The following is a 57,671-nucleotide window of genomic DNA, read 5'->3' on the forward strand; positions in this document are numbered from 1 at the left end:
CCCAAGTATTCATACCCAATAGTATCGGGCGAATATGTAGAACGAGATAGTAAAGTAATTTTTAAACGTGTCCCTCGCAAAGGCGGTTGCTGAGCAAATAAAAATGAAATACATATTGTATGGCTGACTGGGCGGGTTCTAATTCTGCCCTCCTTCCAGCCACAAAAAAGCCCCGGAAAAATCCGAGGCCTTTTTGATGTTATGATAAACAGGTTATTCGAACCTGTCCAAATTCATTACTTTGTCCCAGGCGGCTACAAAGTCGCTAACAAATTTATCCTTACTATCTGCACTTGCGTATACTTCCGCAATAGCCCTAAGCTCGGAGTTGGAACCGAATACGAGGTCGGCGCGTGTGCCGGTCCATTTAAGCTCTCCGGTGCTGCGGTCGCTGCCCTGGTAAACTTGCTTGTCTTCAGATGCCGCTTTCCAGGCAGTGCCCATATCCAGCAGGTTCACAAAGAAATCGTTAGTAAGCTTGCCGGGGGTAGCGGTGAACACGCCATGGTTCGATCCATCATAATTAGCGCCCAGTGTGCGCAACCCTCCTACCAGCACGGTAAGTTCCGGCGCGGTAAGCGTAAGTAGTTGAGCCTTATCTATCAGTAATTCTTCGGTAGATACGGAGCTTTTTGATTTGCGGTAGTTACGGAAACCATCTGCAACAGGTTCGAGGTAGCCAAACGACTCCACATCTGTTTGTTCCTGTGAGGCATCCATACGGCCCGGTTTAAATGGCACGGTAGTCGTGTTGCCTGCATCATTAGCCGCTTTTTCAACGCCTGCGGAACCAGCCAACACGATCAGATCCGCTAGCGAAACTTTTTTACCGTCGGCTTGCGCGCCATTAAATTCGTTTTGGATACCCTCCAGTACGTTCAATACTTTTTGCAGCTGTGCAGGGTTGTTTGCCTGCCAGTATTTTTGAGGAGCCAAACGGATGCGCGCGCCATTGGCTCCGCCACGTTTATCAGAACCACGGAAGGTAGAAGCCGAAGCCCAGGCAGTGGTAACCAATTCAGATACGCTTAAGCCAGATGCCAGAACCTTTGCTTTAAGCGCTGTAATGTCGCCTTCGTTTATTAAAGCATGGTTAACCGCAGGGATCGGGTCCTGCCAAAGCAATACTTCCTGCGGCACATCGGTGCCAAGATAACGGGCACGTGGCCCCATATCACGGTGCGTTAGTTTAAACCAGGCGCGAGCGAAGGCATCAGAAAATGCATCATGATCCTCCAAAAAACGCCTTGATATTTTCTCATAAGATGGATCGAACCTTAAGGCAAGATCGGTAGTGAGCATGGTTGGCAGATGTTTTTTAGCACTGTCGTACGCATCGGGTATAATAGCTTCGGCGTTTTTAGCAACCCACTGATGAGCGCCTGCCGGGCTTTTAGAAAGTTCCCACTCAAACCCAAGCAAGTTTTCAAAGAAGTTATTGCTCCATTGTGTCGGCGTTTTTGTCCAGGTTACTTCCAGGCCGCTGGTGATGGTATCGGCACCTTTACCAGAGCCATACTTATTGTTCCAGCCAAAGCCCTGCATTTCCACATCGGCAGCTTCAGGTTCTTTGCCTACATTGTCAGAAGAGGCTGCACCGTGGGTTTTACCAAAACTATGGCCTCCGGCGATCAGCGCAACGGTTTCTTCATCGTTCATAGCCATACGCCCGAAGGTTTCGCGGATGTCTTTAGCGGCAGCTATAGGATCGGGATTGCCGTCCGGTCCTTCAGGATTTACATATATTAAACCCATATGAGCGGCAGCAAGCGGTTTTTCTAAATTACGCGAGTGGAGGTCGCCATCTGCATCCTCATCTGATACCAAAACCCCGTGGCCCCGAACACCAGGCGCACCATCCGGATAACGTTTATCGTTACCCAACCAGGTAGTTTCAGCGCCCCAATACACAGATTCATCCGCTTCCCATACATCTGCGCGGCCACCGGCAAACCCAAAGGTTTTAAAACCCATCGATTCCAGCGCTATATTGCCGGCAAGGATCATCAGATCCGCCCATGAAATTTTCTGTCCGTATTTTTGTTTGATCGGCCAAAGCAGTCTGCGGGCTTTATCCAGGCTCACGTTATCCGGCCAACTGTTAAGCGGCGCAAAACGCTGCAAACCTGCACCACCACCACCGCGGCCATCTGTTACCCTGTAAGTACCGGCACTATGCCATGCCATTCGGATAAATAAGCCGCCATAGTGGCCAAAATCGGCCGGCCACCAGTCTTGTGAGTCGGTCATCAGCGCATGAAGATCGTTTTTGACAGCCTCCAGATCAAGACTTTTAAAAGCCTGAGCATAATCAAAATCCTTATTCATCGGGTTTGATAATGATGATTGCTGGCGCAGGATATTCAGCTTTAGCTGGTTGGGCCACCAATCATTGTTCCTGGTGCCGCCACCGCCGGTATTGTGTTTCATACTGCCGTTGTGGAACGGACATTTACTGATGTCGTTTGATTCGTTTTCCATTTTGTAGATTTATGTATTGAAATCGGTTCGCTTGGTTTTTGCTAACGATTATAAAATTAGGATAATGTATGCCATAATCATAATCGATTTATTCTATGGGCGATTGATTCTGTAGATACATTTCTCCGCCAATCCTCGTCTTTAAATCAACGTATCTACACCATAAAGCGTATCATTTTTTATAATTGATCAGGCTTAAGATCTTTTTGAAAATTTCGGTATTGCTATAAACGCCTCTAAAATCTGCAGAGTGCGGGCCGTAAGCGAATACGGGCACGGGTGTGCCTGTATGGTCGTTGGTGCTGAAATCTCCCAAAACGTATCCTTTGGTTATACTACCATCCAGCAGGGTTAATCCGCCTGTTTCGTGGTCGGCAGTTACAATAACCAGCGTTTCGCCATCTTCATCTGCAAAACGCAGGGCCGCTCCTACCATCCTGTCGAAATCAGCATTTTCGGTAATTACCTGTGCTAAATTATTGTTGTGGCCGCCATAGTCTATCTGGGATCCTTCAGCCATCATAAAAAAGCCCTTCGGGTGGTTTTTAAAAGCGGCGGTTACCTTTTTCAAGGCAAGTGATAAATACTCACCCCTCCCTGCTATTTTGGGCCTTGTGGCGCTGTCGTCCATCAGCGCCAATATTTTTGTCGCCTTTGAATTTAGAAAATCATCAAACTTACGGATAACGGTATAACCCCTTTGTTTCATTTTATCTATTATTGGTACGCCGTTTACCTTTGTTGTAAAATCCGTATAGGCCGATCCTAAGAAAATATCGATATTGGAATTAAGGATCTGCGCGGCAATAACAAGGCTATCGCTTCTTTCGGATTGGTGTGCGTAAAACGCAGCCGGGATGGCATCTGTTAATTGGCATACCGCTATATCAGCCGTTTTTTTGCCGGCTTCGGCACTGTATACGGCTAATGATCTTAGGGGCTTGCCTGCAGGGTCCACGCCAATTGCCCTATCGTTTGTTTTTTGGCCCGATGCAAACGCAGTGGCACCTGCTGCCGAATCAGTAATATAAGCATCAGCCGAATTGGTAACGGAAAAGCCAATATTCTTCACTTGAAAAATATTAAGCTGCCCCTGGTTGGCCGTATAAGTGGCGTATAACTGCGTCAGACCCATGCCATCGCCGATGCATAAAATAATGTTCTTTACTTGTTTAACGGAGCCGTCTGCTTTGTAAGTTGGGTGATATACCGGGTATGCCTGCTGTGCTAAATATTCATTTTTGGCTTTCTTGTTTAAAAAATCGCCAAGCTCTTCTATCTTATCGGTACCTATTACATCAACACCCAGGCGCATTAGTGCAAGCCAGCTGCTCTTAGTATCCGGGCTTTCCCAAAACCGGATCATTTTACCGGCCTGGTGGACACTGTCTATGGCTCCTTTTACTCTTGCAATCTCCTTGCTGTTCAATACGCCTTTACCATTCCAACGCACATACCTGCCTAAAGGGAAACTTACCAGCCCTATTCTTTGCCACTGTTGCGGTGTAAAACCATTTAAATGGTCTACATCAAAGGTTATCCAATCGGGGTAGTTTAGTATCTCCGCAGGCGGCGGTACAGCCCCCGTCATCACAATAGAAAGGTTACCCGGGTGCCCCGGCGACGAGATATATTCAGCAAAAGGTTTAAGTTCCTGCATTACCAGCGATAGCACCGCTTTGTGATCCTGCTTTATTTCTATCAGCAAACGCAATTGCCTGTGAGGGTTGCGTTTTAGTTTTTCGGCAAGTGGAGTAAGATACAGGTTTTGTAGCGACCGGCTCGCGGCGGTGTCCCTTTTATCATGAGCGACCAGCAACCTGCCGTTAACCGCAAAAACATCGGCCTCAATAGAGCCGAAGCCTTTTTCGTACGCTCTGTAAAAAGGGATGCTGTTTTTATAATCGTTGTGCGAATGGGCGTTGGCAACTGTGTACGGTTTAATTTGGCTGTTTGCGGTTTGGCTCAGCGTCATCGTAACAGCACATACCCGGATCAGGATACTTAGTTTTTTCATAGCAATAATAGCCTGTAAATATAAGTGCCGTAATTTACTCTCTACGATATTTAATGTGAAGATAAGTTGATGATAATGTTAATTTACCTCCAAGAAATTCACCACCCAATGCATTATCCGCCCCAGCTTACCATTACAAAAATCCCAAGCTTAAGTTCAGGCGTAAATAATGGTTATACCATTATTATACCGGCGTATTACCAACCGAAGTATAACCACGGCGACCTCAAAAACTAAACGCAAGCTTACAACGCAAACAACAACAACGCCTACCCCTATTTCTGCAGAGATAAAAAGGTCACCAACGAAGCAAACTCCTCGTACGATAGCGCGCTGGCCAGTCCCGTTGGCATCATCGAAGTTTTCATTTCCTTACGGGAAATAATATCGCCTGTTTTTACGGTGTAAACGTTTCCGCCAATATCGCGCATTACAATTTTCTGGGCCGATTCTTCGGTGATGAAGCCCATATAGGTTTTGTTGCCCTTAGCGGTGACGGTTACCGTAGCAAATCCCTGCGAAATAGAGGCGCTTGGTTTCAGGATAGATTCTGCGATTTGTTGCCTGGTCATGATAGATCCTATCTGCCCCATAAATGGTCCTTTTAGTTTTTCGCCTTTTTTGATACTATGGCAGGCAATGCAGCCCTGCTGAGCAAAAAGCGCTTTGCCTTTTGCAGGATCGCCTTTTAATTTAGCCAATGCCAGCATAATATCTTCGATGGATGATTTACCTATCTGTCCTTTTTTATTGCGGATCTTTTCCAGATCTATCTTTGCTTCTTTAACAACCGGCGCTTTCTCTTCGCCACCAAAGGCCGCAATTTCCATCCGATCCCGCGCGTTCAGGTCGGCATAGAATTGTTTACCAGCCGGGCTTGCTTTGCCTCGCTCGGCAGTAAGAAACGCCTTTATCTTTGGTGATGATTCCCAGGTAATGGCTTTGTAATACGGCCCGTGCGAATCCGGCCGTGTGCTCCACCACCAGGAACCATCATAAGGGGCTTCGGTTTTGTAAAGCCTGCCCAGGGTAGCCAATATTTGCTTTTTTAACTTTGGTGATTTGGCTGCCTTATAAGCAGCAATTAAACCATCAACAGCTTTAGCATCATGCATGTAACGCAATGCCCAAAGCGCTAATGCAGAATTTTTTGTGCCGATGTTGTTCACACATGCTGTTACAGCATTAAGGCTCACCAGTGTGCGCACCGCCAGGTGGGGAAGCACGATATCTGCGTTCGGCGTAGCATGGGGGCCTTCCGTGCCTTTTGCAGGCGCAATAAATGACGCCGGTACTTTAGTTTCCAGCAAGGCATTAGCTGCTTCGGACCTGCCCAATCTGCCTAAACCAATAATAGCTTCCGCCTGTACGCGCGGTGACGCATCTTTAAGAGCCGCAATAAATGGCGCTGTAGGGACATCTTGCAGGTAACCTGTCCTGTCGGCCAAAACCTTCAGGGCAAACTCTTTCAGTTCTTTATCTTCCGTAAGTTTTACTAATGCAGGTACGCCATTTGCACCGGCAATTTGGGCGTAGGTGTAAATACCGGCTACCCGGGCAAATAAGGGCAAGCTTGTATTTGATGCCACTGCAAGCGATGCTTTAGCAGCTTGGGTTACCGGGCGCACCAATAATTCCTGCGAAGCATAAAAACGGGCAACTGCACTTGCCGAAGATAGTAAGCCTGCCAATTCATCAACCGATGCTGCTTTAAGGTTAGGGAATGCCTTGTACGTCCAACCGGCAGGCACCGCACGTACTACGTAGCCTTTTGCCGGGCTACCCTCGTAACCTGCGCCGTCCCAAGCAGAAAGGTAAAGGCGACCCGAGCCATCCACATCCAGATCGGTGATTTGCGGGAGTGTTATAAAATCTTCCTGCTTTTGTGTAAAGCTGGCACCATTTGGCGTAACGCGATGGATATACAGTTCACTCCGGCCCCAATCGGCCATCATGGGTACGTGGTTGTATTTTTCGGGCCAGGTTGGCTCGTCCATAAATAGCGCGCCGGTGCCCGAGCCTCCTCCTACATCAACCAATGCCGGCAAGATCTCATCTGTAAAGTGCTGAAACAATAATGGGTAACCATACTCGCCCGACTGGATGTGATGCGAGAACCGGATGTTCCAGCCGCCGCCATCATTGGTATTATCGCGGGTAAACACGTTCATATAAGGGTCGATAGCCACATCATAAATATTGCGCGTACCGTGCGAGAAGATCTCCAGTTCGGTACCATCGGGGCGTACGCGTACAATCCCGCCACCAAGCATGGTTAGTTTTTTACCAGAGCGGTCAACGGCGTCATGAAAACCAAAATCTCCAACCGCAATGTAGATCCAGCCATCGATACCCATGCGGATGCCATTGGTGGCGTGGTCTGTACCACGATCCACCAGCATGTTGGGGTTGCTCAGGTGTTCTACAATGGGTTTTGACGGGCCATCGGCAATGCCGTCACGGTCTTTATCTTCAAAAACAACCAGATCCATGCCAGTTGCTTTTTGCGTTTCTTTTGAAAATATAGTATGCAACACGTATACCTTATCGCCCAATACAAAGATCCCACGGGGATTATCCACCCTTGCAAATTCTGTATGCTGATCTATCTTGCCATCGTTATCAGCATCAACAAGCCTTAATATTCTGCCTTTTCCGGGCGCTTTGCCAAGAGAGCCCATCATATCTACACCAACAAACACTTCACCGGTAGGCGCTGTAGCAAGGCAGGCGGGGCTTGGCGTAAGATCGGGGCCTGCAAAGGGCGTTACCGTTAAACCATCGGGCCAGTTTTGCAGCCCGGTTTGTTTTAAAGCAGTGTGATGAACAGTAGCGGGATTTGCTTTGATAACAGGCTCAGTTACTGTAAAATATTTAACTGCACCTAATAATACAATGGAGAAAAAGGCGGTAAAGGAAATTTTTAACATAGTTAATGGCGAATATTCGTAAAGGTTTGCGTAAAAAGCGGCAATATACAATTTAGAACAATGTCAAGCTATTTGCTTTTAAGATGTTACAATTGGGGCGTAAATCAACAATAATTAAATCAAAAAACCGGCACTTTTGCCATAGCCCTCACCGGGAAAGTGCCAATACCCTTAAATTTTGGCGGGATGGCACTGAAGCTAAACCCCTGATGCGGCAATGCCTGCAAATTGCACAGGTGCTCTACAATTAAAATACCCGCCGCTAAAAGCGTAGTATGGGTTGGCCTTGTACGCCCCAGCGTATTATCGATGTTGTGGCTGTCTATCCCTACCAGTTTTACCTGATTATCCCTTAAGTAAATTGCTGCTTCCTCTGTTACAAAAGGGTGGTTATCATAATAGTGCTCTGTTTTCCAGTGTACATCCCAACCGGTATGCAGCAGAACCGCCTTGTTTTTAAGCTCATAGTTTTTTAAATGTGCTACGGTAATTGCTAATCCATTTGCAAACGGCAGTGGTATTACAATTGCATCCAGGTCGGTAAAACACTCCAACCCAATCTGCGAAAAATCTTTACCATCAGCAAAGCGGTGAAAAGGGCAATCCATATAGGTAGCGGTATTGGTAACCATTTCTATTTTTCCTATCTGGAATTCGGTACCCTCTTCGTAAAACTGCTTAGAGTCTTCCCGGCTCAGGTAATCGCACACGATTGGCGCAGGCAGTCCTTTATAAGTGACCAAGCCATGTTCGATAGTATGGCTGAGGTCAATCAGTTTATTGGTTTGCAGTTTTTCCGTTGATTGCATCATAGTTTCTGCCGGGCAAATGCCAGCCTCGTTTTCTTTTCGATAAGAAAAGATCGTTTGCTAAGTTATCAAAACAGTTGTAATTGCTATTTGGAATTTTTAGGCTGCCGTATCCTCAATTTTCCTATCTTCCCGCCTAAACAATTCGCCCATGCCAACCACTCCTACCCGCAATAAAATACAAACCAGCATTTACGCCGCCGTGGTAGTGTTTTTGGCCTATACCATGATCTTCGGATTCCGCAAATCGTTTACGGTTGCTACGTTCGATGGTATCACTGTTTGGGGTTACAGCTATAAAACGCTGCTGGTAATAAGCCAGGTACTGGGTTATATGCTGGCCAAATTTTATGGCGTAAAATACATTGCCGAACTGAAACGGCACGGGCGATGGGCTACCATACTGGTGCTTACGGGTATAGCCTGGCTTAGTTGGCTTTGCTTTGCACTGGTGCCGGTGCCTTACAATATCGTTTTCCTTTTCATCAATGGTTTCCCGCTGGGGATGCTCTGGGGTGTAGTGTTTTCTTATGTGGAGGGCCGGCGAGGTACCGATTTCATTGGCGCTACGCTTGCAGTGAGCTTTATTTTCGCGTCGGGCTTTGTACGTTCTGCCGGTGGCTGGCTGATGCTGGAGTTTGGCGTTACCGAGTTTTGGGTGCCTTTTTTCACTGGGTTATTATTTGCCGGGCCGCTCCTACTATTTGTGTTCCTAATGGAGAAAATACCCATGCCGGATGCCGGGGATATATCCGAACGGATGGAACGCACACCCATGAGTAAAGCCCAGCGCCAGACCTTTGTAAAAGCATTTTTACCCGGACTGGCGGCATGTATCCTCATCTATACCTTCGCTACAATCTTCCGCGATATTCGCGATAATTTTGGCGCGGAGATGTGGAAGGAAATGGGCTTTTTTAACCAGCCCGCTATTTTCTCCAAAACCGAAACACCTATTACGCTTATCATCCTGATCCTGATCGGAAGCATGGTGATGATCCGCGATAGCTATAAGGCGCTGATGACCGCTCATGTATTTATTGGTATAGGTTTTTTATTAGCGGGTTTATCAACCCTTGCCTTCGCGGGCGGGTATGTAGCGCCTATCTGGTGGATGGCGACCGTGGGCCTGGGGCTTTATATGGTTTATATCCCATTTAACGCTGTGTTTTTCGAGCGGCTGATCGCCACGTTTAAGTATGCAGGGAATGTAGGCTTTTTAATATACCTGGCCGATTCCTTTGGTTATGTAGGCAGCGTTGGCGTACTGCTTTCCAAAGAGATATTTAAGGTGAAGCTCAACTGGGTTTCCTTTTTCTCCAACAGTGTGATAGGTTTATCAGCGGTGGGATTGGTGTTAACGGCCTTCTCTGCCATTTACTTCGCGCGGAAGTACAAGCAAAGTAAGGTGGTTTAACTGAGCATTTATATCTGCATCCATCCCTGTTTAAAGAAAGTTAAGCTTGCTCCTTTTATAAACTCGAGAGTGTCGGTTTTATCAGTCGCCTTATTGTTGGTTAACTCTAAAAAATATATGGTTGGATTTGCACCAAGGTTATAAAACACCATCATCTTAAATCGTTTTCGGGTCGGCGCTAATTCCGGATAATGCAATTCTTCAAAATGCAATATAGATAACCCCAGTTGGGTATAAGGAGTCGTTGGTTCTTTCAGTTCGTTATTCCTTTTTCGCCATGCAGCCAATGTGTCTTTTTTGATTTGTAACGGCGGCTCATATTTGAATGATTGTTGAAAGATATCCGGATAAAACAATCCGCTATTAAAAAGTGTGCGTAGTTCTGGTTTTGACGCTACCGTTATAACAACATCTTTATAGGTGTATATATCACCTTTAATATCTAACGGCTGTTCGTATCTTTTATACTGCTGAGGTTTGTAACTATTTGCAAATAGTTCTTTTGCCCATTTAACCTCTTGCTCGCCTTGCGTTTGACAGTATGCCGATTCGCAATGGATAAGTATAGCGGAAAATAAAATGATGTGAAATATGAGCAAAAGTTTCTTCATGAGGTAATGATGCATCAAATAAAAAGATCCCATATTACTTTTCGATAAATTACCTAATCCCCTTACGGATGCGGCTTAACGAGGTCGGCGTAACACCAATAAACGAGGCAAGATATTTCTGCGGGATCTTTTGCAGATAAGGCGGCTTCGACATCAGGTCGAGATAGCGTTTTTCAGCAGAATCGCGTTGCAGGGCGGTAAAGCGGTCTATCAAATTTAGTACCGCATCCTCCCAAAATTTGCGCATCATCTCCTGCATGGTAGGATATTCGGTGTAAAGGCTGGTCAGCTCTGCTTTGGGCAGGTAAAGTATAGTACTATCCTCTATCGCCTGTAAAAAGTACTTGGAGGGTTTATCACTTATAAAGCTGTAAATATCAATGGCCGATGAATTTGGGAACGCAAACCAAACCGAGATCTCCACTTCGTCGTCCAGGTAATACAAGCGTAAACAGCCTTCCTGCACAAAAACCAGGTCCTGGCATACGGTGCCTTCCAATAAGAGAAACTCGTTTTTGGCTATGCTGCGTTGCTTAAACCGGCCTACAATATCGTCGAGTTCAGCCTCGCTGAAGCTGGCATAACTGCTGATAAAGTTTTTGAGTTCGGTCATAAGTAAATAATTGATCGCTGCTAATTTCAGTAAAAAAAACATTCCGCCCGATAATTATTGTATTTAGTTATCGCAGGATAATTTTAAAAGATGTCACCTGCCGTAAAATTCATGATTAATATAATTTTAACTAAATTTGAGTGTGGAAATAAAAAAGCAAACACTTGATGAAGCCGAAATTGAACTTTTGAAGGAGGGTTTAAAACGCAGCTATAAAGAGCGCTTTGAAATGGCAACCCGGCTATATAAAATTCAGCAAACCATGAGTAAGGCTGTTGTTACGCATAAACCGTTTATAGCTAAATAGCCTGTGGATATCTTCGATGAGGAAATATTGGCTTTTTGGAAGGCATTACAGAATAACAATGTTGAATACATTATGATTGGCGGGTACGCTATCAATTTACATGGCTATCAACGCTTTACCGGCGACTTAAATATTTGGCTTAAAGACACCCTGAAAAATAGGCAGGCATTACGGAAGCGTTTATTACGTGCAATATGGGCGACTATCCCATGATTGAATACATGCAGTTTGTACCCGGCTGGACTGATTTCCATTTGAATAATAATTTTCGCCTCGATATACTTGTTGAGATGAAAGGTTTAGAAGGTTATTCGTTCGACGAGTGTTTGCAAATGGCGTCCGTTGCTGATATAGAGGGTGTAAGCGTGCCATTTTTACATATCAACCAGCTAATCGAAAACAAAAAGGTGGTGAACCGCCCAAAGGATCAAATTGATGTTCTCGCTTTGGAGCAAATAAGGAAATTGAGAGATGAACCCTCAAGTTGAAAGAATATAAGGCAATCTACACTTTTATCCCCGCAATCTTCTTCTCCAACACCTCCCTATCCCCCTTAGATTTGGCCAGCCCCGACGCCGTTTTAAAGTGCTCCGCCGCTTTAGCGTTATCTACGTCGGTGTATAACTCGCCCAATAGCGAATGGTATAAATGGTTGCCGCTCAGGTTCAATTTTTCCGCTTCGATAATCGCTTCCTCCTTGCCGTTTGCTTTCGAAAGAGCGTATGTACGGTTGAGCGCCATAATGGGCGAGTATTGTAAAAACAGTAGCTGGTTATAAAACTGCAGAATAGTTTCCCATTTTAAGGGCGTATCTGCCTTAATGGTGTGCCAGTAGGCAATGCCGGCTTCCAGGTGGTATTTGGTGATGGTGCTTCCCTCCCATGACAGCCTGAGGAAATGTTCTCCCTGGCTTATCAATTCGGCATTCCAAAGGTTTTCGTCCTGATCCTGGTAGAGCACGGTTTCGCCGTTTTGGTTCAGCCTTGCTTCAAAGCGCGAGGCGTGGAAGCTCATCAGCGCCAGCAAGGCATATACCATGGGTTTGTTGGTTGCCTGGTTTTCGGTAAGTAAATGCGTAAGCCGTAAAGCCTCCAGCGATACTTCTTTGCGTAAGGTAACATCGCGCCCCTGCGAGTAGTAGCCCTCGTTAAATAGCAGGTAAAGCGTTGCCAAAACCGCTTCCAGCCGCTGGTTTATTTCAACTTCGTTGGGGAGTTCTATCTTTACATTCAGTTGCCTTAATTTCGCTTTTGCCCTGAACAGGCGTTTGTTGATCGTTTCCTTATTACTTAAAAATGCCGCGGCTATTTCTTCTATCCCGAAACCGCAAAGGATGCGCAATGACAAACCTATCTGCGCCTCGGCCGGGATGGCGGGATGGCAAATGGCAAACATCATTTGCAGCTGGCTATCCTGAATATTCTGGTCGGATAGATCGATCGTCAGCTCCTGCAATTCCGATGTCGCATTCTGCACACGGGGCACTATTTTTTGATTATAGAGCGTATTCCGTTTTAAGTGGTCTTTGGCTTTGTTTTTAGCAACCGTATATAACCAGGCGGTTGGGTTATCCGGCAATCCCCTAATGCCCCATAATTCTGACGCGTGTAAAAAGGTATCGCTGGCAATATCTTCGGCTATCTCTATGTTTTCGATGCCAAAGAGCTTGCACAATACCGCCACTATCTTTCGATATTCATTTCTGAATAAATGCGGTATGAGTTCTTGCTGCTGCATTGTCAGAATCTGAATTTACAGAATTTTAGAATGAACAGAATGTTAAATAGCCAGTACGGCAAATTGATCGCCCGTCTTATATATTCTGAAAATTCTCTCATTCTGTAAATTCTGATTCAGACGGTTGTTACATCACGTCTATTTGCCGTACCTCTACACTGCCGCCCACTAAAAATACCGGGCAGCCTTTGGCAATTTCTACAGCCTCATCAAGCGTTTCGGTTTTTACAATGCTGTAGCCGGCAATTGCTTCTTTTATTTCCATGTAAGGGCCATCGGTAACCACGTCGTTAGGTCTCACCACTTTTGCCTCAGGATTTAGCCTATTGCCTCTATCGGTAAGCTTGTTTTGGGCGGCAATACTTCCAACCCAATCCATCCACTTTTTGGCAAGGGCCTGCATTTCTTCGGGTGATGCTGTTGTTACGGGAGAAGGGTTGCTCCGGTAGATCAATAAAAAATCTTTCATGATGTTTTGAGTTTAATTGTTAAAACCGAATGACGATCAGTAATACCGGGATTGGACAAAGCATCTAAAATTTTTTATTTTTTTGTGCGGCTTGCTGATGCTCTGCCATTTGCGCTATCATCGTAGCATCCGCCTTCAGGCAACTTGCCGAGTGTTCCTTATCGCCACCCCAGTTATGGGCAGAAGTGAATTTTATGGTTTTTATATCCTCGCCAAAATTGACCTGTACGTCCACAATGCCATTTAATGGTTCATTCACAGGGTATCGGTGATGAAAATCCTTATATTCAAATACGGCATCGTCCCCGGGTGGCGGGTACGCCTCCAGTTGTTTCATAAACAAAACATCATACTCTTTTAATATCTGCATTGATGAAATTACATTATGTTTCACCGCGCGTTCTGCTAAAACAAACAAGGGTACCGAAGCTTGCAAACCCGGGCTTGGGGGATCTATCGAAGGTGGTATCACCCAATACGAATTGTAATAGATACCTTCTACACGGCCCGAAACCTGGGTTTCATAGGAAAATTTCAGTTCGGCAAAAAGCAACCGTTCTTTAGTAACACTTATTTCTCTGTCCATTATGTTTTGTGTGAGGCACTAAACATACAGATTTTTAGGCGATTATAGGGATGGTGTTAGCTTGCTTCTGCAAGTTTCTCGTTCTCAAGCAGTTTTATCAGGGCTTTTTCGGCAATGTTGAGTTCTGATGACTTTACATCCTGGCTTTCGTCCAATTCGCTGATGTATTTGAATATGGTGCCCTGTTCGTAACTTTTAATTACCGTAGGATGCACGTAGTATTTTTTGCACACCGTACGGGTGTTGCCCAGGTTTATGGCTACTTCGTCCAGCACGCTTATTATTTTTTTACGGCACTCGGTAATGTTATCAAACTCACCGGCCTCTTTAAAGGCATACAGCGCGCTTACACTGCCCGCCCAGGTGCGGAAGTCTTTTGCGGTAAAGTCTTCGCCGGTGATCTCTTTCAGATAATTATTGATATCGCCAGAGCCGATGGTGCAACGTTCACCTTCCTGGTTATAATACTGAAAAAGATCCTTCCCAGGTATATCTCGGCATTGCTTAACCAGGTTAGCCAATTTACGGCTTTGTAAAGCCACTTTATGGAACACGCCCTTTTTGCCCTTAAATTCGAAGTTGATCCTGGTACCTTCTATCTTTACATGCTTGTTCATCAGCGTAGTTAAGCCGAAGGAACCGTACAATTTCTTATACGACTCGTTACCCACCCTAATGCTCGTCAGTTCCATCAGCCGTACAACCAGTGCCACCACTTTTTCGTGGTCGAGATTACGACGCGCAAGGTCATGGTCTACCCGTTCGCGGATAGCGGGTAAATGCACCGCAAACATCTGCATGCGATGGTACTTAGATTGATTACGGATCTTGTTCCAATACGGATGGTAGCGGTATTGTTTGCGCCCCGCCGCGTCGGTACCCGTAAACTGCAGGTGACCATTCTCGTATGGCGAGATCCACACATTTGTATAAGCCGGAGGTATCACCAATTTGGTAAAGCGGGTAATTAACTCTTTGTCCTTAACCAACTCTCCGTCAGAATTATAAAAACTCCAGCCTTTGCCCGATTTTTTACGGGTATACCCTGGTGCCGAGTCTGCCACGTAACGCAGACCAACCGCCTTTGCGGTAATTTTGGGGTCGCGGCCAATTTTTTCGAGTTTTTTTAGGAGGCGGTTCATGTCAGACAATAACACGCCACAGGAGTATAAGTTTTGAATGCTGAGATCAGCATTAAGATAAATGCTGATTTACAGGTTTTTAATTATATTTAGCCCGTCAACACCTGCCTGAAGATGAAACTGATACCGGTTAAACAATTTACAGAAGAGAACACCGAATTGGCCGCGTTTCCCGATTGGGCAGATATGGTACAAATGTCGGTTGATTACTATAGCCGTGTTGGCTTTAACCCGCCATGGATCAGCTATTATGCCGAAGAAAATGGCCAATTAGTTGGCTGCGGTGGCTTTAAAGGTAAACCCGCGAACGGGCAGGTAGAAATAGCCTACTATACTTTTCCTGATTACGAGCATACCGGCGTTGGCGGTAAGATGTGCCGGGAATTGGTAGAATTAGCTCAGCAGACGGATGCATCTATTAACATTACCGCCCGCACCTTGCCTGGTGAAAATTACTCTACGCGAATACTCAAAAAAAATAATTTTGGACTAACAGGCACCATTATGGATGAAGAAGACGGCGAAGTTTGGGAATGGAAATATTTTGGTGAGTAGTTGAATGGTGATTAGTAAGTGGTTAGTGGGGCTCGTTTATTCAATTACTACTCACTATTTACTACTCTCTACTCCTCGCTCCCCATTCCCAACTCACTACTTACAGTGAAGCTACAACATACTCTACTTGCTCCGGATGTATATCCAGGTGCGTTACAAAACGGATACGGTGCGTATCGGTACTGTTGGCTTTGATACCTTTTGCTTCCAGTCGTGCTAAAACTATCTCTGCTGGTTCAACCGTATCAAAAAGGATGATATTAGTTTCTACGGGCACCACGTTAGTTACCCAGTTTTGCTTGCCGAGTTCTTCGGCCATAATTTGGGCGTGCTTATGGTCTATTTTAAGCCGCTCCACATGATGGTCGAGCGCGTAGATGCCTGCGGCAGCTAAAAAGCCGGCCTGGCGCATTCCTCCGCCTAAAACCTTACGGATGCGGCGGGCATATTTAATGGTAGCCTTATCCGCCAGTAATACCGAACCCACCGGCGCGCCCAAACCTTTAGACAGGCAAACCGAGATCCCGTCGAAGTAACTACCGTAATCGGCGGGTTTATCGCCGGTATGGGCAAGGGCGTTAAATATACGGGCACCATCCAAATGTAGCTTCAGCCCTTTTGCTTTGCACAATGCTGCTATGGGTTTAATATGTTCCAATGTGTAGCAACTGCCGCCGCCTTTGTTCACGGTATTTTCCAGTATTACTAAGCTGGTATGCGGGTAATGGATATTTTCGGCGTTTATCTCCGGCTCTATCATCTCCGCGGTGATGATGCCGCGGTAACCGTTCAGCAAGCGAGTGGACACACCCGAGTTAAAAGCAATACCCCCACCCTCGTAACGGTAAACATGCGCGGTTTGGTCGGCAATAAGCTCATCAAGCGGCTGGGTAAAACATTTAATGGCTATCTGGTTGGTCATGGTGCCTGATGGACAAAAAATAGCCGCCTCCATACCAAACATTGCAGCAGCTTTTTCCTCCAGTGCGTTCACCGTTTCGTCCTCGCCAAAAACATCATCGCCCACTTTAGCACTCCACATGGCTTCGAGCATACCGGGGGTAGGTTTTGTTACAGTATCGCTGCGCAGATCAACAGTCATCATATTTAAAAATCTATTATATTTGGTTTCAAATATCTAAATCTTATGCGTAATGTTCTACTCCTGCTGTGTATTTTCGGTATTACAATAACGGCGAAATCTCAAATTTGGCAGCCTGGCCATTATACCGATGTGCAGGGCGTTAAATACGCAGGCATCATCCGCCCCGCGCCAGGCGGTAAAGGCCCGTTTCCGGGCGAAGGCTACATTGAATTTAAAGATTCGGAAAAAGGTGAAGTTACTCCCCTAAGTACCAGCGACCTGCAATCGTTTATAGTTGGGCAGGATAGTTTTGTGGTTGCTAAAGCACCCGTAAGGGGCAAATGGACAAAAATGGCTACAGATTTTGTGCGGATAGTGATGAATGCGGATGTGAAAATTTATACCCTAAGGATAGCGGATGGCAAGCCAGCAAGTTATAAAGGCAGCGGCCATATCAGAAAGCTGCCAGCTATACTAACCGCCCTTGGAAATGGCACACTGTATGCCAATGAGAATAGCGCAATTGTAAAAGATAACCGCGTAACCGAAGATGGCTTAATAAAGGCCGCACCAGGTTATTTGCAACCGGTTTTGCAGCTACCAACCTATACTACAAAAGCAAGCAACAGTGACGGCAATACAAAAAAATGGTATTATTATGGTAGCAAACCGAGCGAACTGCAATACATCACCGACGAGAATTTTAAGGAAGCAATAGCAGCCACTATGAAAAGCCAGCCAAAAGTAGTCGATTATATCCGTGCCAATCCCTTCGGGCTGGACAATATTGAGAGGCTTATTGCGTATTTCTACAAAGTAAAACTGCAGGGAAAATTATAAGTACCCCGTTCAATCAAATAATTTAAAAATGTTCTCTCTGAAAAAATATCTTTCTGTTGCGGCGCTGCTGCTTTTAACCTCTCCTGCTTTGTTCGCCCAAAAATGGCAGCCCGGCTATTTTATCGACGTAAAAGGTGTCCGTTCTGATGGCTTTATTATTGCCAACCCGGGCGGTAACGGCCCTATTAAAAACGAAGGTTTTATTGAGTTTAAGGATGGAGAGAAAACCGAGCCTTACAAACTGAGCACCAGCGACCTGCAATCGTACGTGGTAGGTAAAGATAGCTTTGTGGTAGCGCATGCCCCCGGTAACGAAACCTGGGCAAAAAAAGAATTTGATTTTGTACGTGTGGTTGTGAACGAGGAAACCAGGATCTACGCCACGCGCGGCGCAGGCAGCGGCAGCGGAACCGGCAAGAAAGTACGCTTTTCGCCAAGTGTGGGCTTAAGTACGGGTGGCGGTGGTTATGGCGGCGGCCTGGGTGGCGGAGTTGGTATTGCCTTTGGCGGCGGAGGCGGCGGCAGCGTTGATAAATCAAAGCTGAGCTATTACTACGGCACTAACACGGCTACCATGCAGCACATTACCGAGGAAAACTTTGCAGACGTAATGAGCGAAGCAATGGGCGACGAACCCGAAGTATTGGAGCAGATCCGCGCCGGGCGTTACGGTTTAGGCAATATAGATAAGCTGGTAGATTATTTTAACAAAGTGAAGGCCTCGCACAAGCAATAACAAAAACATCCGGTGCTGAAGGCAACCTGATGTTTTTCATTTAAAGCATTTTTACCTACTGTTACTTACCTAAAAGTATAAAATACGGATACCCCAAGGCCGCTATTTATAAAGGTGGCATTAACAGAATCTCCGCTGCTGCTTCCCCTGTTGCCGCTATCGCTTTTAAAATGATTGTAGTTTACATTAGCCAGGGTTAACGATACGCCCATATGGCTTGTAGGGTAATACAATAATTCTGCATTGATACCGGCACCGTAGCTGTCGCCCGTGGTTTTTATATCATAAACGGAATTAACCGGAACATTATTAAACTTTGAGTTGCTATGGCTGTAAGCCGCGTAAGGGCCGACGCGAAGCCCAACTTTATTTTGATACATAAAGTATTTACGCAGGAATATGGTACCGCCAAAGCTGTTGTTAGTCTGCTTTTGTTCGCCCGCGGCATCGCCGTAGGTATTACGGTTTGAGCTGTATAGCAATGAGCCACCCAGATCAACATTGTTGCTGATAAAATAACTGTAAATAGGGCCCAAGTTAAAAGTGGTACCCTTTTGATCCTGAACAGTGATGGAATTACTAACCGGGTCGATATTGGTGCTTGTACTGTTTGAATGCTGAAACTGCAGGTTTATACCCAGTGTTTGGTTGCCTTTTTCGGTTTGAGCTTTCGCAAATTGAGCGGCGATGAGGAGCATTGCCATTGTGAAGATTTTTTTCATTTTTTGGTGTTTAGATGAGTTGCTTGAACGGGGAAAAACACCTGTTATTTCAAATATTAGGGCTAATTAATTTATATTTTTATTGCGCCCAAAAAGTATAATATAGCTCTGCAAACACCGTTTTTAATTAATTTTTTGTGCTATAAAAAACTATTTTTGCCATGCCTTGCAACCCCAGGCTAAGCAACGAACAATAACATGAGAAAATCGATAGCAATAGATATGGATGGCGTAATTGCCGATGTAGAGCAGCAGTTCTTAGATTGGTACCAACGCGATTACGGCACCCTCTTTAGCAAAGCTGACCTGGCCGGCAAAAATGATGATAACCTTTTCCCCGAAACGGGTTTGGCGCGCAGGTTTGTACTATCTCCCGGGTTCTTTTTAGGCCTACCTGTAATGGAAGGCGCCGTGGAAGCCGTGAAAAAGCTAATGGAGACCTATGAAGTGTACATTGTATCGGCCGCTATGGAATTCCCTTTAAGCCTGCCCGAAAAACTGGAATGGCTTAAGGTAAACTTCCCTTTTATAAGCTGGCGCAACATTATTTTTTGCGGCGATAAAAGTATCATCAATACCGAATACATGATAGACGATCACCTTAAAAACCTCGATAATTTTAAGGGCAAAACAATTATGTTCCATGCCTACCATAACGTAAGTGCCAACCACCACGTGCGCGCCAATAACTGGGATGAGGTTTTAAGCATTCTATCAAAAGAGAATTCCACGAGCTAAAGCGGATTTTTAATTCGTGGAATTCGCGTCATTCGTAAAATTCGTGTTTATTGCTTTTTCTCGCCCAATGAAAACCAATTCCCCGAGTCGTCTTTAAACAACGCCTCAAAACCATAAAACTCTTTTGTAGGTTCTTTGGTGAACTCCACTCCTTTTGCCTTTAATTCTTCATAAGTGGCAAGCAAATCGTTGCATTCAAAAACACCAAAGCCAAAGGTGCCTTTGCTCACCAGCGCGCGCATTTGCTCAGCTGCATCCTGCTTAAACATCATACCTTCATTTATCGCCATCAGGCTTATCTCCAGCTCGGGTTGTTCGGGCGGGCAAACGGTAAGCCAGCGCATACCGGGGCCCATGCTGGCATCGGTATGTACTTTAAAACCCAGCTTGTTTACATAAAACTCAAAAGCACTATCCTGGTTAAGGACAAAGATGCTCACGTGGTTCATTTTTGTGATCATGGTATTTTTGTTTATCGGGCTAAAGGTCGGTAACAGCGGGCTCGTTCTGTTGTTGAAAATTGCGGTTTTATGTCCACCCGTTTTGTTGGGCAAAACAGTTTGGAATAAAATTGAGCGGTGCTGTTTTCATTTCGGCCGTGCGTTTCAGTTCTGTTTGCTGCCAGGCGGCCGGCGAATGCTTAGTGACCCGCTTAAACAGCGCAGAAAAAGAACTGATACTATCAAACCCAATGGCATAGCAAACATCTGTAACAGGCAATCCTTTTTTTAGCAGAAGCTGCGCATTATTTATGCGCACAGCCATTAAATACTGATGAGGTGTATTGCCATATGTAGCCTTAAACAGGCGGATAAAATGATATTTGGAGAAATAAGCCTCGTCGGCAATGGCATCTAAATTTATGGACTGATGGTAATGCGCATCAATAAACAGCTTAGCCTGCACAACCCGCCGGTAGAGATATATTTTAGGGAAAACTGTTGCTACTGGCCCGGACATGAAACAAATTTAACTAAATAAAACAGCCCCGGCTATTCCAAAATTGCAGTAATTGCTGCAACGATATCGGCTATCACCTCCGGCGACCGGATAATGCCTGCATGACCGGCACCTGTATAATTTTTGTTTCTGATGAATGGGCGCGTCGACAAAAAGTCTCGGATAAATTTATACGGCGATATCATATCCGCTTCATCATAAAGCAAAAAATGATCTTGCTCCGGCCCGCTCTGATACAGTTTTTCCACGTCGTAGGAGGATGCCGCCCTGCCTACCAACTCTTTAAAGCTTTTTAAATAAGCCGTTTGCATTTCTGCGGATACACCGGCGGCGGTCATGCTGCTTTCAAAGTTTTCTTTCAGCCTGATGAGCGGGGTAACGCTGATGAGTAGCTTTGGTTTGGCACCATTGTCATTTAAGGCCATTACATTGGCCATGCCGCCTAAAGAATGTCCTATCAAAATATCAGGCGCACCATATTGGCTCATCACCGCTTTTGCGGCTTCGGCAAATAAGGCACCATTAGATAGTTCCCCTTCCGAACTGCCGTTACCAGGCACATCAAAGGCTATAACAGTAGTATGAGGTATTTGGCATAAGGCGGTTATCAATTCAGAAAAGTCTGCCGCTTTGGAACCCCAGCCATGTGTGATAACAATTTTCCGCGTGCCGCTACCCCATTTAAAACCATTGAAATTTAAATGCGTATGGGTAAAATGCTCGTCATAGGCACTTAGGCTAAACTTTTCTGCCTCATCCAGCAATTGCTGTTGCTGCAGGCGCACCGGCATTTTTGGCGAATAACAAATGAGCTGCCAAAGAAGATGATTAAATCCAGCGGATACTTCGTCAGCAGTTTTTACCTGTGTTATTATTTGTTTTAGTTTTTTCATAGGGCTTGTACCTGACAAGGCAAAGCTATCAATTAAAACTTTGCCGACTTAATGCTTATCGTCGTTCCACAAAACGTGATGCTCTAAACTTTCGGGCTGAATGATCACAAAACGTACCAGGTTAAACTCGGTTTTTATAACATCCCTTATCCTATCTATAGCCTTATTGATCTCTTCGGTATCCATGTCTTCCTTAAAGGCCACTATTAGCATTAGCAATACCTCCGTTGGCGATTGATAGGTAGACAGGATGTGCTGCACTTTTACCACATGACCATCCCCCTCCACCATCCGGCAAATTTTGTCGCGTGTTTGGCTGGATACGCCCTCGCCCATCAACAGGCTACGGCTCTCGCGTGCTAAAATAGCGGATACCACCACCAGTATCAGTCCCACCAGTAGCGAGGCTACACCATCTATATAAGGCTTGTTTAAACTGTGGCTGATGTAAACGCATATCATCACAATAAACAAACCGGCAACCGCAGCGGCGTCCTCAAACAAAACCAGGAAACTGGATGGATCCTTGCTTTTAACAACTGCTTGCCAAAACGGTGTAGCGCCGCGTATTTGATTGAATTGTTTGATGGCGATGATGAGCGATGCGCCTTCGAATACGATAGACAAACCCAAAACAATATAGTTAATAGTTGGGTCGCCCAGTTCTTCGGGTTTGATGATGTGGGCGATGCCCTGGTAGATAGAGATGCCACCGCCAAGCCCGAAGATCATGATAGATACAATGAACGACCAGAAGTAAAGCTCTTTACCGTAACCGAATGGATGCGTGGCATCGGGCAGTTTCTTACTGCGGTGGATGCCCAGCAGCAGGAGTAATTCGTTCACGGTATCTACAACCGAGTGTACGCCCTCTGCCACCATGGCCGCGCTGTTGCTGATACCTCCCGCAATAAATTTAGTGATCGCGATAAGCAGATTGGCAATAAGCGCCGCGTATATGGATGTTTTGGATGAAGCCATGTTTAGCTGTATAAATCAGCCAAGGGGACGATTGTTTGGTACGGGGCGAAAATTTATTATTCCCAATCGAACGACCGGGTTAATTCACCCATTTCGCCGCCACCTTGCAGATACATATCATAATTGGCTGGCGGTAAATTATTTGTCATACAATTTAATTATAAATTAAGAAGAGCTAAATACATGTATTTAGCTAATGAATTTTACAGGTTAGAGCGCTCGGCCTGTAACTTTTTCATTTCAATTTATTACCAGGCTTAAATTTTAGCATCTTTAGGGTTTATCTGCCTGCTATGAAAAAAACGCTGTTACCGGCAATCTTATTTTTCGCTTGTTTGGGTGCATCTGCCCAAAAAACATCCAAAAAACCGCTCGATCAATCTGTTTATGATGGCTGGCAGAGCATCAACAACCAGCTCATCAGTAACAACGGAAAATTTATCGTGTATGTGATAAAACCGCAGGAAGGCGATGCCGACCTGGTGATAACGGATGTAAAAAACAAAAATCCCTACAGGGTGACACGAGCCGATACGGCGCGTATCACCGCCGATTCTAAATACGCCGTGTTCATGATCCGCCCTTTTTATAGGGATTTGCGACAGGCTAAGATCAAAAAGAAAAAACAAAACGAATTTCCGAAGGATACATTGGGGATAGCGGTATTAGGTAGCAGATCTGTAGAAAAGATCCCCGCCATCCGCTCTTTTAAAATAGCAGAGAACGCATCTGTTATTGCCTACCTATCACCTGCCGATACGGTAAAGAAACCAGAAGCCGGCGATACCTCAAAAAAAGCGATAGCAAATACTATTGCACCTCCCGTTAAAGATGGTGCGGAGCTTACATTGAGGCAGCTATTGAACGGCAAATCGCGCACGTTTAAATACGTGAGCGATTATATACTGAACAAAAATGGTAAGCTGCTGGCGTTTTCGGTTACCGCGCCCAAGAAATCGAAGGATGTGAAGTCGGGGGTATTTATTTACAATATTGAGAGCGATAGCATTAAAGTTGTTAGTACCGGGCGAGGCAATTACCGCAACCTCGCTTTTGATGATGCCGGCAAACAACTTGCTTTTACCGCCGAGAAAAACCCCGAAAAGGCACTGGTAAAACCCTTTAAGCTTTATTATTACAACACTACAAAAGATAGCGCTATTGTATTGGCTGCACAAGGCAGCGCCGGGATGTCGGCAAACTGGGCAGCCAGCGGCGATGGTAAAGTTTACTTTAGCAAGAACGGCGATAACCTATTCTTCGGCACGGCACCTATACCAAAACCTGCCGATACCACCCTGGTAGATTTTGAAGTGGCGAGGCTGGATATCTGGAACTATAAAGATGATTACTTGCAACCCTACCAGCTAAAAAACCTGCAGAAGGAACTAAAGAGGAGTTACCTGGCAGTGATCCGCCCCAACGAGGGCGAGCGAAAGTTGATTCAACTGGGCGACGAAAACATCCGCGACATTGCCGTGCCCGAGAATAACGACCGCGGCCATGTGTTGGGCCTGGCGGATACAGGTGCGCGCGTGCAATCGCAGTGGGAAGGCGGCAGCAACCAGGAAGCATATTTGATCAATACAAAAACCGGCGGGCGTACCCGTATTAATAACCGGGCAAAGGCAAGTTACCGCATTTCGCCGGGTGGCAATTACGTGCTCTGGTTCGATTCGAAAGGCCAAAACTGGCATTCCTATGCTATCGCGACGGGTAAGAAATTGAATTTAACAGCAGCTACCGGTGTAAAAATGGGCGACGAGGAAAATGATGTGCCAGATGACCCCGGCGCTTACGGCATTGCCGGCTGGGAAAAGGATGACAAGAATGTGCTTATTTATGACAGGTACGATATCTGGAGCATAGACCCTGCAACGGGCCATGCGGTTAATATCACCAATCACATTGGCCGCCAAAACAAGATCAAGTTCCGCTACAGCCCAAGCGACAGCGAAGAGAAGTTTATCCCGTCGAAAAAAGCGCTTTGGCTTATCGCACAAAACGAAGAAAATAAGCAGTGGGGTTATTATACCAAAACTTTGGGGACGGAGGCCGATCCGCTTAAAGTTATTGTTGCGTCGGTAACATACAGCAGTTTGCAAAAAGCCAAAAATGCCGACGTGTTTATCTACACCAAATCGAGTTATACGCAATCGCCAAACCTGTATGTATCTGCCGATCTGAAAAAGGAAATTAAACTTAGCGCGATAAACCTCCAGCAAGCCGGATACAATTGGGGTACTGCCGAACTGGTGCAATGGACAACGCCCAAAGGTTACAAGTCAAAGGGTATCCTGTACAAACCGGAAGATTTCGACCCGGCAAAAAAATACCCGATGATAGCCTATTTTTATGAAAAGCTAAGCGACGGGCTTTACACTTACCAGGCCCCTGCTCCTACGCCATCCCGCTTGCCTATCTCCTGGTTTGTAAGCAACGGGTATTTGGTTTTCGCGCCTGATATCAGCTACATCAACGGGCACCCGGGTGCTTCGGCCGTAGAATTTGTAAACTCAGGCGTGGAGGCTTTAAAGAAAAATGCATGGGTTGATGCCGCGCACATCGGTATACAGGGCCAAAGCTGGGGCGGCTACCAGGTGGCTTACCTCATCACCCAAACCAATATGTACGCTGCGGCGTGGGCTGGCGCACCGGTTGCCAACATGACCTCGGCCTACGGGGGCATCCGCTGGGAAAGCGGCGTGAACCGCCAGTTCCAGTACGAAAAAACACAAAGCCGCATCGGCGCAACGCTTTGGGAGAAGCCGGAACTGTATATAGAGAACTCGCCATTATTCCAGTTTCCGAAAGTGAAAACACCTGTTGTGATTATGAGTAACGATGCCGATGGCGCCGTGCCATGGTACCAGGGCATAGAAATGTTTACCGCTCTGCGCCGTTTGGGAAAACCTGTTTGGTTGTTGCAATACAACGATGAAGCCCATAACCTGGTAAAACGCCAAAACCGTAAGGACATCAGCATCCGCGAAGCGCAGTTCTTTGGCCACTTCCTAAAAGGTGAACCAATGCCCGTTTGGATGGATAAAGGCGTGCCCGCGGTGAATAAGGGTAAAGATTGGGGATTGGAGTTGGAGAAGTAGTTATCAGTTTTGAGTGACGAGTTTTGAGTCAAGAACTTATCACTCAAAACTCATCACTTAAAACTACTCCAGGTAATAATGCCTGATACTGTTCAACCTGTCATCCAACTCATAAACCCATGGCGTTGCGGTGGGGATATCCAGTTTGGTTACCTCCTCGTCGCTTAGGTTTTCGATGTATTGAATAAGGGCGCGCAGGCTGTTGCCGTGGGCGCAGATGATCACCTTCTTGTTATCCTTTATTTCCGGTACAATATGTTCATGCCAAAACGGGAGCACGCGATTCATAGTTTGACTCAGGTTTTCGGTAAGGGGGAGTTCACGGTAGGTGAGATCGTTATACCTTAAATAATGCCCGGGGAAGCGTTCATCCTGCTCGGTGATAGCGGGCGGCTGTTCGTGCGGGTCGCGTCGCCATTTGTGTACCTGTTCTTCGCCGTATTTTGCTACTGTTTCGTCTTTATTTAAGCCTTGCAAGGCCCCATAGAAGCGTTCATTCAAGCGCCACGATTTGCCTACCGGTATCCACAAATGCTCCAGTTCTTCCAGTACAAAATGCATCGTTTTTATGGAGCGCTTAAGTACCGAGGTAAACCCGACGTCAAAGGCATAGCCCTTATCGGCTAATAACTTCCCTGCCCGGCGTGCCTGGTTAAATCCCTCTTCCGACAGGTCTGCATCGGCCCAACCGGTAAAACGGTTCTGTTGATTATAAACACTTTCGCCGTGGCGAATTAAAACGAGTTTCTGCATATATGATAGTGTTAACGCCGGCGCAGCAATTCAGTTTAAATTTAATTGTTAATTAACGGTATTTAATTTAGATTGCATCCATAAACCAAAATTAAAAACCTTTTAGCACATGATCCCAACTACTCCTGTTGTTGTGAAGGACGGCATAGCCAACCCTGCACCACTTGGCCTTTGCGCCTTCGGTATGACCACCGTTTTGCTTAACATCCATAACGCCGGCTTCTACGAACTGAATACCATGATCCTGGGCATGGGGATTTTTTACGGCGGGCTTGCACAGGTTATCGCAGGCGTTATCGAAGCAAAAAAGAATAACACCTTCGGATTAACCGCATTTACCTCGTACGGCTTCTTCTGGTTATCGTTGGTTGGATTAATAGTGATGCCAAAACTGGGCTGGGGAACCAAACCAACTGAAGGAGCTATGGTGGCTTATTTAAGTATCTGGGGATTTTTTACCTTCTGCCTGTTCTTTGGCACCTTAAAGCTCAACCGCGCGCTGCAATTTGTTTTTGCATCATTAACCGTATTATTTGCTCTTTTAGCTATCGGTGATGCAACAGGTAATAAAAGCATTACGACATTGGCTGGCTACGAAGGCGTTATTTGCGGATTATCGGCAATCTATACGGGCATTGCAGGCGTGATGAATGAGATATACGGCCGGGTAGTGATGCCGATCGGTCCCGTGGAAAGTAAATAATGATACCCATACGGTTTATACCAACGATTTGAAGCCGATAGGACATATTCATATTTCGAATAAAAAAGCTAAAAAAGTGTAAACCCACCATATATAATAATTAATTGATTATCATATATTTAAACAAGTTTAACATTGAATTGTGTAAACTTTTGTAAACCTTTTCTGAGCTGCGCTTCCTTCGGGAAGGCAGCTTGCCTTTGTTGTTTGTAGGCCTTTGGTGACAGACCAAATTTTTCCGCTAAATTGCAGCCGTGAAAGATCTCAAAAAATACTACATCATACCGGCCACGCCCGAGGAGCTTTACATGGCGCTCACCAACCCTATAACAATACAATTATGGACGGGCGAGGAAGCCGAAATGTCTACCGTTCCCGGTTCCGAATTTTCTATGTGGGAAGGCAGCATCGTGGGCAAGAACCTGGAATTTGAAGAGAATAAGAAGATAGTACAGCAATGGTATTTCGATGGGCAACCCGAGGAATCCATCGTCACTATAAAACTGCATGCCGATAAGCATGGCACTTCGGTAGAACTGAAGCATACCAATATCCCCGATAGCGATTACAACGATATCTCCGACGGTTGGAACGATGCCTACTTTGGCAGCCTGGTAGATTTCTTTTCGGAAGGATAAATCCTTCTTCCTTCATTATTGGATATGCAACATTCGGTGATCGATATTTAAACAAGTACTTTGGCGTATCTTTGCGGCTTCTGATCAACAATCTATGATAAAGCAGACGCTCCAAAAACTAAATATCGAAAAACTAAACCCGATGCAGGAAGCTGCTATCGAAGCCGCCAAAAAAGGCGACGTGATATTGCTTTCCCCAACAGGATCGGGTAAAACACTTGGTTTTTTGTTGCCACTGCTCAGCTTGCTGGATGCCAGTGTACCTACTGTGCAGGTGTTGATATTAGTCCCTTCACGCGAGCTTGCTTTGCAGATAGAGCAGGTTTTCCGCTCGATAGGCAGCGGCTTTAAAGTGAATTGCTGTTATGGCGGGCACCCGGTGCGTACGGAAATAAAGAACCTGTCGCAGCCGCCCGCAGTGTTGATAGGTACCCCCGGACGGATAGGCCACCACCTGCGCCGCGAAAGCTTTAGTACCGATACCATTACCACGCTGATACTGGATGAATTTGATAAAGCCCTGGAGTTTGGTTTCCAGGAGGATATGGCTTATATCATCGGCCAATTGCGGAGCGTGCGAAAGCGCATCCTCACTTCGGCCACGCAAATGGATGAGATCCCGCGCTTTACGGGCATCCATAAGCCCATTACCTTAAATTACCTGGATAATACGCCAACCGTATCCAAGCTTTTACAAAAAGTGGTAGTTGCCGAAGCAGCCGATAAACTGGAAGCCTTGTTTGCGCTCATTTGCAAAATTGGCGATAAAGCCACGCTTGTTTTTTGCAACCACCGCGAAGCTGTGGAGCGAATCAGCGACACCCTTTGGGACAACGGCCTGCCTAACGACATATTCCACGGCGGTATGGAGCAGGACGACCGTGAACGTGCATTAATAAAATTCCGTAACGGCAGCCACCGTATCCTCATCACTACCGATCTGGCCTCGCGCGGACTGGATATACCGGAAATTGAGCACGTGATACACTACCAATTACCGCATAACGAAGAGGCATTTACCCACCGCAATGGCCGTACAGCCCGGATGCACGCCACAGGTACCTCCTACCTGCTGCTTGCCCCAGGTGAAAAGCCAGTGTACTTAAAAGAACTGCCGGAAGTGGAAGACCTGAGCGGCGATATCGTTATCCCCCAACCATCGCAGTGGACCACGCTGTACCTCGCCGCAGGTAAAAAGGATAAAGTGAACAAGGTGGATATCGTCGGCCTCCTTCTTAAAAAAGGTGAGTTGGATAAAGAAGACCTTGGGTTGATAGAGGTGCTGGACTTTTCTTCCTACGCCGCCGTAAAGCGCAAACATGCCGACCGGGTGGTAGCGCTGGTGAAAAATGAAAAGATAAAGGGTAAGAAAGTGAAGATAGAGATCTCGAAGTAGGCCGTACTTTTCCAGCACGGCCATCCCTTCGAATGAAATTCACTGGTATTGCAACATGGTTTAGGTTGAACTTTTTTGAAGTTCATCTACAGGATGCATTACTCATACCAATTCCATAAATTATTTTATTTTTTTAAGACTGTTTTTAAGCAACGCCTTATACTGCCGATAGGCAAATGGCTCTGGCTGGCTACAGAATAAAATAATTATTCCTTAACACATTGAGTGGGCCGCTTTTGCGCAAATAAAAGTATCTTAGCACCACTAAAATAAACCATTATGAAAAAATTATCACTTTTACTTACGGTAATCGTATTTACCTGTACAGTTGCGTTCGCGCAAATAACCCGGGAGCAATCTATAGCCGAATGGACCCGCGCCAAAGCTTACACCAAGGCCTACCTGGATGCAATGCCCGCTGATGGTTACGCGTTAAAACCCACTCCCGAGATGCGCAATTTCGCGCAGCAAATGCTGCACCTTGCCGATGCTAACTATTTCTTTATAACCACCGCAAGCGGTAAAGATAGCCCGCTTGGCAAGGATGTATCGGTAGAGAAAACTGTAGCCCAAACTAAAGAAGCCACCACAAAAGCTGTTTTAGATAGCTACGATTTCACTATCGCGACGATAAAAGGCATGACCGACGCCCAAATGACGGAAGAAGTTACCATGCGCGGCACCATGAAGGCCGCACGCGGGATGCTATTAGCCAAAGCATTTGAGCACCAAACTCACCACCGCGGCCAAACTACCGTTTACATCCGTTTAAAAGGTGTAACCCCTCCACCGGAAATGCTGTTCTAAAACATTCCACTATAAAAAGCCGCTCCTTTACAAAACGGGGCGGCTTTTTTGTATGTTGAATTTATCATTTTCTTTATTTACTATCCGCTACCGGTATGAAAATACTTGCATTCGCCAAAACTATCGTCCCGCTTTTTATAATAGTATTAGGATTGGCGCGGTGCAACCAGGGGCCGGAAAAGCAGTCTTCAACGCCCACCGCTGAAGCAATTCCTGAGGTCGATACCATAAAACTGACTGGTAATAATGATATTCTTACAGACACGGTGCCATTGAATAACATGTTTGGCATCAATAGTTACGAATGGAACTTTTTAGAGAACCCGGCAGCACCAAACGAGAGGCAGCAGATCTATGAGCCTAATATGGCGCTTATCAAAACGTTCAGCGCCATGCGGCATTACATGAACTGGAACAAACTGGAGAATACCGAGGGCAATTATACTTACAACCCCACCTATAACGGCAACTGGAATTACGACCTGATCTACACGCGCTGCAAGCAAGATAGTATTTTGGTGCTTGCCAACCTAAAAAACCTGCCTGTTTGGATGATGAACACCTACCCTGCCGACGAGCGCGACGATGAAAATGTACCCGCACCTTACGGTTCTGATCTGAGCAAACCCGCCTCATACGTAGTACAGGCACGCACCGCGTTCCAGTTTGCAGCACGCTATGGCTATAATAAAGCTGTAAATCCTGCGCTGGTAAAGGTTGTTACCCGCCCTACTAATGGAAAGCCAAACGAACTGAAAATTGGAATGGGCCTGATTAAATACATCGAATGCGGCAACGAGAACGACCGCTGGTGGAAAGGCGACAAAGCCACACAAACACCCGAACAATACGCCGCTAATCTGTCCGCCTTTTACGACGGGCATAAAGGCACCCTTGGTAAAAACGCCGGCGTAAAAACCGCCGACCCAAGTATGCAGGTGGTCATGACGGGCCTTGCCACCGCCGATGTAGAATATGTAAAACGAATGGTGGAGTGGTGTAAAATGAATCGCGGTTATAAGGCGGATGGCAGTATTAACCTTTGCTTCGATATCATCAATTACCACCTGTATGCCAACGATGGTAGTGTATTTACACATAGAAAGGCTACCACGGGCGTAGCCCCGGAGTTGTCAGACGCAGGCAGCGTTGCCGACGGGTTTGTAAAATATGCCAACAGTTTGCCAGGCAAACCGGAAGTTTGGGTAACCGAAACAGGTTATGATATTAACCAGGGCAGCTACCAGCGGGCATCCGCCATCGGCAACAAAAGAGCACTGGAAACCCAGGCCGACTGGATTTTGCGGAGTTCATTGCTTTACATTCGCCATGGGGTAAAAAGACTCTTTTTTTACCAGTTGTTTGATGCCTTCCCCAATAAGCAGGAACAATACGCTACATCTGGCCTTGCAGAGGCTGCAAAACGCCGCCCCGCAGGTGATTACATTTTACAAACCCGGAAATTGATGGGGAACTACAACTATGTATGCACCGTTTGCCAAAACCCGCTGATAGATAAATATCAAAGCGGCGGCAAAATAATTTATGCGCTAACCATTCCCGATCAAAGCGGACGTGTAGGCACCTATACACTTGATTTGGGCAAAGCCACATCTGCAATGTTTTATAAACCTAAGCCGGGAGCCGATGCCATGACACACACCGAACTGAAAGTAACAAACGGCAAAGTAAGGATCCAGATATCGGAGACACCATCGTTTTTACAGGTGGCGTTTTAATATTTAAGCCAATAAAAAATTTATCGCAACGAATTTTCGGGATTCCATTTCTATCGTTATATTAGGGTATCTTAAACCTGATTAATTACAATGGAAAATTCTATTGCGCTAACCCCAGAACCTGCAGCCAAATGTGATGCTTGCTACACCGATGTTTTAAATGACGATGCTTTTTGTGCTAACTGCGGTTACCCGGTAAAAGGAACCGAGTTTGAACAAAAAACTTTTATCGCCAACCAGGAGGTATTGCATCTTGACCTGGGGGAGTATAACGACAAAATTAAAAAAGCGGGTAACAGCCTTTATTACCTTTCGGGTATATTTTTACTGAACGCCCTGTTTATTTTCTTTACCAATAAAGATGAAGAGGATGTACTCGGCGTTACGCTTCCGGTACTTATATTATCTATTTTATTTTTAGTACTTGGAGGCTACAGCCGCAAAAAACCACTGGCATGTATTATCTGTGGCTTAAGCCTGTATGTTATTGTGCAAATACTGTTTATTATCGCCGACCCGATGAGCTTGGTAAGGGGTATTATATTTAAGATTATCATTATAGGCTATTTGATAAAAGGGATAAAATCGGCGCTTGAACTGGAGAGTTTCAAAAAAGAAAATAACATAGCTTAAGGCATTGCTTACCGAAGAAATACCCGTAGATGCCATAGAAAAAAAGACCTGCATACAATGCGAGGTGATAATTGATGCGGCATGTAAGTACTGCAATAGTTGTGGCGCGAGGCAATCGCCGGCAGTTGAGCCGGAGCGTGTTGATCGTTGGAGCTTACTTCAGCAGGCCGCAATTTTCTTTGTATTGTTTTTGCTGGTATGTTGCGCAAGTAAATTCATCGACGATCTGCAATCTTTTGGGTGGTTGTTGTTTTTTGAGGTTTGCATAGCCTCACTTGCCGTGGCATTTTTTGCTATGGATTGGCAGGAAAACAAAAGATTACTGCAATGGCCCAATTTTACCATCTCAAAACTAAGCTTGTACTGTGGTATAGCCATGCTTGGTGCATTCCTGGTTCATTATAGCGTAGGCTGGTTAAACGTTACTATATTCTCCCGGGAGGAAGAACTGTATTCCGAATTCAGCGGAAGTTATTACGCCGATTTCCTGCTGATATTTTTTATGGCGGTTACCCCGGCGTTGTTTGAAGAGCTGGGCTTTAGAGGTTACTTATTAAATGTTTTGTTAAAAGTGGCTGATAAGGGACAAGCCATTTACATATCGGCCTTCCTATTTTCCATCATACACCTAAGCTTTATTTCGCTGTTTTGGCTTATCCCTTTCGCGCTATTAATAGGGCACATTCGGGTGAAGGAAAATACCATTTGGTACAGCATCTTTTTCCATTTTTGTTTTAATCTTACCTCCTGTTTATTCCAAATCTTATAATGGTGCCTGGTAAAATGGTTAAAGCCATATTTACTATGCCAATTTATCCGCCTAAAAAGTTATTTTTGCGGCTGAATGAAGCACATACGCAATTTTTGTATCATAGCACATATCGACCACGGTAAGAGCACCCTTGCCGATAGGCTATTAGAGTATACCGGCACTATTACCCAGCGCGAATCGCAGGCACAATTGCTTGATGATATGGACCTGGAGCGCGAACGCGGTATCACCATCAAGAGCCACGCCATACAAATGGAATATGAGCTCGACGGTCAGAAATACGTCCTTAACCTGATAGATACACCCGGTCACGTCGATTTTTCTTACGAAGTTTCGCGCTCGATAGCCGCCTGCGAAGGTGCGTTATTAATTGTAGATGCCGCACAGGGTATCCAGGCGCAAACCATATCCAACCTGTATTTAGCGCTGGAAAATGATCTGGAGATTATCCCGGTGTTGAATAAAATGGACCTCCCCGGCGCTATGCCCGAGGAAGTGAAAGACCAGATAGTTGAACTCATCGGCTGTAAACGCGAAGAGATTTTAGCCGCATCGGGTAAAACCGGCATGGGCGTATTTGATATTTTGCGCGCCATTATAGAGCGTGTCCCTGCCCCTGTTGGCGACCCGGACGCACCTTTGCAAGCTTTGATCTTCGATTCGGTTTACAACTCTTTCCGTGGTATCGTAGCTTACTTTAAGGTAGTGAACGGCGAGATCCGCAAAGGTGATAAGGTTAAATTCTTCGCTACCGAAAAACAGTACATTGCTGAAGAAGTTGGTACGCTGAAACTGAAACAAGCACCAAAAGATGTTATAAAAACAGGTGATGTAGGCTATATCATCTCGGGTATCAAAGAATCGCGCGAGGTAAAAGTTGGGGATACCATCACTACCATAGCCCGCCCCTGCGAAGGAGGTATACAAGGCTTTGAAGAAGTAAAACCAATGGTATTTGCGGGTATTTACCCGGTTGATACGGATGATTACGAAGAGCTGCGCGAATCGATGGCCAAGCTGCAATTGAACGACGCTTCTTTGGTTTTCGAGCCGGAGTCGTCTGCGGCTTTAGGCTTTGGTTTCCGCTGCGGTTTCCTTGGTATGCTTCACATGGAGATCATCCAGGAGCGTTTAGAGCGCGAGTTTAATATGACGGTGATTACTACCGTACCCAACGTATCGTACATTGCATATACTACTCGCAACGAGCCAATTATAGTTAACAATCCCTCAGATCTGCCCGACCCAAGTAAGATAGACTTTGTAGAGGAACCATATATCAAGGCTACGATCATTACCAAATCTGATTTCGTTGGCCCGGTGATGTCGCTTTGTATTCAAAAACGCGGGTTTATCAAAAATCAGTCGTACTTAACATCCGACAGGGTTGAGCTTACATTCGAGATGCCAATGGGCGAAATCGTATTCGACTTTTATGATAAGCTAAAGACCATATCAAAGGGCTACGCTTCTTTTGATTACCACCAGATAGGTTACCGCAGATCAGACCTGGTTCGTTTAGATATTAAACTAAATGCGGAGCCCGTGGATGCACTGTCTTCATTGATATTCCGAGGCAACTCTTACGATTTTGGTAAAAAGATCTGCGAAAAGTTGAAGGAGTTATTGCCACGCCAGCAGTTCGAAATTATTATCCAGGCATCAATCGGTGCCAAAATTATAGCCCGCGAAACGGTTAAAGCCATGCGTAAAGATGTTACGGCCAAATGTTACGGTGGTGATATTTCGCGTAAGCGTAAATTACTGGAAAAACAAAAAGCCGGTAAAAAGCGCATGCGCCAGGTTGGTAACGTAGAGATACCACAAAGCGCGTTTATGGCGGTGTTGAAATTAGATTAATTAATAGAATCAGGAAACAAGAGTCAAGAACCAAGACCACTTCGGTTATTTCCTGACTGATGTTTCTTGTTCGCACGCGCTTTGTTGGTGTAATCATCAATAAAATATGCTAAATGGAATATTCTCAAATAAGCTTTTATACGTTAACCGGTGTAAAAAAGGCGATTAATCTCGGCGATTTCGCTCATGGAGAATGGGTAGTATACGAATTTAATAAACCAAAATATTACATTAACTTATTTTCGAAACTCGAAGCCGATGCCCTTGTCCATTCTATTTTGAACAAACGGGAAATTACAATTGATGTTATTTTGCAAAGGATAAGTAAGAATGAGGGAATCGGTTTAACATTAGGACGTATTCCATTTGTTAACATTATAAAAAAAGTAGAATTGGTTAATTTGGAATTGCCACCGCTACCATTAACCTGGCTCAAAAAATTATAACATGCAGCTTTTAGACGGAAAATACGTATCAGAAAAACTTAAGGTAGAAATAGCCGAAGAAGCGGCTAAGATATTGGAGCGCACCGGCCGTAAGCCCCATTTGGTGGCGGTTTTGGTTGGGCACGATGGTGGCAGCGAAACCTACGTGGCCAGCAAGATGAAGAACTGCGAGAAGGTTGGTTTTAAATCTACCCTGGTACGTTACGAAGATGATGTTACCGAAGAAGAATTACTTGCAAAAGTAGCGGAATTAAATGCCGACGGTGATATCGACGGCATCATTGTACAACTTCCCCTCCCCAAACATATCGACCCTGAGAAAGTAACCGAACGCATAGATCATCGCAAAGATGTGGATGGTTTCCATCCGGTAAACCTTGGGCGCATGCAGCGTAACCTGCCTTCATTTATCCCTGCTACTCCTTATGGTATCACACTGATGTTGAAGGAATACGGTGTAGAAACCGTAGGTAAGCATTGCGTTGTGGTTGGCCGCAGCAATATTGTTGGCTCACCTATGAGTATTTTAATGGCCCGCAATGCCTACCCGGGTAATTGCACGGTTACCATTTGCCACAGTAAAACACCTGATATTAAAAAGTTTACGCTTGATGCCGATATCCTGATCGTAGCCATCGGTAAAAAGAATTTTATCACCGCCGATATGGTGAAAGACGGCGTTGTGGTAGTTGACGTTGGCATGAACCGCGAAACCTCAACGGTAACAAAATCAGGCTATAAATTATTCGGCGATGTTGATTTTGAACATGTAGCGCCAAAATCATCATGGATAACCCCAGTACCAGGCGGCGTTGGTCTAATGACCATTATTGGTTTACTGAAAAATACTTTGAGTTCGGCTAATAAAGAGGTTTATCAATAGAGATTTTATGCTTGTTAGCCGGTTGTTTGTTAACCCCTGCCTAACAGCTTATCCCAAAAGGATATAATCCCCACATAAATCTCCTCGCCTTTTACTTTAACGGGATAGTTATCTACATAATCATTTTGACCGGGACTGCCTTTGCCTGTCTCCAGGTCGTAAGAAAAACGATGCACCGGGCAAACCAGTTTACCCTCTTTACACCAGCCGCGGCTCAGGTCTTCGCGGGCATGTGGGCAGGTCGACCCTAAAGCAAACAGCTTGCCCTCGTACCCTATCAAACAAATACTTTTACCGGCTACTTTAACTTTTGTTATAAATGGTTTATCGTTGGGTTCAACACCATTTACCTTGTGCCACTTCATCTCGGGCTAAAAATCTATCTTCAAATTCATTAAAGCCGGGTTTTTCATCACCTCATCCATACTGGTTACCAGCGTTACGCGTTTCCTGTCTGCAGATAACAGGGCCTTTGAGTTATTTATCTTTTTAACCGGTTTGGCAAAGTTAAGTACAACCTTGTACGGCATATCTATCAGCATTGCTTTGGCCATGGCAAATTTGGCACCTGCTTTTTTTAAAAACGCGGCGAATTTTACTTTATCTATTATCCTGTAGAATTTATGCGGGGTTATCTCGTAGTTGTAATAGCTTTGGCCGGTTATCAGGGGCTGCGCATCAAAACCGCCTACTTGTTTGCTCTGGGTTACGTGGCTCAGTTCGCTGTTCATAGAGATGTTGCTCAGGTGCTGCAGGTAGTATTGCAGATCGGCGGCGTTTTTGGCCTCATGTTTTATGCTCACCTTCATAATGTTATTTTTTAGGTCCATTTTTATAGCAAGATCGCTACCCTGCGCCATTTTTATTTCTTCTGCATTCATTTTATTTGCAATGCTATCCGGCAGGGCGTTGTAAAAATTTAAGGTTGTATCCTTGGCTAAACTAAACTGTGGCGTTTCGCGGACGGAGTCTGTCATCAGGTTCGTTAACACGGAAACTGCTTTACTCATGTCGAAGCCGTAAACCACGTTGCAGGCGCCGTCAGCTTTAAAATCGTAACGCTCTTCAATATCTACGCACGATGTTAAGCACAAGAAAAAGAAGAAGATAAACGGGAGGTATAATTTCTTCATGGTTTAGCCGGGGTAAAGTTAACAGCATAAAGCTACCTGCAAATTATCATATATGAAAGAGTAATAAGTAATTATGTTTCTTATTTTTAAAATCCGCATCACCTCAATATCACCTTTTACCTTTGGCTTTAACCTTTCGCCACAAAAACTTACCTTTGCACCCTTATTATGGCACACCAGGTTCCGGACGACGGCACATTACTTCCTTTAATGGAAGAGTTTTATACAATACAAGGCGAAGGGTACAATACCGGCAAAGCCGCTTACTTTATACGCCTTGGTGGCTGCGATGTAGGCTGCCATTGGTGCGATGTAAAAGAAAGCTGGGATGCCGAGTTGCATCCGCTTACTGCTGCAGATACAATAGTGGCCAACGCTAAAGTACACCCCTCAAAAGCGGTGGTAGTAACCGGCGGCGAACCATTGATATACAACCTTGATTACCTTACCGGTAAATTGCACGGGGAGGGCATCAAAACCTTCATAGAAACATCCGGCGCTTACCCGCTCTCTGGCGATTGGGACTGGATCTGCCTCTCCCCCAAAAAGTTTAAAGCACCTATGCAAAACGTTGCCGATAAAGCGCATGAGTTGAAGGTGATCATCTTCAATAAATCTGACTTTGAGTTTGCTGAGCATAACGCTAAGCTGGTTGCACCCGATTGTAAGCTGTACCTGCAACCCGAGTGGAGTAAAAACAAAGAGATGGCTCCGCTTATTGTAGAGTATGTGATGAATAACCCACAATGGGAAATTTCACTGCAAACGCATAAGTATTTAAATATACCTTAAATGTGTAACTTAGCGTATTGATTAACGTATCAGTACGCCGATGCGCATTATTTACCTTTCTGTTTTAGTTTTATTGTTTTTACCTGTATGTGTATTTGGCCAGCAAAGTCGATATTCCACTACGGATAAAAGTGCTATTAAAAATTATGTGCTTGCCGGCGAAAGTATCGACGAGCATTTGTATGACGACGCTATAGCGCAACTGGAAAAAGCGATAAGCGATGACAGTAAGTTTGTTGAAGCCCACGCCTTACTGGCAGATGTACTGAGGTTAAGACGGCAAAATAAGGCCGCTATAGAACATTACCTAAAGGTGATAGCCCTCGAGCCCGAACACAACCGGGCTATTTATTTAAGGGTTGGCGAGGCCGAAATAACCGATGCGCAATACGTACCCGCCAAGCAGCATCTAGAAAAGTACATTACTTACCCAAATCTTACGGCCCCAAATGAAGCCTTCGCACGTAAGTTGCTGCGCGATTGTGATTTTAGCATCGAGGCGTTGCAGCATCCCGTACCCTTTATCCCTATTAACATGGGACCGGAGATCAACACTCAATTTGATGAATACCTGCCCGTGGCCACAGCAGACGAATCTACTTTGATATTCACTCGTAAGATAAATAACAACGAGGATTTTTATAAAAGTGATAAGCTGGCCGGCAAATGGAAAAAATCTGTATATCTGAGTGACGCTATCAACACACCTACTTTTAACGAGGGTGCACAATCTATATCGCAGGATGGCAAATACTTGTTTTTTACAGGCTGTAACAGGCCAGATGGCCAGGGCCGCTGTGATATTTACATTGCCCAGAAAAAAGGTGAAGACTGGGGCAAACCCTTTAGCCTGAGTTCGCCACTGAATACACCGGGTTGGGAAGCGCAGCCGTCTATAAGTGCCGATGGGCGTACTATTTACTTTGTAAGTAACCGCAAGGGCGGCTACGGCGGCTATGATATATGGAAATCTACCCTTACGGATAAAGGCTGGGGCGACCCTGTGAATATGGGACCCGGCATCAATACCATTTACGATGAGCAATCACCATTTATCCACCCGGACGATAGTACCTTTTATTTTTGCAGCAACGGCTGGCCGGGAATGGGTAATAAGGACTTGTTTATAAGCCGCCTCGCTAAGGATGGCAAATGGCAGAAGCCCGTTAACCTGGGCTCGCCAATTAACTCAAGCGGTGATGAGAACGGGCTTACGCTTACTGCTAATGGCGCGTATGCTTTCTTTGCATCAGACAATTTAAAAGGCTTTGGCGGCTATGATATATACACTTTTGAGCTTCCGCTAAACTTGCGCCCCAATATTGTAACTTATGTAAAGGGCGATATAAAAGACATTAAAACCAAGCAGCCCTTAGAAGCTATTATAGAGATCATAGACCTGGAGAAAAACATGCCGGTATACCAGGATTACAGCAGTGAAGACCTGGGTGAGTTTTTAGCTACACTGGCAACAGGCAAAAATTACGGTTTAAATATTTCAAGGCAAGGGTATCTTTTCTATTCGGATAATTTCTCGCTTATCGGTCATACACCAAAAACGGCTTACACTATATCGGTGCTGCTATCACCTATTGAAGTTGGCGGGAAAGTGATTTTGAAAAATATATTTTTTGATACCAATAAATTCGATATCAAAAGTGAATCGAAAGCCGAGCTGCAAAAGCTTATTGAGTTTTTAACTTTAAACCCAACTGTGCGCATAGAAATATCAGGTTACACGGATGATATCGGGAACGACCAGGCCAACCAGTTGCTATCAGAGAATCGTGCCAAATCGGTATATCAATATCTTTCGTCCAGTAATATTAATCCGGCACGCATGGTGTACAAGGGTTATGGTAAAACCGAGCCCATTGCGCCAAACACCTCTGATGACAACCGCGCTAAAAACAGGCGTACCGAGTTTAAGATCATAGCTAAATAGAGTTGAAAGTGAAAAGTTGAAAGTTTTTAAAAACTGCTGCTTTGGACTTTTTACTTTCTACGTTTAACTTGAGTTCCCCGCTCCGCCGAAATATGATAATGTAAAAAGTCCAAAGTTGAAGCTATCGGAAGCTCCTACTTTGGACTTTTTACATTATACTTTTAACTTAAATTAATTCCCTACTTCTGACATGAACTTGATCCTCATCAACTGCACTTCCTCGCGGGTATAGTCATCCGGGCCAAGGTCTATCAAGGCATCATCTATAGAGTCAACTTCTGCAGTTTTAAAGTAGTCATAAACCTCCTCTTGCTTATCCTCATCAATTATCTCGTCGATATAGTAGTTGAGATTAAGTTTTGTGCCCGAGTTCACTATAGTCTCCACTTCCTTCAAGATCTCCTCGTAGGTAAGGCCTTTAGAAGCTGCTATGTCATCTAAATTCAAATGGCGGTCGATATTTTGAATAATGAACACTTTAAGTGCCGATTTATTGGCCGCGCTTTTGATCACCATATCCACCGGTCGGTCGATGTCGTTATCATCCACATATTTTTGGATCAGATCGGTGAACGGCTTGCCGAATTTTAAGGCCTTGCCCGCTCCCACGCCGGATATTTGCTTCATCTCCTCGGTATTAACCGGGTAGTGTGTACACATTTCCTCTAAGGATGGATCCTGGAAGATAACAAACGGTGGCAATCCTTTTTGCTTAGCCAACTTTTTACGCAGATCCTTAAGCATCTGCAGCAACTCGGTATCCAAAGCACCACCGCCTTGTTTAGGGCCATCTTCAGCCTCATCTTCATCCGTTGGGCCCATTTCCCTGTTCAGGATAAAACGGATGCTGTACGGGTTATCAATAAAGGTGTTGCCTGTTTTTGTAAGGTGCAACAACCCGTACTGGTCAATATCTTTAGACAGGAAGTTATTAAGCAATGCCTGGCGCATCAGCGAATTCCAAAGAACTTCGCCATCAGCTATGCCAGTGCCAAAATAATCAGCCAGTTTATCGTGCTCGTAGTTTTTTACCTGCGCGTCATCCTTACCCATCAAAATATTGATGATGTGGCAGTCGTCGAATTTCTCGCCAATGAGTTTGATCAGGCTTAGTGCTTTGTGCAACTGGGCCTCACCATCAAAATGAGTTTTTGGTGCACTGCAATTATCGCACATGCAGTTACAACCGGCTTCATTAAAGTTTTCGCCAAAGTAATGCAGCAACTGCTTACGGCGGCAAACCGAAGATTCGGCATAGTCTATTACTTCTTTCAGGATCTGTGTACCTATTTCGCGTTCGGCAACTGGCTTGTCTTTCATAAACTTCTGCAGTTTATCAATGTCCTTGCCCGAGTAAAATGCCACGCATACGCCTTCGCCGCCATCACGGCCGGCACGGCCGGTTTCCTGGTAGTAACCTTCCATGCTTTTAGGCATGTCGTGGTGTATCACGTAACGTACATCCGGTTTATCAATGCCCATTCCAAAGGCTATGGTTGCCACAATAACATCCACATCCTCCATCAGGAATTTATCCTGTGTATCGGCACGTACCTTAGGGTCTAAACCGGCATGGTATGGTAACGCCTTTACGCCGTTAAGGCTAAGTGCCTCAGCCACTTCCTCTACCTTTTTACGGCTGAGGCAATAGATGATGCCCGATTTGCCCTGATTTTGTTTTACAAACTTTACAATTTCTTTTATGGCGGTACGCTTGGCCCTAACCTCGTAAAATAGGTTCGACCTGTTAAACGACGATTTATACACCGTAGCGTTATTCATCTGCAGATTCTTTTGAATATCCTGCTGCACTTTTGGCGTTGCGGTAGCGGTTAGCGCTATAATTGGAATATCGTCACCAATATTGCTGATCACCTGGCGTATCTTGCGATACTCGGGCCTGAAATCGTGCCCCCACTCGGAGATACAGTGCGCTTCATCCACGGCAACAAACGATACCTTGTTCAATCTTAAAAAATCAACATTCTCCTGTTTGGTCAAAGATTCGGGTGCAACGTAAAGCAGCTTGGTTTTACCGCTTAAAACATCGTCCTTTACCCTTAAAATATCTGCCTTAGTTAGTGAGGAATTTAAAAAATGAGCTATACTGTCCGAACCTCCGAAGGCTCTTAACTGGTCTACCTGGTTTTTCATGAGTGCGATGAGCGGAGAGATCACAATCGCTGTGCCCTCGCTCATGAGTGCGGGTAACTGATAACACATGGATTTTCCGCCCCCGGTGGGCATTATCACAAATGTATCGTTACCTGCTAAAATGTTCGTAATTATCGCTTCCTGCTCCCCCTTAAAGTTATCAAACCCGAAGAAATTCTGCAGGTTATCAAAAAGCGATTTTTTAGCTTCTATCATTATGTACTTATATACGTTTTAAAAATATGGTTCAAAATAACAAAAATTTATAAATAAACGCTGGATTTAATGTAAAATTTTATAAAAAAATGATTATTCTTCTAAAAACAATTTGTTTATTTAACCATTTAAAAGAAGGAAATTTTTGTGTGAAACTATTTAGTTTTATTTAATACTAAATTTACAAATTAATGCACACATTTAACCAACATTTACCAAATAAAAATTCTTTAAACAGAGCATGAATAAAAACTACTATGCCATCATAATGGCAGGCGGAATTGGCAGCCGTTTTTGGCCAATTAGCAGAGCATCGCATCCTAAACAATTTATCGACATACTGGGTACCGGTAAAACACTGATCCAAAACACCTACGATCGCTTCCTGAAGGTTTGCCCAAAAGAGAATATTTACGTTGTTACTAACGAAAGCTACACCCAACTTGTAAAAAAACAGTTGCCGGATATGGCAGATGACCAGATACTAACTGAGCCGGTTATGCGTAATACAGCGCCTTGCGTGGCCTACGGTTGTTTTAAAATAGAAAGTATTAACCCCGATGCGGCCATCGTGGTTGCTCCGTCTGATCACCTGATACTTGATGAGGCTGCCTTTGTTACCGCAATAGAAAAATCGTTACAAACCGCTACCGACAAACAATGCCTGGTTACACTGGGTATTAAACCATCACGCCCGGATACCGGCTATGGCTATATCCAATACACTGACCAGGTGATAAACGATGATTTTCATAAAGTAAAAACTTTTACAGAGAAACCCACCGTTGATATTGCTAAAACCTTTATACAAAGTGGCGACTTTTTATGGAACGCCGGGATCTTTGTATGGTCGGCAAAGGCTATTGTAGATGCTTTTAACAGCTACCTGCCAGAGATGCACGAAATATTTGCAGAAGCCCGGTCTGTTTACAATACCGAAGAAGAAAAGGCCTTTGTGCACAAAATTTACCAGCGCTGCATCAATATCTCTATCGATTACGGTATTATGGAGAAAGCATCAAATGTATACGTATTGCCTTCGGAATTTGGCTGGAGCGACCTGGGTACCTGGGCATCAATATATCAATTGGCCGAAAAGGACTACGTAGGCAACGCTGTTATCCCGTCTGACAAGGTAATTATGTACGACAGCAGCAACTGTATGGTAAACGTACCCGGCGAAAAGCTGGTGATACTAAAAGGCTTGCATGATTTTATTGTGGTAGAAGCCAATAACACGCTGCTGATATGTCCGCGCGAAGACGAGCAAAACATAAAGCAAGTAGTTGCCGATGTGAAAGGAAAATTTGGAACGAAGTATATTTAGAGAGAGAATCAAGACATAAGAGTCAAGAACCAAGACTTATCAAAAAAGGAAAGCCTGAATAATTTTATTCGGGCTTTTTTATTTTCTATTTTTTTTCTTGTCTCTTGATTCTTATATCTTCGTTCTAACTCACCGCTTGCGTTCGTTGCCTTATCGCCTCGTAAAGTATTACCGCCGTGGATACCGATACGTTTAACGATTCTATTTCGCCGAACATCGGGATCTTGGCCAGGTGGTCGGATATGCGGATGATGTCGTTACGGATGCCGTCTTCTTCAGACCCCATGATGATAGCCGTTGGTGCGGTATAATCGGGCGTGTAGATGTTCTCGTTTGTTTTTTCGGTGCAGCAAACCAGTTGTAAGCCCGATTCTTGTAAAAACCGTACGGTTTGCATAAAGTTATCGTGGCGGCAAACCGGGATCTTATATAGGGCTCCCGCGGATGTTTTAATGGCATCGGGGTTGATCTGCGCTGAGCCTTTTGCCGGGATAACAATAGCATGTACGCCGGCGCATTCTGCGGTACGGGCGATAGCACCCATATTGCGCACATCGGTAATGCTATCCAGTACTAATATCAAAGGCACCTCCCCCCTTTCAAAAACATCCTGAACAATATTTTCTACCTTTTGGTACGTTATCGGCGATATGAACGCGATAACCCCCTGGTGGTTTTTCATGGTAATACGGTTCAGCTTTTCTACCGGCACCTGCTGCGCGGTTATCTGGTACTCGTTCATCACATCGCGCAATTCGTTCAACAAACCACCGCCTAAGCCGCGTTGCGTATATAGTGCTTCAATTTCTTTTCCGGCGAGTATCGCTTCAATTACGGCCCGTATGCCAAAAACCATTTGGTTCCCCTCCCGTACCGGCTTAGAATTATATGTCATTTTTATGGATTGAATATGGCGCAAAAGTAACCATATAAACTGGTTTTTACACACAAAGGCAAGTTGATGGACGAAAGTGTGCAGGATTGGCTAACATTTACAAACTTTATTAACATACGATGACCGTGAGGTACTTACGTTGTTATTAACACGTTTTAAACATTTGATGTTAATTACTAACCCCGAAATTTATAGTCCTGATTGTGTTTAAGTTATCAACACTGTACACTATGTTAACTTTAAACAGACAGGTGCGAACATATTTTGTATATTTTTGTTCGTTATGATTTTCGAGAACGATTCTGCTAATAATAAGACCAATACCGACCGCCGTAGCCGTGTAACCAACCCAAGCCCTTACGCAGGCGCGGGCAAGTTACCGCCCCAGGCTACCGACTTAGAAGAAGCCGTACTTGGTGCGCTGATGCTGGAGAAAGATGCCCTTTCTTCGGTTATTGATGTTTTAAAACCTGAAGTTTTTTATGAAACCAGGCACCAAAAAATATTCAATGCTATTGCGGTATTGTTTGAGAAAACAGAACCGGTAGATATCCTTACCGTGGTTGCTCAACTACGCAAGCAAGGCGAGCTGGAAATGATAGGCGGCGCCTATTACGTTACGGAACTAACCAATCGCGTAGCGTCTGCCGCAAACATAGAATACCATTCGCGTATTATCATTCAAAAATATATCCAGCGCGAATTGATCCGTATCTCTTCTGATATTATCAATTCTGCTTTTGAAGATACCAGCGATGTTTTCGACCTGTTAGATAAAGCCGAAAAAAACCTCTTTGAGATAGCGCAAAATAACCTTCGACGCGATTCGCGGATGATGGACGACCTTGTGCATGAGGCGCTAAAAGATATTGAAGCACTAAAGGATAAAAAGGACGGCTTAACGGGAGTTCCTTCCGGCTTTACCGACCTTGACCGCATGACCTCCGGCTGGCAGAAATCCGACCTGGTAATTATCGCTGCCCGCCCTGCAATGGGTAAAACAGCCTTTGTACTTACCTGTGCACGCAATGCGGCGGTAGACTTTAACAAACCCGTTGTTGTGTTCTCGCTTGAGATGTCCTCCGTTCAGTTGGTTAACCGTTTAATATCCGGCGAAACCGAAATTGAACAGGAAAAGATTCGTAAGGGTACTTTAGAAGAATGGGAATGGCAGCAGATCCACTCCAAAATTGGCCGTTTAGAAGCAGCCCCGTTAATTATTGACGATACCCCATCATTAAATATATTCGAGTTCCGCGCTAAGTGCCGCCGTTTAAAATCGCAGCACGATATCCAGTTGATCATCATCGATTACTTGCAATTAATGCAAGGCAAGGCAGAAGGTAAAGGTGGTGGCGGTAACCGTGAGCAGGAAATTGGTAGTATCTCCCGTGCCCTGAAAACGGTAGCCAAGGAATTAAATGTGCCCGTAATTGCGCTTTCACAGTTAAGCCGTGCGGTTGAAAGCCGCCCCGGTGGTTCTAAAAGGCCAATGCTATCAGATTTGCGTGAATCTGGTTCTATTGAGCAGGATGCGGATATGGTATTATTCCTTTACCGCCCCGAGTATTATGGTCTGGATGTGGATGAGGATAACAACCCAACACAAGGCGTAGGCGAAGTTATTATAGCCAAGCACCGTAACGGTGAAACCGGTCGTGTTAGGCTGAAATTCGTTGGTAAATTTGTGAAGTTTACCGATCTGGAGACCAACATGGATGGCTTCCCTCCTGCCGGCGGTAACGCGTTTGCAGGTTTAGGCCCATCACAGGATTTTGAGAAGCAAAGCAACTTTATCATTCGCCCATCCCGTATGGACGATATGGAAGATGAGCCACCGTTTTAGGCCCTAAGCCCCCCTCCGGGCCCCCTGACGGGGAAACTTTTGATTAGTATGTTATAACGAATTAATACAGCAATAAACAGGAAACGCGATGCCAAAAGCATCGCGTTTCCTGTTTAAGATTTTCAAAGGCTCCCCCTTAGGAAGGATGTAGCCCGTTAACACAGCTTATTCGATTGTGAAAGCCCTTCTATAAATCGCTTCAATTCTGCCTTCATCACTAACCACCAAACATCCTAACTTAGGGTTAACACAACTTAACATAATTTCAATATTTATTTAGCAATAAACTAATAATCAATTATTTAAAAAAAATTGGGTTAACATATTTTTCCATATTAATGTGTCACCATAAATTTCAAATCTTTTATTATGAACCCGCAAAGAATTTTAATAACCACTGTCTTCTGATAGGCTATTGCTTCAGGGGGGCGCACCTACATAATCAACCCCAATGCCACTCCTATCACAATCACCACCGGTGCTTTTATCCTGGTAAACTGTAGCAACAAAAAAGTAACTACCATTAGTCCATAAGCCAACAGGTTGAGGTGAAATGGTTTCATCAGCATAATAAACGCCGTTGCCATAAAGCCAACTGCAACGGCGTTAATGCCGCTTAGTGAATTTTTTATGCGTGTTATTTTCTTCAGATCGTTCCAAAAAGGGACGATAAAAAGGATGAGGATCAATCCCGGCAGGTTAATGCCTATCACCGCCACTGCGCTGCCTACTATCTGCCCGGCTATGCCATAGCCTTTATCGCCCATAGCAATACCACCCACAAAGGAAGTGAACGAAAATGTAGGCCCGGGTAAGGCCTGCTGCAAGGCGTATCCGCTCAAAAATTCCGAATTGGTGAGATAGTGCTTTAGTTCCACAAACTCGGTATACATCAGCGGAACCAATACCTGCCCGCCACCAAATATGAGTATGCCGTTACGGTAAAAGTTCTCGAATAAGCGGATAGGTAAACTCAACGGCGAGGTGCGGCTTACAATAGCACCCAATGCGGCAAAAAACAAGAGTATCCCAATAAAATAGGCAACCTTGTTTGGGTTCACGTTGCTGAATAGCTTTACCCGTAATTCATTCTCCTGCTGCTGTGTTTCCAGTGCCGAGGATATAATGCCGCCCATCAGTATCAGTAAGGGGAAAGCATAAGGATTTTGCAAGATAAGTGTTGCTACGAGCGAAGCTGCGGCGAGCATCATGGTAACTTTTGTCCGCAGGAATTTTGTAGCGAAGGTGTAGGTGGCATACCCTACTATCCCTACCGCCATGGGTTGAACAAACCGCAGTATAGCGGTAAATTTCTCCTTATCGGCAAACATTTTATAACTGATAGCGGCCATGCACATGATAGATGCGGATGGCAGTATCCAAATCAAAAAAGTAATAATGGCCAGACGCAACCCGCCTACCTTCCAGGCAATACCAACCAGGGTTTGGGTTGATGAAGGGCCGGGCATTATTTGCGAGAGGGCGTTCAGCTCCATCAATTCCGCTTCGGTGATGTATCCGCGTTTCTGCACAAACTGGCGCAGCAAAACCGCTATATGCGCCTGTGGACCGCCAAATGCGGTGAAAGTATAAAGGGTAACATCCCTGATGAATAAAAGCTCCCTGCGCCTCAAAGCTTAGCGGTTAATAGTCGTCGTCATCATCTTCTTCGTAACCTTTCGCAGCCATGTAAACACCCTGTAGCTCGCTAAAGGCATGGTTATCGCGTTTCTCTTTGGTTATTTTCATACCCACTTCATAGGTGCGTATAGCATCGTCCTTGCGGTTAAGGGCTTCGTAAAGTTTGCCCAGATGGTAGTAAGTCCCGGTGTAATTAGGGTGGTTAGTCACCAGGTCCTCGTAATAGCTCAGGGCTTTATCGGTATCGTTAAGTCGCAGATACTCTGTGGCCAGCGCGTATTTTAAAAATTCATCGTTGGGTTCGTTCTCTATAAATGCCAACAGCTTATCTAATCTGCTTATCTCCATTTTAAACTCTCTCTTTTTTAACTAAATTTGCATCACCAACAACTACCCGTAAAACAAACCAATTATGATGAAAATACTGGTATGTATCAGCAATGTTCCGGATACCACTACAAAAATAACCTTTACAGATAACAACACCCAATTTAATACAAACGGTGTTCAGTTCATCTTAAACCCCTGGGATGAAATTGCCCTTGCGCGTGCCATTGAATTAACCGACGGCGGCAAAGGCAGCGTTACCGTTATCAACGTTGGCGAAACCAGTACCGATGCTACCATCCGCAAGGCGCTGGCCATTGGCGCTACCGATGCCGTACGCATCAACGCCAAACCGCACGATGCCTGGTACGTAGCCTACCAGATAGCGGAATATGTTAAAGCCAACCCTTTCGATCTAATCCTCACGGGTAAAGAATCGATAGATTATAACGGCTCTAAAATAGCCGGTATGCTGGGCGAACTGCTTGATCTTCCCTCGGTATCTATCATCAAAAAATTGGATGTAGATGGCACCACCGCTACAGTAGAGCGCGAGATTGAAGGTGGCAAGGAAGTTTTAACTATCCCGCTTCCATTTGTTGCCGGTACGGCCGAAGGCGTTGCCGAGCCTAAAATACCCAACATGCGCGGCATCATGAGTGCGCGCACCAAACCGCTTACCGTGGTTGAGGCCGTGGACGTTAAAACCTTTTCGGAAATAATCAGTTATGAAACTCCAGCCCCACGCGGCCAGGTGAAACTGGTTGACGCCGGCGACCCTGCCCAGTTGGTGGAGTTGCTGCACACACAGGCAAGGGTTATTTAATCAATTCAATTTTTACGAGACGAAGAACGATCTTATATGTCAGTTTTAATATATGCCGAAAATGCCGGTGGCAAGTTCAAAAAATCAACATTCGAAGCTGTAAGTTACGCCAAAGCAATAGCCGACCAGGCGGGCACCAATCTTGTAGCCATTTCTATTGGCGATGTTGCTGCCGGTGATTTAGCTGCCTTAGGTAAATACGGTGCCGAAAAGGTCCTGAATGTGTCTAACGATAAATTAAAGAATTTTGTAAACCAGGCCTATGCCTCTGTAATTGCCGAAGCAGCAAAGGCACGGGACGCGGATATTGTAGTCCTTTCCAATTCGTTTAGCGGTCGTGGCCTTGCTCCCCGTATCGGTGTAAAATTACAGGCTGGTGTTGCCGATGGTGCTGTTGCCTTACCTGTAATTGAAGGCGGTAAATTCACCGTGAAGAAAACAGCCTTCTCCGGCAAAGCATTTGCAACCGTAGAGCTAACATCGGCTAATAAAGTTATCGCACTTACGCCAAACTCTTATAAAGTTGTAGAGAGCGCTGCTGCCGGCCAGGTGGAAGATTTTGCGGTGGAAACCAAAGAATCGGACTTTAAGGCGCTGATAAAAGATATTGTGCGTTCTACCGATAAGGTTTCCCTCCCAGATGCTGAAATAGTAGTATCTGGTGGCCGTGGCCTAAAAGGCCCCGAAAACTGGGGTATGGTAGAAGAATTGGCCGAACTGCTTGGTGCTGCCACTGCCTGCTCCAAACCGGTATCTGATGCCGGCTGGCGCCCGCATAGCGAACATGTTGGCCAAACAGGTATAGCTGTCAGTCCAAATTTGTATATTGCAATAGGAATTTCGGGTGCTATACAGCATTTAGCCGGTGTAAGTTCGTCAAAGGTTATTGTCGTTATCAACAAGGATGCCGAAGCGCCATTTTTTAAAGTGGCCGATTACGGTATTGTTGGCGACGCGTTTGAGGTATTGCCAAAATTAATTGCTGCGGTTAAAGAATATAAAGCGTCGGCTTAAAACTATTTTGTTGTGATGGGTAATGATATGAAAAAGATAAAGCTGGATATTGTGGGCCTATCCTACAGCCAAACGCAGTCCGGCGCGTACGCACTGGTTTTGGGCGAAGTTAGCGGCCGTCGCAGGTTACCTATCATCATTGGCAGTTTCGAGGCGCAGGCCATTGCCATCGAGATAGAGAAAATGACCCCGAGCCGTCCTCTCACTCACGATCTGTTCAAGAGCCTTGGCCAGGCGTTTAACATTACCGTGCAGGAAATTATCATCTATAATTTAGTAGATGGCATATTTTACTCCAAGCTGGTTTGTTTTGATGGAAAGAAAACGGTAGAGATTGATGCGCGCACTTCAGATGCCATTGCCGTTTCTGTACGATTCGATTGCCCTATTTATACTTATGAGTTCATCCTTTCTACCGCGGGTATTGTGATAGAAGGCAACGATTTTGTTTATTTAGAAAACATTAACGAAACCTCGGAAGAGAAAACACCTTCCACGCCTTCGGGTTCGTTCACTTCCCTAAGTGATGATGAGTTAAAAACACGCTTGCAGCAGGCTCTTTCCGAAGAAGCTTATGAGAAGGCTGCCAAGATTCGCGACGAGCTCAATAAGCGCAAAGCTTCCTAATTAATGGTAAAGGGGAATTCCCAGGATCGGCACCCCCTTACCATTATAGGTAACCGATCTTTAAAAATTTAAGCCAATATTCAAATTGCTTACACTATTCCTTAATGCTGAATAAGTATTATCCTTCACAATATCAGCAATACCGCCTTGCCCATTAATTTCTATAAAGAACTTTGCCTTTTCTGATATAGGGAATTTAATGCCGATGCCGACGTCAAGGCCGGCATCGGTTGTGTTAAAAATATTTTTCACATCGCTGCCGTTGCTGGTTTCTTTGGCATTCAATAAAATACCAACATAAGGGCCAAAATTAAGGTACCAATTTTTAGTACGGCCAAAGTGCCAGTTAGCCATAACCGGGATAGTTAAATAGTCTAAATTATAAGTAGTATTAAATTGATCGGTAGGAGTTGCAAGATAACCTTTCCAGCCTTTTTGGTCGTAAGCCAATTTACCCTTAATACTCCAGCTTTCCGAGAAAAAATGATCAAGCGATATACCTAGGTTAAACCCCGTTCTGTAATCGCTGTTGGTGTAAGCGCTGGTGGTAACGGTTGCAAAGTTCAAACCCGCACTAACGCCGATTTGGTTGGTATTTTTAGTTTGTGAAACTGCCGTTAGCGAAAGAATTGCTGAAGCCAGCAGGAGCGTGAAAAACTTTGTCATAATTTGCAATTTAAGTTGGTTAAAGATAAGGTTTTTGGCCATTCGTTTCAATTATTTTGGATAAACTATGCAAGTCCGCTTTCCTATATCGCCTTATTTCAGTAATTTTCGCTTTTGGTGTTAAATTTTACTATAACTGATTTAAACTGTTCTATATGAATATTAAGTTCCGCTTAATACTGATGAATTTTTTGCAATTTTTTATCTGGGGGGCCTGGCTTATTTCGATAGGTAAATACTGGTTTTCCAATAACCTGGGTAGCAATATTCAATTTGGAGCGATATTTTCTACAATGGGGATAGCTTCGATCTTTTCCCCTACAATTGCCGGTATTATTTCCGATAAATACATAAATGCCGAAAAATTATACGGTTTGTTGCACATTTTGGGTGCACTTACGCTCTTTATCATCGCACGTGTTACCAACCCCGTAACATTTTTTTGGGTGATGTTGTTGAACATGTTTTTCTATATGCCAACCTTGTCGTTGTCCATATCGGTCTCCTATTCGGCGTTAAAAAAGTCAGGCGAAGATGTTGTAAAGGTATTCCCTCCTATCCGAACGTGGGGAACTGTAGGTTTTATAGCAGCACTATGGACGATAAACTTCACGCATAACGGGGAATCTGCAAATCAATTTTATATCGCTTCTTTCGTTGCGTTGACGTTGGGTGTGTATGCCTTTACTTTACCACAGTGCCCTCCTATGGCGGCAAAAAATGAAAAAAAGTCTTGGGTAGAACTGATGGGGCTGGATGCATTTAAACTATTTAAAAGTCCTCGCTTCGCTATATTTTTTGCTTTCTCGATGCTATTGGGTGCCGCCTTACAACTCACCAATGCTTATGGCGATACTTTCCTCGGTGATTTTAGCAAAAATCCCGTTTATAAAGACACAATTGCAGTGACGCACTCGGAGGTCATCATGTCGATCTCTCAATTTTCGGAAACCTTGTTTATTTTGGCTATACCTTTTTTCCTGCGGAAGTTCGGCATCAAATACGTAATGTTATTCAGCATGATAGCTTGGGTATTGCGTTTCGGGCTATTCGCTTATGGCAATCCGGCAGAAGGCTTTTGGATGATTATCCTGTCGTGCATTGTATACGGTATGGCGTTCGATTTCTTTAATATATCGGGTTCACTGTTTGTTGAAACGCAGGCTGCCCCCGAAATACGCGGAAGCGCACAGGGCTTGTTTATGATGATGGTCAATGGTTTTGGCGCTTTTTTTGGCAGTAACGTAAGCGGTTGGTTAATTCAGCAATACTTTATTTTACCAAACGGCCAAAAAGATTGGCATGGCATATGGCTCAGCTTCGCGGGCTATGCCTTAGTTATCGCTATCATCTTCCCGTTTGTTTTCAGATACAAACATAACGCAGCGTTGAAGCATGCTATAGAGCATGCTTAGTTTAATAAAAGACGAAAAATAAAGTTTACAATACAATACCTAATCTACTCAATTAAAAAGTGCTATGAAAAAGCATTACCGGCACGAAACTGATTGCCTCAACTGCAGAACCGAATTACAAGGAAACTTTTGCCACAAATGCGGGCAGGAAAACCTGGAAATGAAGGAAAGCTTTGGGCACATGCTCAACCACGCCGTAAGCGATTACTTCCATTTCGATTACCAGTTTTTTCATACCCTGAAACCGCTTTTTGCTAAACCGGGCAAGCTTACAGTAGACTATTTAGCCGGCCGAAGGATGCAATATCTGCACCCGGTGAAGATGTATATTTTTATCAGTTTGGTTTTCTTCGTGCTCTTCTTCCACGAAAATGGAAAGAATATGGTACACGTAAACAAGGGCAAACAAAGCGGTAAGGCATTGAAAGACACCGTTAAAGCTAACATACTTGGTGATATTGACAAAGATGGCAGTTTAAGTGCCGATGAGAAAAAGAGGGCTAAACGCTTAGTGACTACTTACTTGCCAGGCGCGACTGAAACGGCCACCCCTAATGCTGTTGAGGCTGCTAAACCAAAAGGCGCTAAAGCTGCAACGCCGGGCGAAAGCGAAGGCGATTTTAACTTTCTCGAAGATGGTAAAGGTGCCAAAACTTACGAGGAATACGTAGTACTACAAAGTAAGCTGCCGGAGAGTAAACGCGACGGCATGTTCTCTAAGTATTTTATAAAAAAGAAGTACGATTGGAAAAGCCAGGGGAAAAATGCCCAGGAAATTTTCACCGAAGGTTTAAAGCATAACGCCCCTAAAATGATGTTTGTGCTACTGCCTCTTTTTGCGCTGATATTGAAATTAGCTTTTTGGAGAAATCATAAACTTTATGTGGAGCACATTATTTATGCCATACACCTGCATTGCTTTATATTTCTGTTTCTTACGTTTACGCTGCTGTTGCAGATGATACTTCCACACAGCTGGAAAGAACCTGTAATGGGCTGGGTAGGGTTTTTAACTACGGTTGGCATCATTTGGTACGTTTACCGGTCGTTCAGAGTGGTTTATAACCGGAGCCGCTGGCGTACGGTGAGCAAAATGTTTGGCGTTTCGCTGATGTACCTGCTTGCTTCTACCTTTTCTATTTTTCTATTCATCCTGATTACGGTTCTTACATCAGTATAAATGAAAAGAGGCGCGATCTCTCGCGCCTCAGCATAATTATCAATTGTACAGATTACAATTTCCCTGTTCTGGATGGCAGATCTAAGTTTGATACGTAGTTAAAGCTTTGGGTTTGGCTGCCTAACTGTATTTTAAATTCGCCGGCTTCGGTTACTGTTTTGCTTACATCGTTTACAAAAGCCAGATCTTTCGCCGTAATTTTAAAGGCAACTGTTTTGGTTTCGCCGGGTTTAAGGCTTATCTTATCGAAAGCACGCAGCCGTTTAGTATCTGGTGCTATACTGGCGTACAACTGGCTGATGAACAGCAAAACAGATTCTTTACCTTCTACCTGCCCGGTGTTTTTCACATCTACAGTATTAGTCAGTGTTTCATTAGCGTTTAACGTTGGTTTGCTGATGTGCAGGTTATCATACGCAAATGTAGTGTAGCTTAAGCCGTGCCCAAATTCATACAGCGGGTTGTAGCCGTGGCTATCATCAGAATTGCCGTTCTCCAGGTTTTTGCGGTTATAATTAACCAATGCATTGGCGTAACGCGGATAAGTAATTGGCAATTTGCCCGATGGGTTTACATCACCAAATAATACGCTTGCAATAGCATCGCCACCTTCGTTTCCTGGTAAGTAGGCCATTACTGTAGCGTTTGACAATTTGTCGGCATCAGTAACAATTCTCGGCCTACCTTCAGCCAATACTAATATTACCGGTTTGCCGGTTTTGGCCAATTCGGTTGCCAGTTGTATTTGGGCAATGGGGAGGTTAAGGTCGTCTATATTACCTACATTTTCGGTATAAGATAACTCGCCAAGGCATAACACAATTACATCCGAGTTTTTGGCAGCTTTTACCGTCTCGCTCACGTTCAGCAAACTGTCGAATGCCGCCCCGGGTTGATAGGCTACATTATCTTTACCTATTTTCTGTTGAATGGCTTCTAATATGGTGTTCTTATCAGCGGCAAATTTATCCGATTGATCGCCCTGCCAGGTGTAGCTCCATCCCCCATCTAACGACCGCATGGTGTTTGCGGTTGGCCCGGTAACTAATACTTTAAGGCCTTTCTTAAGCGGCAGGATGTTGTTGTTATTCTTTAATAGCGTAATAGCTTCGTTAGCTGCCTGCACACTCGCCATCCTGAATTCTTCCGAACCAAACTTAGGGTAATCATCCGGGTTGCCCACGGGGCGTTCAAACAATCCTAATTCATATTTCACTTTTAATATCCGGTGAACGGCTTCGTTTACACGCGCCATGGTTACTTTCTTCTCCTTAACCAATTCTACCAGGTAGGTAAAAAAGGTATAATCATAAGGCACCATGCTCATATCTACGCCGGCATTAACGGCAATCATTACAGCGTCTTTTTGGGTGGCGGCCACATGGTGGCGGGTGTTTAAGTATTGTATATCCCTCCAGTCGGTTACGGCTATACCGTCGAAGTGAAGCTCACCGCGTAAAACATCGGTCAGCATATATTTGCTGGCGTGGATAGGCACCCCGTTTATCTCGCCCGAGTTGATCATGAGCGTACGGGCACCAGCTTTTACGGCTTCGGCAAATGGGGGTAAGAAATACTCGCGCATGTACCTGTCCGGTATCCACGATGGCGTGCGGTCTTTCCCGTTCATGGGGAAGCCGTACCCAAGGTAATGTTTCATACAGGCGGCTACGTGGTATTTATCGCCAATATCATTGCCCTGGTAACCTTTTATTACTTCGGCACCGAGCGTTTTGATCAGGTATGGGTCCTCTCCCATAGTTTCATATATACGTGGCCATAAAGCCGATTTGCCCAAATCCAATACAGGCGAATAATTCCAGGGGATATAGCTTGCGCGTGTTTCATAAGCTGTTATCTCGCCTAAATTATGCGCGATGCTGCGGTTAAAAGTTGCTGCGAGCGCAATCTCATGCGGAAACAATGTACTGCCGGTGGTGTACGTTACGCCGTGGATAGCATCTATTCCGTATATAACGGGGATCTTGAGGCGGTCTTTAGCGGCGACACCCTGTATTTCGGTAATTACATCAAACCAATGCTGGCGGGTGTAAGCGGTGCCGGTAACGTTTAAAATGGAGCCCACATGGTATTTCATGATGGCTTCTTTTAGTTTTTCGGCATCTATCTGGTGGCTGGGCGAATTGGTTTTAGACACCACATCGGAGGTTACCTCCGTCATTTGGCCAACCTTTTCTTCCAGGGTCATTTTTGCAATAAGGGCATCAACTTTTTGGTCGATACTGCTTTTAGCGGCGGCAGTTTTTTTTGGCTGCGCCATTAGGCAAGTTCCGCTTAAAAGGCTAAGGCCTATAGCGGATACAAGTAGTTTTTTCATGCTGTTAGTTATGATATTTAGTTTGGGTATTAAAAAGTTCTTTTTGTAAAGCCTCTATCGCATTAGCCAGATAGGCTACCGGCGCATTCCAGTTGATGGCAATTTCGTTGGTGGCGTAGGACCGGTCGTCATCTATAAACGCCTCATCCGGGAAAATTGAGGGCACCTGGATCTTATCCTGCATACCCGGATTGGGCCCGCCGGAAAGTAGACCCGGAATTGGATCCTCTACCCCATCAGCTACCGATGGGCGATGGTGCGGGTGCATCACCAGCTTACTGCCAAAACCGGTAACATAACTGTAACCGGTTCCGTTGCGGCCCAAAATATAATCGAGGTTGGCCAGAGCGTTCTCGAGGTAAATTTTCTTGCCCGATAATTTGTACGCTTTTATCAGCAACATGCCCTGGTTGGCAGCATTGCTGTTGCTGCCCCAGTTAAAGTTGGTTTTAGATTTCGTCATTACCGTTTGATAGGCGTTGCTGTCTGCACCGGCTATAAATTTATCAGCCGCATATAAAAGCCATTCTTTCGCCTCCTTTATTTGGGGCTTATCAGCCCTCGTTATACCCGCGTTTTGCGCAAGGGTGTAATATCCTAACAGCTTTACATTAGACCATGTTGGCACCTGCACTTTTTCATTTTTATTTAAGCTGATCTTATCCTGGTACTCCGCTTTTCCGGTGCTTACATATAGTTCGGCTGCAGCCCAAAAGAATTCGTCCGCCACGCTCCTGTCGCCATAAGTGCCGGTTACAACGGCCGGTTTAAACTGCCTGTTCATAGCATCCTGGTTGTACAATACGGCAGGATTTTTAGTCGCCCATTGCCAGGCGTATTCCGATGCTTTTATACAGGAGTCTGCCAAACCGGGCAAAGCCTGCGGGGATTTTTTAAAGACCCGTGATGCCTGTGCCATTACCGCGGCAAAATCCAGCGCGGCTGCGGTGCTTTTTTGCACCACATA

53 protein-coding genes (1 of these 53 running past the window's edge) are annotated in these 57,671 nt (G+C 44.9%); 27 read left to right on the forward strand and 26 right to left on the reverse strand.

Features of this window, described 5'->3' with window-relative positions; genetic code table 11:
- Positions 1–213: 213 nt before the first annotated feature.
- From katG to ABIX36_RS15485, 4 genes are all read right to left on the reverse strand, one after another.
- Positions 214–2,481, reverse strand: coding sequence for a catalase/peroxidase HPI (gene katG / locus ABIX36_RS15470; protein WP_348083069.1), 2,268 nt, complete (start codon positions 2,479–2,481; stop codon positions 214–216).
- 172 nt (positions 2,482–2,653) lie between these two features.
- A complete protein-coding gene (locus tag ABIX36_RS15475) occupies positions 2,654–4,498 on the reverse strand; it encodes an alkaline phosphatase (protein ID WP_348083070.1) in 1,845 nt (614 codons plus the stop codon).
- 275 nt (positions 4,499–4,773) lie between these two features.
- A complete protein-coding gene (locus ABIX36_RS15480) occupies positions 4,774–7,428 on the reverse strand; it encodes a c-type cytochrome (RefSeq protein ID WP_348083071.1) in 2,655 nt (884 codons plus the stop codon).
- Between the two features lie 119 nt (positions 7,429–7,547).
- Complete coding sequence (locus ABIX36_RS15485; protein ID WP_348083072.1) at positions 7,548–8,240, reverse strand: cyclase family protein; 693 nt, start codon at positions 8,238–8,240, stop codon at positions 7,548–7,550.
- A 148-nt stretch (positions 8,241–8,388) separates the two neighbouring features.
- Here ABIX36_RS15485 and ABIX36_RS15490 point away from each other — a divergent pair, with 148 nt between their 5' ends.
- The gene (locus tag ABIX36_RS15490) at positions 8,389–9,654 is read left to right on the forward strand and encodes a DUF5690 family protein (protein ID WP_348083073.1); all 1,266 of its coding nucleotides are present in this window, start codon (positions 8,389–8,391) and stop codon (positions 9,652–9,654) included.
- 8 nt (positions 9,655–9,662) lie between these two features.
- Here the strand turns inward: ABIX36_RS15490 and ABIX36_RS15495 are convergent, their stop codons facing one another.
- Positions 9,663–10,265, reverse strand: coding sequence for a hypothetical protein (locus tag ABIX36_RS15495; RefSeq protein ID WP_348083074.1), 603 nt, complete (start codon positions 10,263–10,265; stop codon positions 9,663–9,665).
- Positions 10,266–10,314: 49 nt separating this feature from the next.
- The gene (locus ABIX36_RS15500) at positions 10,315–10,878 is read right to left on the reverse strand and encodes a Crp/Fnr family transcriptional regulator (protein ID WP_348083075.1); all 564 of its coding nucleotides are present in this window, start codon (positions 10,876–10,878) and stop codon (positions 10,315–10,317) included.
- 142 nt (positions 10,879–11,020) lie between these two features.
- On the opposite strand from ABIX36_RS15500, the gene ABIX36_RS15505 reads away from it, so the two are divergent.
- A complete protein-coding gene (locus ABIX36_RS15505) occupies positions 11,021–11,185 on the forward strand; it encodes a hypothetical protein (protein WP_348083076.1) in 165 nt (54 codons plus the stop codon).
- A gap of 194 nt (positions 11,186–11,379) precedes the next feature.
- On the forward strand, positions 11,380–11,673 hold the full coding sequence (locus tag ABIX36_RS15510; RefSeq protein ID WP_348083077.1) for a hypothetical protein: 294 nt from the start codon (positions 11,380–11,382) through the stop codon (positions 11,671–11,673).
- 16 nt (positions 11,674–11,689) lie between these two features.
- On the opposite strand, the gene ABIX36_RS15515 is transcribed toward ABIX36_RS15510, so the two are convergent.
- The 4 genes from ABIX36_RS15515 to ABIX36_RS15530 form a co-directional block, all read right to left on the reverse strand.
- Positions 11,690–12,922 (reverse strand): DUF6596 domain-containing protein, encoded by a 1,233-nt coding sequence (locus tag ABIX36_RS15515; protein WP_348083078.1) that lies wholly within the window; start codon positions 12,920–12,922, stop codon positions 11,690–11,692.
- 127 nt (positions 12,923–13,049) lie between these two features.
- Positions 13,050–13,391, reverse strand: coding sequence for a YciI family protein (locus tag ABIX36_RS15520; protein ID WP_348083079.1), 342 nt, complete (start codon positions 13,389–13,391; stop codon positions 13,050–13,052).
- 64 nt (positions 13,392–13,455) lie between these two features.
- On the reverse strand, positions 13,456–13,977 hold the full coding sequence (locus ABIX36_RS15525; RefSeq protein WP_348083080.1) for a hypothetical protein: 522 nt from the start codon (positions 13,975–13,977) through the stop codon (positions 13,456–13,458).
- 56 nt (positions 13,978–14,033) lie between these two features.
- Positions 14,034–15,119, reverse strand: a complete 1,086-nt coding sequence (locus ABIX36_RS15530) for a DNA topoisomerase IB (protein ID WP_348083081.1) — start codon at positions 15,117–15,119, stop codon at positions 14,034–14,036.
- Between the two features lie 114 nt (positions 15,120–15,233).
- Between ABIX36_RS15530 and ABIX36_RS15535 the strand changes: the two genes are divergently transcribed.
- Positions 15,234–15,674: a GNAT family protein gene (locus ABIX36_RS15535; protein WP_348083082.1), complete on the forward strand. Its 441-nt coding sequence runs from the start codon at positions 15,234–15,236 to the stop codon at positions 15,672–15,674.
- 100 nt (positions 15,675–15,774) lie between these two features.
- Here the strand turns inward: ABIX36_RS15535 and ABIX36_RS15540 are convergent, their stop codons facing one another.
- Positions 15,775–16,779 (reverse strand): GntG family PLP-dependent aldolase, encoded by a 1,005-nt coding sequence (locus ABIX36_RS15540; protein ID WP_348083083.1) that lies wholly within the window; start codon positions 16,777–16,779, stop codon positions 15,775–15,777.
- Positions 16,780–16,821: 42 nt separating this feature from the next.
- On the opposite strand from ABIX36_RS15540, the gene ABIX36_RS15545 reads away from it, so the two are divergent.
- A complete protein-coding gene (locus ABIX36_RS15545) occupies positions 16,822–17,598 on the forward strand; it encodes a hypothetical protein (protein WP_348083084.1) in 777 nt (258 codons plus the stop codon).
- Between the two features lie 28 nt (positions 17,599–17,626).
- Positions 17,627–18,334: a hypothetical protein gene (locus ABIX36_RS15550; RefSeq protein WP_348083085.1), complete on the forward strand. Its 708-nt coding sequence runs from the start codon at positions 17,627–17,629 to the stop codon at positions 18,332–18,334.
- Positions 18,335–18,399: 65 nt separating this feature from the next.
- Here ABIX36_RS15550 and ABIX36_RS15555 read toward each other — a convergent pair whose 3' ends face one another.
- A complete protein-coding gene (locus tag ABIX36_RS15555; protein ID WP_348083086.1) occupies positions 18,400–19,056 on the reverse strand; it encodes an outer membrane beta-barrel protein in 657 nt (218 codons plus the stop codon).
- A 198-nt stretch (positions 19,057–19,254) separates the two neighbouring features.
- On the opposite strand from ABIX36_RS15555, the gene ABIX36_RS15560 reads away from it, so the two are divergent.
- Positions 19,255–19,794: a 5'(3')-deoxyribonucleotidase gene (locus ABIX36_RS15560; protein ID WP_348083087.1), complete on the forward strand. Its 540-nt coding sequence runs from the start codon at positions 19,255–19,257 to the stop codon at positions 19,792–19,794.
- A gap of 47 nt (positions 19,795–19,841) precedes the next feature.
- On the opposite strand, the gene ABIX36_RS15565 is transcribed toward ABIX36_RS15560, so the two are convergent.
- The 4 genes from ABIX36_RS15565 to ABIX36_RS15580 all read right to left on the reverse strand — a co-directional run bounded on the left by ABIX36_RS15565 (position 19,842) and on the right by ABIX36_RS15580 (position 22,628).
- Entirely contained in the window at positions 19,842–20,255 is a 414-nt protein-coding gene (locus tag ABIX36_RS15565; protein WP_348083088.1) for a VOC family protein, read from the reverse strand.
- Between the two features lie 67 nt (positions 20,256–20,322).
- On the reverse strand, positions 20,323–20,754 hold the full coding sequence (locus tag ABIX36_RS15570; RefSeq protein WP_348083089.1) for an AraC family transcriptional regulator: 432 nt from the start codon (positions 20,752–20,754) through the stop codon (positions 20,323–20,325).
- 32 nt (positions 20,755–20,786) lie between these two features.
- A complete protein-coding gene (locus ABIX36_RS15575; RefSeq protein ID WP_348083090.1) occupies positions 20,787–21,647 on the reverse strand; it encodes an alpha/beta hydrolase in 861 nt (286 codons plus the stop codon).
- Positions 21,648–21,695: 48 nt separating this feature from the next.
- Positions 21,696–22,628, reverse strand: a complete 933-nt coding sequence (locus ABIX36_RS15580) for a cation diffusion facilitator family transporter (protein ID WP_348083091.1) — start codon at positions 22,626–22,628, stop codon at positions 21,696–21,698.
- A 293-nt stretch (positions 22,629–22,921) separates the two neighbouring features.
- On the opposite strand from ABIX36_RS15580, the gene ABIX36_RS15585 reads away from it, so the two are divergent.
- The gene (locus ABIX36_RS15585; protein WP_348083092.1) at positions 22,922–25,732 is read left to right on the forward strand and encodes a prolyl oligopeptidase family serine peptidase; all 2,811 of its coding nucleotides are present in this window, start codon (positions 22,922–22,924) and stop codon (positions 25,730–25,732) included.
- 63 nt (positions 25,733–25,795) lie between these two features.
- Here the strand turns inward: ABIX36_RS15585 and gpmA are convergent, their stop codons facing one another.
- A complete protein-coding gene (gene gpmA / locus ABIX36_RS15590) occupies positions 25,796–26,485 on the reverse strand; it encodes a 2,3-diphosphoglycerate-dependent phosphoglycerate mutase (RefSeq protein WP_348083093.1) in 690 nt (229 codons plus the stop codon).
- A 109-nt stretch (positions 26,486–26,594) separates the two neighbouring features.
- Between gpmA and ABIX36_RS15595 the strand changes: the two genes are divergently transcribed.
- From ABIX36_RS15595 to ABIX36_RS15640, 10 genes are all read left to right on the forward strand, one after another.
- On the forward strand, positions 26,595–27,188 hold the full coding sequence (locus ABIX36_RS15595; protein WP_348083094.1) for an acetate uptake transporter: 594 nt from the start codon (positions 26,595–26,597) through the stop codon (positions 27,186–27,188).
- Positions 27,189–27,442: 254 nt separating this feature from the next.
- Positions 27,443–27,826: an SRPBCC family protein gene (locus tag ABIX36_RS15600; protein ID WP_348083095.1), complete on the forward strand. Its 384-nt coding sequence runs from the start codon at positions 27,443–27,445 to the stop codon at positions 27,824–27,826.
- A gap of 94 nt (positions 27,827–27,920) precedes the next feature.
- The gene (locus tag ABIX36_RS15605; protein ID WP_348083096.1) at positions 27,921–29,222 is read left to right on the forward strand and encodes a DEAD/DEAH box helicase; all 1,302 of its coding nucleotides are present in this window, start codon (positions 27,921–27,923) and stop codon (positions 29,220–29,222) included.
- Positions 29,223–29,501: 279 nt separating this feature from the next.
- On the forward strand, positions 29,502–30,029 hold the full coding sequence (locus tag ABIX36_RS15610) for a DinB family protein (protein WP_348083097.1): 528 nt from the start codon (positions 29,502–29,504) through the stop codon (positions 30,027–30,029).
- A 95-nt stretch (positions 30,030–30,124) separates the two neighbouring features.
- Positions 30,125–31,768 (forward strand): hypothetical protein, encoded by a 1,644-nt coding sequence (locus tag ABIX36_RS15615; RefSeq protein ID WP_348083098.1) that lies wholly within the window; start codon positions 30,125–30,127, stop codon positions 31,766–31,768.
- 90 nt (positions 31,769–31,858) lie between these two features.
- Positions 31,859–32,401, forward strand: coding sequence for a hypothetical protein (locus ABIX36_RS15620; protein ID WP_348083099.1), 543 nt, complete (start codon positions 31,859–31,861; stop codon positions 32,399–32,401).
- A gap of 4 nt (positions 32,402–32,405) precedes the next feature.
- The gene (locus tag ABIX36_RS15625; RefSeq protein WP_348083100.1) at positions 32,406–33,170 is read left to right on the forward strand and encodes a type II CAAX endopeptidase family protein; all 765 of its coding nucleotides are present in this window, start codon (positions 32,406–32,408) and stop codon (positions 33,168–33,170) included.
- A 75-nt stretch (positions 33,171–33,245) separates the two neighbouring features.
- On the forward strand, positions 33,246–35,033 hold the full coding sequence (gene lepA / locus ABIX36_RS15630; protein WP_128534890.1) for a translation elongation factor 4: 1,788 nt from the start codon (positions 33,246–33,248) through the stop codon (positions 35,031–35,033).
- 113 nt (positions 35,034–35,146) lie between these two features.
- Complete coding sequence (locus ABIX36_RS15635; protein WP_348083101.1) at positions 35,147–35,479, forward strand: hypothetical protein; 333 nt, start codon at positions 35,147–35,149, stop codon at positions 35,477–35,479.
- A gap of 1 nt (position 35,480) precedes the next feature.
- Positions 35,481–36,362 carry a tetrahydrofolate dehydrogenase/cyclohydrolase catalytic domain-containing protein gene (locus tag ABIX36_RS15640; protein WP_348083102.1) on the forward strand — a complete coding sequence of 294 codons (882 nt, stop codon included), beginning with the start codon at positions 35,481–35,483 and terminating at the stop codon, positions 36,360–36,362.
- A gap of 29 nt (positions 36,363–36,391) precedes the next feature.
- On the opposite strand, the gene ABIX36_RS15645 is transcribed toward ABIX36_RS15640, so the two are convergent.
- Both ABIX36_RS15645 and ABIX36_RS15650 read right to left on the reverse strand, forming a co-directional pair.
- Entirely contained in the window at positions 36,392–36,727 is a 336-nt protein-coding gene (locus ABIX36_RS15645) for a Rieske 2Fe-2S domain-containing protein (protein ID WP_348083103.1), read from the reverse strand.
- Between the two features lie 6 nt (positions 36,728–36,733).
- Complete coding sequence (locus tag ABIX36_RS15650; RefSeq protein WP_348083104.1) at positions 36,734–37,495, reverse strand: hypothetical protein; 762 nt, start codon at positions 37,493–37,495, stop codon at positions 36,734–36,736.
- 168 nt (positions 37,496–37,663) lie between these two features.
- Here ABIX36_RS15650 and ABIX36_RS15655 point away from each other — a divergent pair, with 168 nt between their 5' ends.
- Both ABIX36_RS15655 and ABIX36_RS15660 read left to right on the forward strand, forming a co-directional pair.
- Entirely contained in the window at positions 37,664–38,287 is a 624-nt protein-coding gene (locus ABIX36_RS15655) for a 7-carboxy-7-deazaguanine synthase QueE (protein ID WP_348083105.1), read from the forward strand.
- Positions 38,288–38,327: 40 nt separating this feature from the next.
- Complete coding sequence (locus ABIX36_RS15660; protein ID WP_348083106.1) at positions 38,328–40,232, forward strand: OmpA family protein; 1,905 nt, start codon at positions 38,328–38,330, stop codon at positions 40,230–40,232.
- A gap of 171 nt (positions 40,233–40,403) precedes the next feature.
- Here ABIX36_RS15660 and recQ read toward each other — a convergent pair whose 3' ends face one another.
- Positions 40,404–42,599: a DNA helicase RecQ gene (gene recQ, locus ABIX36_RS15665; RefSeq protein WP_348083280.1), complete on the reverse strand. Its 2,196-nt coding sequence runs from the start codon at positions 42,597–42,599 to the stop codon at positions 40,404–40,406.
- 244 nt (positions 42,600–42,843) lie between these two features.
- Between recQ and ABIX36_RS15670 the strand changes: the two genes are divergently transcribed.
- A complete protein-coding gene (locus tag ABIX36_RS15670; RefSeq protein WP_348083107.1) occupies positions 42,844–43,929 on the forward strand; it encodes a mannose-1-phosphate guanylyltransferase in 1,086 nt (361 codons plus the stop codon).
- 124 nt (positions 43,930–44,053) lie between these two features.
- Here the strand turns inward: ABIX36_RS15670 and rlmB are convergent, their stop codons facing one another.
- Complete coding sequence (rlmB, locus tag ABIX36_RS15675) at positions 44,054–44,824, reverse strand: 23S rRNA (guanosine(2251)-2'-O)-methyltransferase RlmB (RefSeq protein WP_348083108.1); 771 nt, start codon at positions 44,822–44,824, stop codon at positions 44,054–44,056.
- Positions 44,825–45,107: 283 nt separating this feature from the next.
- Here rlmB and dnaB point away from each other — a divergent pair, with 283 nt between their 5' ends.
- Positions 45,108–46,670, forward strand: a complete 1,563-nt coding sequence (gene dnaB, locus ABIX36_RS15680; RefSeq protein WP_348083109.1) for a replicative DNA helicase — start codon at positions 45,108–45,110, stop codon at positions 46,668–46,670.
- A gap of 434 nt (positions 46,671–47,104) precedes the next feature.
- Here the strand turns inward: dnaB and chrA are convergent, their stop codons facing one another.
- Both chrA and ABIX36_RS15690 read right to left on the reverse strand, forming a co-directional pair.
- Positions 47,105–48,304: a chromate efflux transporter gene (gene chrA / locus ABIX36_RS15685; RefSeq protein WP_348083110.1), complete on the reverse strand. Its 1,200-nt coding sequence runs from the start codon at positions 48,302–48,304 to the stop codon at positions 47,105–47,107.
- Between the two features lie 10 nt (positions 48,305–48,314).
- On the reverse strand, positions 48,315–48,659 hold the full coding sequence (locus ABIX36_RS15690) for a tetratricopeptide repeat protein (protein ID WP_348083111.1): 345 nt from the start codon (positions 48,657–48,659) through the stop codon (positions 48,315–48,317).
- A gap of 67 nt (positions 48,660–48,726) precedes the next feature.
- On the opposite strand from ABIX36_RS15690, the gene ABIX36_RS15695 reads away from it, so the two are divergent.
- The 3 genes from ABIX36_RS15695 to ABIX36_RS15705 are packed head-to-tail and all read left to right on the forward strand — an operon-like array spanning position 48,727 to position 51,105.
- The gene (locus ABIX36_RS15695) at positions 48,727–49,464 is read left to right on the forward strand and encodes an electron transfer flavoprotein subunit beta/FixA family protein (RefSeq protein WP_348083281.1); all 738 of its coding nucleotides are present in this window, start codon (positions 48,727–48,729) and stop codon (positions 49,462–49,464) included.
- A 36-nt stretch (positions 49,465–49,500) separates the two neighbouring features.
- The gene (locus ABIX36_RS15700) at positions 49,501–50,478 is read left to right on the forward strand and encodes an electron transfer flavoprotein subunit alpha/FixB family protein (RefSeq protein WP_348083112.1); all 978 of its coding nucleotides are present in this window, start codon (positions 49,501–49,503) and stop codon (positions 50,476–50,478) included.
- A gap of 27 nt (positions 50,479–50,505) precedes the next feature.
- The gene (locus tag ABIX36_RS15705) at positions 50,506–51,105 is read left to right on the forward strand and encodes a bifunctional nuclease family protein (protein ID WP_348083113.1); all 600 of its coding nucleotides are present in this window, start codon (positions 50,506–50,508) and stop codon (positions 51,103–51,105) included.
- A 60-nt stretch (positions 51,106–51,165) separates the two neighbouring features.
- Here the strand turns inward: ABIX36_RS15705 and ABIX36_RS15710 are convergent, their stop codons facing one another.
- Positions 51,166–51,771: a porin family protein gene (locus ABIX36_RS15710; RefSeq protein ID WP_348083114.1), complete on the reverse strand. Its 606-nt coding sequence runs from the start codon at positions 51,769–51,771 to the stop codon at positions 51,166–51,168.
- Positions 51,772–51,926: 155 nt separating this feature from the next.
- On the opposite strand from ABIX36_RS15710, the gene ABIX36_RS15715 reads away from it, so the two are divergent.
- Together ABIX36_RS15715 and ABIX36_RS15720 are read left to right on the forward strand one after the other, a co-directional pair.
- Complete coding sequence (locus ABIX36_RS15715) at positions 51,927–53,186, forward strand: nucleoside permease (RefSeq protein ID WP_348083115.1); 1,260 nt, start codon at positions 51,927–51,929, stop codon at positions 53,184–53,186.
- Positions 53,187–53,250: 64 nt separating this feature from the next.
- Positions 53,251–54,366, forward strand: coding sequence for a DUF3667 domain-containing protein (locus ABIX36_RS15720; protein WP_348083116.1), 1,116 nt, complete (start codon positions 53,251–53,253; stop codon positions 54,364–54,366).
- 52 nt (positions 54,367–54,418) lie between these two features.
- Here ABIX36_RS15720 and ABIX36_RS15725 read toward each other — a convergent pair whose 3' ends face one another.
- Positions 54,419–56,704 carry a glycoside hydrolase family 3 N-terminal domain-containing protein gene (locus ABIX36_RS15725; RefSeq protein ID WP_348083117.1) on the reverse strand — a complete coding sequence of 762 codons (2,286 nt, stop codon included), beginning with the start codon at positions 56,702–56,704 and terminating at the stop codon, positions 54,419–54,421.
- 4 nt (positions 56,705–56,708) lie between these two features.
- Positions 56,709–57,671 carry the 3' portion of a glycoside hydrolase family 9 protein gene (locus ABIX36_RS15730; protein WP_348083118.1) on the reverse strand. It continues 828 nt past the right edge of the window, so the window shows 963 of its 1,791 coding nt (coding positions 829–1,791); its start codon lies beyond the right edge, outside the window; its stop codon occupies positions 56,709–56,711.

It is taken from the genome of Mucilaginibacter sp. (assembly GCF_039925265.1).
In the GTDB taxonomy this organism is placed as follows: domain Bacteria; phylum Bacteroidota; class Bacteroidia; order Sphingobacteriales; family Sphingobacteriaceae; genus Mucilaginibacter.

Excerpts from the sequence above, each read along its gene's own strand:
- ABIX36_RS15565 (WP_348083088.1), bottom strand. The coding sequence starts at position 20,255 with ATGATCACAAAAATGAACCACGTGAGCATCTTTGTCCTTAACCAGGAT.
- ABIX36_RS15545 (WP_348083084.1), top strand. The coding sequence starts at position 16,822 with ATGCGTAATGTTCTACTCCTGCTGTGTATTTTCGGTATTACAATAACG.
- ABIX36_RS15660 (WP_348083106.1), top strand. The coding sequence starts at position 38,328 with ATGCGCATTATTTACCTTTCTGTTTTAGTTTTATTGTTTTTACCTGTA.
- ABIX36_RS15540 (WP_348083083.1), bottom strand. The coding sequence starts at position 16,779 with ATGATGACTGTTGATCTGCGCAGCGATACTGTAACAAAACCTACCCCC.
- rlmB (WP_348083108.1), bottom strand. The coding sequence starts at position 44,824 with ATGACATATAATTCTAAGCCGGTACGGGAGGGGAACCAAATGGTTTTT.
- ABIX36_RS15670 (WP_348083107.1), top strand. The coding sequence starts at position 42,844 with ATGAATAAAAACTACTATGCCATCATAATGGCAGGCGGAATTGGCAGC.
- katG (WP_348083069.1), bottom strand. The coding sequence starts at position 2,481 with ATGGAAAACGAATCAAACGACATCAGTAAATGTCCGTTCCACAACGGC.
- ABIX36_RS15580 (WP_348083091.1), bottom strand. The coding sequence starts at position 22,628 with ATGGCTTCATCCAAAACATCCATATACGCGGCGCTTATTGCCAATCTG.
- ABIX36_RS15495 (WP_348083074.1), bottom strand. The coding sequence starts at position 10,265 with ATGAAGAAACTTTTGCTCATATTTCACATCATTTTATTTTCCGCTATA.
- ABIX36_RS15480 (WP_348083071.1), bottom strand. The coding sequence starts at position 7,428 with ATGTTAAAAATTTCCTTTACCGCCTTTTTCTCCATTGTATTATTAGGT.
- gpmA (WP_348083093.1), bottom strand. The coding sequence starts at position 26,485 with ATGCAGAAACTCGTTTTAATTCGCCACGGCGAAAGTGTTTATAATCAA.
- ABIX36_RS15620 (WP_348083099.1), top strand. The coding sequence starts at position 31,859 with ATGGAAAATTCTATTGCGCTAACCCCAGAACCTGCAGCCAAATGTGAT.
- lepA (WP_128534890.1), top strand. The coding sequence starts at position 33,246 with ATGAAGCACATACGCAATTTTTGTATCATAGCACATATCGACCACGGT.
- ABIX36_RS15585 (WP_348083092.1), top strand. The coding sequence starts at position 22,922 with ATGAAAAAAACGCTGTTACCGGCAATCTTATTTTTCGCTTGTTTGGGT.
- ABIX36_RS15690 (WP_348083111.1), bottom strand. The coding sequence starts at position 48,659 with ATGGAGATAAGCAGATTAGATAAGCTGTTGGCATTTATAGAGAACGAA.
- ABIX36_RS15535 (WP_348083082.1), top strand. The coding sequence starts at position 15,234 with ATGAAACTGATACCGGTTAAACAATTTACAGAAGAGAACACCGAATTG.
- ABIX36_RS15615 (WP_348083098.1), top strand. The coding sequence starts at position 30,125 with ATGAAAATACTTGCATTCGCCAAAACTATCGTCCCGCTTTTTATAATA.
- ABIX36_RS15595 (WP_348083094.1), top strand. The coding sequence starts at position 26,595 with ATGATCCCAACTACTCCTGTTGTTGTGAAGGACGGCATAGCCAACCCT.
- ABIX36_RS15500 (WP_348083075.1), bottom strand. The coding sequence starts at position 10,878 with ATGACCGAACTCAAAAACTTTATCAGCAGTTATGCCAGCTTCAGCGAG.
- ABIX36_RS15635 (WP_348083101.1), top strand. The coding sequence starts at position 35,147 with ATGGAATATTCTCAAATAAGCTTTTATACGTTAACCGGTGTAAAAAAG.
- ABIX36_RS15560 (WP_348083087.1), top strand. The coding sequence starts at position 19,255 with ATGAGAAAATCGATAGCAATAGATATGGATGGCGTAATTGCCGATGTA.
- ABIX36_RS15575 (WP_348083090.1), bottom strand. The coding sequence starts at position 21,647 with ATGAAAAAACTAAAACAAATAATAACACAGGTAAAAACTGCTGACGAA.
- ABIX36_RS15520 (WP_348083079.1), bottom strand. The coding sequence starts at position 13,391 with ATGAAAGATTTTTTATTGATCTACCGGAGCAACCCTTCTCCCGTAACA.
- ABIX36_RS15640 (WP_348083102.1), top strand. The coding sequence starts at position 35,481 with ATGCAGCTTTTAGACGGAAAATACGTATCAGAAAAACTTAAGGTAGAA.
- ABIX36_RS15695 (WP_348083281.1), top strand. The coding sequence starts at position 48,727 with ATGAAAATACTGGTATGTATCAGCAATGTTCCGGATACCACTACAAAA.
- ABIX36_RS15605 (WP_348083096.1), top strand. The coding sequence starts at position 27,921 with ATGATAAAGCAGACGCTCCAAAAACTAAATATCGAAAAACTAAACCCG.
- ABIX36_RS15705 (WP_348083113.1), top strand. The coding sequence starts at position 50,506 with ATGAAAAAGATAAAGCTGGATATTGTGGGCCTATCCTACAGCCAAACG.
- ABIX36_RS15555 (WP_348083086.1), bottom strand. The coding sequence starts at position 19,056 with ATGAAAAAAATCTTCACAATGGCAATGCTCCTCATCGCCGCTCAATTT.
- ABIX36_RS15645 (WP_348083103.1), bottom strand. The coding sequence starts at position 36,727 with ATGAAGTGGCACAAGGTAAATGGTGTTGAACCCAACGATAAACCATTT.
- ABIX36_RS15490 (WP_348083073.1), top strand. The coding sequence starts at position 8,389 with ATGCCAACCACTCCTACCCGCAATAAAATACAAACCAGCATTTACGCC.
- ABIX36_RS15710 (WP_348083114.1), bottom strand. The coding sequence starts at position 51,771 with ATGACAAAGTTTTTCACGCTCCTGCTGGCTTCAGCAATTCTTTCGCTA.
- ABIX36_RS15725 (WP_348083117.1), bottom strand. The coding sequence starts at position 56,704 with ATGAAAAAACTACTTGTATCCGCTATAGGCCTTAGCCTTTTAAGCGGA.
- ABIX36_RS15550 (WP_348083085.1), top strand. The coding sequence starts at position 17,627 with ATGTTCTCTCTGAAAAAATATCTTTCTGTTGCGGCGCTGCTGCTTTTA.
- ABIX36_RS15610 (WP_348083097.1), top strand. The coding sequence starts at position 29,502 with ATGAAAAAATTATCACTTTTACTTACGGTAATCGTATTTACCTGTACA.
- ABIX36_RS15570 (WP_348083089.1), bottom strand. The coding sequence starts at position 20,754 with ATGTCCGGGCCAGTAGCAACAGTTTTCCCTAAAATATATCTCTACCGG.
- ABIX36_RS15515 (WP_348083078.1), bottom strand. The coding sequence starts at position 12,922 with ATGCAGCAGCAAGAACTCATACCGCATTTATTCAGAAATGAATATCGA.
- ABIX36_RS15510 (WP_348083077.1), top strand. The coding sequence starts at position 11,380 with ATGGGCGACTATCCCATGATTGAATACATGCAGTTTGTACCCGGCTGG.
- dnaB (WP_348083109.1), top strand. The coding sequence starts at position 45,108 with ATGATTTTCGAGAACGATTCTGCTAATAATAAGACCAATACCGACCGC.
- ABIX36_RS15720 (WP_348083116.1), top strand. The coding sequence starts at position 53,251 with ATGAAAAAGCATTACCGGCACGAAACTGATTGCCTCAACTGCAGAACC.
- ABIX36_RS15650 (WP_348083104.1), bottom strand. The coding sequence starts at position 37,495 with ATGAAGAAATTATACCTCCCGTTTATCTTCTTCTTTTTCTTGTGCTTA.
- ABIX36_RS15485 (WP_348083072.1), bottom strand. The coding sequence starts at position 8,240 with ATGATGCAATCAACGGAAAAACTGCAAACCAATAAACTGATTGACCTC.
- ABIX36_RS15655 (WP_348083105.1), top strand. The coding sequence starts at position 37,664 with ATGGCACACCAGGTTCCGGACGACGGCACATTACTTCCTTTAATGGAA.
- ABIX36_RS15530 (WP_348083081.1), bottom strand. The coding sequence starts at position 15,119 with ATGAACCGCCTCCTAAAAAAACTCGAAAAAATTGGCCGCGACCCCAAA.
- ABIX36_RS15715 (WP_348083115.1), top strand. The coding sequence starts at position 51,927 with ATGAATATTAAGTTCCGCTTAATACTGATGAATTTTTTGCAATTTTTT.
- ABIX36_RS15475 (WP_348083070.1), bottom strand. The coding sequence starts at position 4,498 with ATGAAAAAACTAAGTATCCTGATCCGGGTATGTGCTGTTACGATGACG.
- ABIX36_RS15700 (WP_348083112.1), top strand. The coding sequence starts at position 49,501 with ATGTCAGTTTTAATATATGCCGAAAATGCCGGTGGCAAGTTCAAAAAA.
- ABIX36_RS15525 (WP_348083080.1), bottom strand. The coding sequence starts at position 13,977 with ATGGACAGAGAAATAAGTGTTACTAAAGAACGGTTGCTTTTTGCCGAA.